The following is a 57,671-nucleotide window of genomic DNA, read 5'->3' as shown; positions in this document are numbered from 1 at the left end:
GGATTGGCGAATCGCAGACGCAGTGCGACGGTACCGGTCTGCGGATCAATGTGGTTATCGATGGCGTCAAAGACGCCGCCGTAGGGATAGCGGGTGCCGTCGCTCAGCAGCAACTGAAGCGACAGCGGGGCGAATTCCCGCGCGCCGTGGATATCGGTTTTTGCCAGGCGGCGCAGATAGTCCGGTTCGTTGACGGCAATGACCACCCGCAGCGGATCAAGCTGCGTGACTGTCGCCAGCGCGCCGCTCGCCGGCCCGACCAGGGTTCCCGCATGGTAGGGGCTATGACTGATACGCCCGCTGAAGGGGGCGGTAATGCGGGTATAGCCAAGAAAGATCCGCTGCGTGCTCAATTCGGCCTGAGCCTGCGCCAGCGCCGCCTGGGCCATCTGCCAGTCGGCTTTGGCCGCGTCCTTGTCCGCCTGACTCACCGCGCGGCTGACTGTAAGCCGGCTGAGACGCGCCAAATGCTGTCGGGCGTTATTGGCGCCGGCGTCGGCGCTGGCGACGGCGGCTTTGGCTCGCGCAACGGCGGCCTGCTGCTGCGCCGGATCAATTTCGAACAACAGTTGACCCGCCTCGACCCAGTCGCCGTCGTCGAAATGACGCCGGGCGATAATGCCCTCCACCCGCGAGGCGACGTCGGCGGAACGTATGGACTCAAGGCGGCCCAGATAAGTGCGCTCCGCTTCCTGATGCCGGGTTGTGACGTCGGCAGTGGTCACCGTCGGTCTGACGGTTGCCAGCGCGGAGCCGGACAGCAGCGCGGCGACAAGCAACAGGCCCCGCGCGGGGATTCTGTGGTTAAAAGTCTCTTTCATCATGTGCAACCTGGTCGAAATAGGAGGCCGACGGAGATCGCCGCCGGCGCTTGTCTGGGGTTCAGGCAATACAGTGCGATAGCGTGTTCGTGGTCAAACCATAGCGTTCCGCCGCGGCCTGCAATGTCCGGGTGTCGGCGGGGCCGGGGTCGGGATGCATTTCGCCATAGCGATAAGGCTTGCCCAACAGCGCATATTTATTCAGGCCGAAGCGGTGATAAGGCAGCAAATCGATGCCGGTAAAGCAGCGGCTATGGCGGCTGAGTGAATGAATGAGCGCCATCATTTGTTCCGCCTGTTGCGGCCCGTCATTGACCTGCGGGATGACCGGTATACGGATTCGTACCGGAATATCCCCGGCCAGCAGCCGTTGCAGATTACGCAAAATAGGCCGGTTGCTGACGCCGGTATAACGCAGATGCATGCCGTCATCCGCCAGCTTCAGGTCATACATGATCAGTTGACTGTATTCACAGGCTCGCGTCAGCGATGACCAGGGGGCAAAACCGGAGGTTTCCACGGCGGTGTGAACGCCTTCTTCCCGGAGCGTGGCCAGCAGCGCGCGGGCGAATGCCGGCTGAAGCGCCATTTCTCCGCCGCTGAGCGTGACCCCGCCGCCGGAGACCCGATAGTGGACTTCGTCGGCCATGACTTGTCGGCGAACCTGTTCGACGGTGTAAATCTCGCCGACCCGGCGCGGCGCCGAGTCGCCGGCGAACAGGAGCTCGCTATGGGGTGAAATCCCCTCCGGGTTGGCGCACCAGGCGCATTGCATCGGACAGCCTTGCAAAAACACCACCGTGCGGATGCCCGGCCCGTCATGCAGAGAAAAGCGCTGGATATTGAATACCCGGCCGCGGCAGCGCCGCAGATCAGAAGTGACGCAGCAGGGTGCGGCTGATAATTTCATCCTGTACCTCACGGCTGAGTTCGACAAAAAATGCGCTATAACCGGCGACCCGAATCATCAGGTTGCGGTAGGCGTCCGGGTCTTGCTGGGCTTTCAGCAGGGTAGCGTTATCCACATAGCTGAACTGCATCTGCGCATTCCCCAGCAGGCTGGCGGATCGCAGCAGGTTAATGATCCCCTGTTCGCCCTCCGGCGTATCCAGCATGCCGTACATCAGTTTGAAGTTATGCACCATCCCGATTTCCATCTCTTCGACATTGATACGGGCGATGGAATTGACGATCGCCGTCGGCCCGGCGATATCCGACTGCTGGGACGGGCTGATGCCGTCGGCTAACGGTTGTCCGGCCAGTCGACCGCTGGGCAAGGCGCCGGTAATCAGGCCGAACGGGGTATTGTTGGAAATGGAGAGCGTGCCGTGGGTGAAAGGGCCGTACAGCATGCGATACTGACGATGTTCATATTCGGTGAAGCGGATCAGATCGCGGGCGATCAGATCGACTTCTTCGATATCGTTGCCGAATTTGGCAATATTCAGGCACTGGTCGCGCAGTTCCTCATGGTCGCGGAAGTTATGCCGCAGCGCCTGCGCCATTTCCGCCGCCGTGACTTTGCCCTGACGATAGACCAGTTCACGCATCACCATCATCGAGTTGGCGAAATCCGCCATGCCGGTCCAGATCAGACCCGGCCCGTTATTGATCTCGGCGCCGCCGTGCATCACATCGCGCCCGGAGGCGACGCAGCCTTCAATCAGGCAGGAGATCAGCGGTTTCGGCGCGTGGGCGCGGTGCAGTTTCTGCACCATAAGCGAGGCGTGCGCCGCCTGGCGGATAATGTGGCGCAACTGGGTTTTGACCGCCAGTTCGAAACCCTCATAGTCCGTCAGGGTACGGATATCGCCGGTGGCGGGGCCGACCTGCGTGCCGCTGGCGCGCTTGCCGTTATTCATCGCCAGTTCAATGGCGGCGGTAAACGTCGTGTAACCGACGGAGGTCCACTGATAGATTTTGCCTGACTTTTGCGGTTCCACGCAGCCCATCAGGCAGTAATCGCGGGCATCTTCATAATCAAAACCTTTACGCAGCATCATCTTGATATGGGCGTCGTCGAAGTGACAGGCGGGGAAACCCATTCCGGCGCGGATCACCTCCACCACCTTACGCATGAAATGCTGCGGCGTGCGGTTATGGATCCGCACCGCCAGCCCCGGCTGATACAATTTCAGCTTGCGCGAACACTCCATAAACAGCAGAGAGAGCGGGTTGGTGGCATCGCCGCCTTCGCGTTTCTGGCCGCCGACCACCAGATTGATAAAAGGCTGGTAGCCGGCGAAATACATGGCGGTATCGGCGCTGCACACCCACATGCATTCCGACATTTTGATCAGCCAGCAGCAGATCAGCTCTTCGGCCTGCGCTTCCGTCAGGGTTCCATTCGCCAGGTCGGCCTCCAGATAAGGCCAGAGATATTGATCGGCTCGTCCGAGCGAGATGCCGGTCTGGTTCTCTTCCAGAATAAACAGGGATTGAACGAACCATATGGATTGCAGCGCTTCATGGAAGTTGCGCGGCGGTTGTTCCGGCACGCGTAGACAAATTGCCGCCAGCTGTTCCAGCTCCGCCTTGCGCGCCGGGTCGGTCTGCCCTTCGGCAAGCTGTTGCGCATAGGCGGCATAACGGTGCGCGTATTCAACCACGCCGTCGCAGGTGTCGATCACCGCCTGATAGAAGCACCGTTTTTCCATTTCCTCATCGGAAATGCCGCTCAGGGCGAGCAGCGACCGGCGCGCCTGTTCCCGCACGCCGCCCATGCCCTGGACGAGCAGGATATTGTCATAGCCGGGACAGGTATCGCCGCCGCCGTTCTGGGTTTTGATGGTTAAATCGCAGATATTTTCGTCATGGCTCCAGGCCCACAGCCCGGCCTGACGCAACTGCGTTTCCGCCATCTCATCCAGGGAACGACCTTGCCAGAATGGCAGGATATGCTCGCGCAGCTCGCGTTTATCGGCATCGCTGATGAAGTAGGGATCCTGGGCGCGGGCGGCCATGGTGTCCAATTCGTCCGCCACCCAACGCCAGGCGATTTCCGGTGAAATCTCACCGCCGCGCGCCCGACCGGCGGGATGGCTGATAATCAACTCGCCGTCTTCTATTACCAGCGGCGCAAGCTGACAGGCGCGGCGAAAGGCCAGCGCGCGCAGTTGAATGGCCGCCATGCCGGGATAGCGCTGATAAATTTCCGTGACGGCCCTGGCGCGTGAAATAGAGATAAAGGGTTTGGCCTGTAAATAGCGATGGCGCAGCGCATTAATTCGTACGGATAACGCTTCTTTATTATTCATTGGAATACTCCCATTGTTATGCAACCGGCGACAATAAAACCAAGGCCGATTACGCCGAATTTGTCCGGCTTCTGCTGATAAAAAATAAACCCGGCAAAGGCAATAAATATAATGCCCAGGCCGCACCACAACGCGTAAGCCAATCCGGGAGACATCAGCGACATCGCCTGGGCCAGCGCGTAGAAACACAAAAGATAAGATCCCACGGCGAATAATGACGGAATCGCTTTGCTGAAATTCCGGGTTTTTAACAGCAGACTGGTGCCGGTGACTTCCAGCAGTACCGCGATAAATAGCCAGAAGGTGGACATAAGAAAGGTCGTCATATTCTTTCCGCCTGTGTTTCTGTATTGGACAGTAAATTAATAATCAGCACGCCGATAATAATTAACCACATGCCGATAATTGATCCGCTCTGTAGCGTTTGGTTAAATAAAAACCTGCCGATAAAGTTTGTCGCCAGAATACCAATGCCGGACCAGATGGCATAAGCCAGCCCCATCGGGATTCTTTGCAGCGCCAGCGTCAGGGTATAATAAGAAACGGCATAACCGATGGTCGCAAATACCGCGGGGATCGCCTGACTAATGCCATCGGATAAAATAAGCATGGTCGTGGCGAATATCTCGGTAATGACCGCGATAAATAGCCAGAAAAAACATTTACTACGACTCATTGTGACGTCCTGATTTAAAATAAAGCGCTCGCTCGGGCGCATTGAATTATTTAAAAACTCGTTTATGACGTTATTGAGGATATTTCCACGAATAATTTGGCTGCTATCCTTGGGAATATCTCCTCGTTATCCCCGAATATCTCCCGTCATCTCCAAATATCTCCTCGTCATTCCCGAATATCTCCCGTCATCCCCGCGGCAGTAGGCGGGGATCTCCCGCTGAAACGGTAAATAATCATTGACTGATTCCCGCCTGCGCGGGAATGACTGAGGGGAAAGTCATTCCCGAATATCTCCCGTCATCCCCGCGGCAGTATGCGGGGATCTCCCACTGAAACGGTAAATAGTCATTGACTGATTCCCGCCTGCGCGGGAATGACTGAGGGGAAAGTCATTCCCGAATATCTCCCCGTCATCCCCGCGGCAATAGGCGGGGATCTCCTGCTGAAACCGTGAATAGTCATTGACTGATTCCCGCCTGCGCGGGAATGACACAGAAGAGTACCCGTCATCCCCGCGGCAGTAGGCGGGGATCTCCTGCTGAAACCGTGAATAGTCATTGACTGATTCCCGCCTGCGCGGGAATGACTGAGGGGAAAGACATTCCCGAATATCTCCCGTCATCCCCGCGGCAGTAGGCGGGGATCTCCTGCTGAAACCGTGAATAGTCATTGACTGATTCCCTCCTGCGCGGGAATGACTGAGGGGAAAGTCATTCCCGAATATCTCCTCGTCATCCCCGCGGCAGTAGGCGGGGATCGCCCGCTGAAACGGTGAATAGTCATTGACTGATTCCCACCTGCGCGGGAATGACACAGAAGAGTACCCGTCATCCCCGCGGTAGTAAGCGGGGATCTCCTGCTGAAACCGTGAATAGTCATTGACTGATTCCCGCCTGCGCGGGAATGACTGAGGGGAAAGTCATCCCCGAATATATCTCCCGTCATCCCCGCGGCAGTAGGCGGGGATCGCCTGCTGAAACGGTAAATAGTCATTGACTGATTCCCGCCTGTGCGGGAATGACACAGAAGAGTACCCGTCATCCCCGCGGCAGTAGGCGGGGATCGCCCGCTGAAACCGTAAAAAGTCATTGACTGATTCCTACCTGCGCCGAAATGACTGGGGGAGCGTTATTTCCCGGATTGCGTTAATTAGCCGCGCCTTTAGAAACTCAGCGCGCCGCCGACATATGGGCCTTCGATCAGACGCTGGTTGGGGCGCGCGTTTTTACCGTCCATACCGATATAGCGATAACCGGCTTTCAGCGTCAGCGGTTGCACCGGCGCCCAGCTCAAACCGGAATCCACGTCCAGGTAATTTTTGGCGCTGTTGCTCAATTGCCGGGGAGCGGTATAGGCGCTGGCGTAAAATCCGACCGCGTCATTAACCGGCAATTGCAGGCCGGCGCCGACCGGGAAAACTACGCCTTCGCCGCTGCCGGTAGAGCCTTTAATGTAATTGGCCTGAACACCCAGATTGACCAGTGCCGGGCCGACAGGCATGTTGATGCCGGTTTCCGCGCCGGCCACTTCATGACCCCTTTCATTATTCTTAACCCAGCCGCCGTTGATATACAGGCCGGCGGTGTGCTGTCCCAGACCGACGTTGACATCGGTAAAGTTCTTACCGACATCGATGCCGCCTTCCATTGCCTGCGCCGCCGGGATACTCATCATCGTCGCCAGAGAGAGACCGATAACCGTGGTGATATTTTTTACTGTCGTACGCATTTTCATTTACCTTTTTAATCTGAGGATTGATGAAACCACCGTGAAACCCGATGTGTTTCGTTGAGGCATATGAAACACCACTAACGTCGCCGCCCACAATTTAATTATGAAAAAACAGAATACTTAGTTTTTTATTCTGATAATGTTTTCATATTTATATTTAGATTCTGTTTTTTGTGTGAATAACCGCCCAGCGCGCGAGCGGATGAGATGAGAACATGGGCCGAAAAGGGATTGATCATCGGATCGGAAAAGATAAGGAACGGAACTGCTCACAGCCGTGGCCTTTATTCCGATAAACTTATTGCCGCATGTGCCGATGACTTAAGCTTAGGTAACCATTTTTCGTATGGTCAGAGAATTTGAATCGATGAGATCGATCGGTAGAAAAGCAAAAGTCATCATGGCGTTTAATATCGCGTGCGGCGCCCTGTGTCTGTTGCTAATCGGCCAGTTCGTGACGGCCAAAATGGATCAGAATAAATTGAAGTATTATAGCGACGCGCTCATTCGTCGCGCCAATGGCGTGGCGATGCAAACCGCGCAGGCGATCAATAACGCCGGCTATTCTTCAGTGACGCCCTGTTCCGACGACGACTTGTATCAGTTGCGTTTTCTGGCCTATAAATACCGTTACCTGCTGGATGTCGGTCGCCTGCGCGACGGCAAACTGATTTGTTCCGCCGGGCGCGGAATTCTCACCCCGCCGGTGGCTTTGCCTAAGCCGGATCTGGTGGAAAAAGACACCGGATTTTGGCGCGCGGCGAAGGGATTGCTTGATCCCAGAATGGAAATGGATATCGCCGCCCGGGGCGATGTCGCGGTATTCACCTCTCCCGATGCGTTCCACGGTTTTTCCCTGCCGGCGCCGGGTTATAGCGCGCGGATGACGACCGTGGATGAACGGCACATTTACCAGACATTCGGCGCCGGCGATGAAGAATATTCGCGTCAGCCCAGCGCATGGTACCATCAGTATCGCCTGGGATATCAGTGCAGCAAAGTTTATAATATCTGCATCTATGTCCGCATGAACTCATCGGGTATTTTTGCTCTCCCGCCTTATATCGTCGCCATTCTTGCGCTGCTGGGCGGCATATTGAGCGGATCTTTATCGCTGGCGGCTTTCTTGCTTATTGAACGCAATAGATCGTTCAGCAAACAGGTTTATAGCGCGGTATGCGCTAAGCAACTGCACGTTAATTATCAACCCCTGGTTTGCCTGCGCAATCACAAGGTGGTCGGCGCGGAAGTACTGGCGCGCTGGACGAATAATAAAGGCGAAAATATTCCGCCGGATGTGTTTATTCCGGTTGCGGAGAAATTGGGCATTATCGGGGAAATTACCCGGCAGGTCGCGCATCTGGCGCTGGACGAGCTAAAGGATATTCTGATCCAAAATAAAAATTTTTACCTCAGTATTAATCTGGATATTAAAGATATCGTGGAGCCTGAGTTTCAGTCTTATCTGGATCGGCTTGTTGATTCCTTTAGCATTGCCAGAGAACAGATTATGCTGGAAATAACCGAACGTTCGACGGCCAATCATGCGGTGATGTCCGAAAGGCTCGCGATATTACATGACGCCGGTTATAAAATTGCGCTGGATGATTTCGGCACCGGTTATTCCAATTTATCTTATCTTGCGGTGATGCCTTTTGATGCCATTAAAATAGATAAAATGTTTACCGAAGCCATTGGCACGGATTCGATTAATGCGCAGATGGTCGAGCATCTCTTTAGTATGATGGCGATGTTCAACGCCACCGTGGTGGTCGAAGGGATCGAAACCTATGAACAGGCCGTCTATATCGGCAATCGCTGTCCCCATTCGGTCGGGCAGGGCTGGTATTTTGGCAAACCGATGAGCGCGGGATATTTCAGAAAATATTTTCAGGAAAGGGCCATCAATAAAATCTGACGCCTCAAATTACCCTGGCGGATATCGATGGTTGCGGGCGGCCTGCATGAACCTTTGGATAAAGCCCCGCCGGCGGGCGGGGCGGTTACACGGCGCTTTAGAATGTTTCCCAGTTATTCTCGTCGCCGGAGGGTTTAGCCGGAGAGAGCGTGGCGTGGGTTTTATTCGCCAATAGCGCCGTCTTTGCCGTTTTATGGCCGTCGCCGTTCAGACGCGTATCGGCCTGCTGCGTCGCGGACAGACGAAAAGCGGCCACGGCCCGGTTCAGCGCGCGCACCTGTTCTTCCAGCGCGACGGCGGCGGTCGCCGATTCTTCCACCAGCGCGGCGTTCTGCTGGGTTACGCTGTCCATCTCGCTTACCGCCACGCCCACCTGCGCGATGCCTTTGCTCTGTTCGTCGGAAGCGGAGGCGATTTCGCCCATAATATCGGTTACGCGCGTCACGCCGGAAACGATCTCCTCCATGGTTTCCCCGGCGTTTTCCACCAGTAAGGAACCTTCGCTTACGCGGCTGACGGAGTCGTCGATCAATCCTTTGATCTCTTTGGCCGCCTGTGCGCTGCGTTGCGCCAGACTACGCACCTCGCCCGCCACCACCGCGAACCCGCGGCCCTGTTCGCCGGCCCGTGCGGCTTCCACCGCCGCGTTCAGCGCCAGGATGTTGGTTTGAAAGGCGATGCCGTCTATCACATTGATGATATCGGCAATTTTCTGTGAACTGCCGGCGATGTTGCGCATGGTCGACACGACGTTATTCACCACTTCGCCGCCTTTCTGCGCGCTGCCCGACGCGTTCAGCGCCAGCTGGCTGGCCTGACGCGCGTTTTCCGCGTTCTGTTTCACCGTGGCGGTCAACTGTTCCATACTGGCCGCCGTTTCTTCCAGCGACGATGCCTGTTGCTCGGTGCGGGAAGAGAGGTCGTTGTTGCCCTCGCTGATTTCCGTGGCGCCGGTCAGGATGGATTCCGCGCTGGTGCGCACTTCGCTCACCAACTTGATCAGCTCGTTTTGCATGTGGCGCAGGTTATCCGCCAGCGTACCCATTTCATTCTTGCCGCGTACGTTCAGCGTATGGCTCAGATCGCCGGTGGCGATATGGCGGATATAGTCAATCACGCTGTTCAACGGACGGATCAGCAAGTTCTTGCTGCCGAACCACGCCAGCAGCGACAGCAGCGTGATAAGCGCGATCGCTATGCCCAGCGTCCACAGCGATAGCTGATAGTTGCGGTTATTTTGCTGGTTAATCTGCTGATAGAGGTGGTCAATGTCGTTCTGATAGGTCTGGTAGGCCTTTTCAAGATTGTTCTGGAAGCCCTGGGTCGGCTGATCGAGAAACTTTTGAATTTCGTTGGCGGAGAGGAATTGAATCAATTCGGCAAGGGCGGCGTGATAGGCGAGATAATGTTTTTTTACCTCGCTGATTAACGAGGGATCCAGACTGATGTCGCCGGCCGTTTTTTCATAGCGCAGGAAGCGTTCGTTGGCCTCATTCAGCGTGGACTGCGCCGAGGCGAGCAGGCCGCTGGAGTCCGCTCTGGCTCCCAACCCGTTGATTTCCAGCACCGCTCGTGTACCTGCGCGGTTCAACGTGATACGGGTTTGCAGCAGTAACGACCAGGCTGCGTCCAATTCCGATTTTTGCTGATTAACCGTCTGTGAAGCGCTAAACGAGGCTTTACTGTTGGTTAACGCGTTAAAGAACAACCCACCTGAAACTAATTGCAGCGTGTAGAAAAGCGACAGCACGACAATCAATCCAGTCACTACTTTTATACGATTAAACATTTTGTTCCCTTAAAAAAATAACCATATGCAGTGTTGCCCCATAGTTATCGTCGGCTTTCCCTATAACTTTATGCTATGTAAATACGAACTTTTATGCGTGTTGCGTATAAAATTCATAATGGCCGCGGCTCTCGCAGCCGGCGGCGCGACACCCCGCATCGCCAAGGTTCCCGGGCATCAGGCATGCCGCTTTTTCGCGTCGCCAACTATCATGGCGCTACTTATTACGCCGAACGTTGCCATGGTTTGATATTAAATAGCTGCCCTCATCATATTTGGCAAAAAATAGATTTTTGCCAAATATGATGCCGATCAATTTAGCATGGGATTGTTTATATCAGTAAATGCGATGCGCGATATATATTCGCGCCGAGTCGTTGTTATCTAAAAAATTTTTCAGTTTTTAAAATCAAAAATAAATTTCCTCATTACGTCATGAAGGATTGTTATTTATGTTTTCAGCCGTATTTCTGCATAGTCATGACGGTTAACGGGAAAGTAAGGAATAAATACGCCGGGATTTCTGACGGCAATTTATTAAATAAAAATTTGATAAAATAACTGAGGTGTTATGTATGGCAGAGGCTATTCATTTTGATGAGCTTTCATTGGATCAGGCGGTTGAAAGCGCTGAAACGCGCGGGATCGTTATTTTGCCGGTGGCGACCACCGAAGCGCACGGCACCCATCTGCCGCTGGGAACGGATATTTTTACCGCTGAATGGATTGCGGCGGAATTAAGCCGTAAAACGGGGTTGCCCGCGCTGCTGCCGACGCCGATAAGAGCCGGGGCGTCGCCGACGTTTCATTACGATGTCAACGGCGATCCGATCCCCGGCACGCTGGCTATCGGCCATGCCACCATGCATGCGCTGATTAAGGACATCGTGCGCGGACTGTGGGCCACTGGATTTCGTAAAGTCATTATTATTCAAGGGCATGGACAAGAACCGAATTTCCAGGTTATCGCCCATGAGGTGGCGACCGAACTGCGCCGCGAGGGGAAAGCGATCTTTATCGGCGGCGCTACCTATTGGGAACTGGCGGCGCAAACGCTGCGCGACGAGCTGAATACGCCGTTCTATCACGCCGGGGAAGAGGAAACCAGCAACGTGCTGTTTGTCCGACCCGATCTGGTGAAGCTGGATACGGTGACCGGACATGAATTGAAACCGCTGCTCGATCGCAATTTGCTCAAGCGCTCCGTCACCCACGACGAAACGGAGACATTCGGCGTGATGGATATCGCCACCTGGATCCCGATCCCCGCCGCGAGCCATAAAAGTCTCGGCGGGCTGGGGCGCACCGAGGATATCCTGACCGCCAGCGCGGAAAAAGGGCGCAAAATATTAAGCAAGGCGGCGGACCGCTATCTGGCGCTGATTCGCGATTTGGAAACCCATTACGCGCCGGCGGAAGTACCTGGCGTGGATGTTAAAACCCGTCCCGCCGAGCCGCGCTTCAGCGTTGATTATTAAGCTGAAAAGCAACAATGGCGGCGGAAACGCCGCGCTAGCCGACATGACGTTATGCTGGGGAGGCCGGATTAGCTTTTTTATTGCTGATTATTCCCGCCGACCGGCAATAGCCGGCGCGGGGTAATTCATTTAAATTAACGTTTGTCGTATCCGCTACAATGGAAAATATGATGCCGATCAATTTATAAATCGCGTAATAAAATTCATTATCAAATATTGAAACGTCGCTATGGCGAATGATGTGGGATAACCTTTTATATCCTATGGTTTTTTATTTTCTGATGATCGGGTAAGCCCATATTGACGGGGTATTTGTTGCTCATGCCAAAAAGATGATGTTTTTTAACAAAAGGGTAACGGAAATATTTAATTCCGTTTTTCACATAATGATAGTTGATTATTTAATTTATTTTTAATCCCCTTTATTGGTAGCGTTTTTATTGAACGCGGATGAGATATTTCCCCCTGTTGGTCGGGGCGTTTATTTAATTTATATGGGAAGTGAAGAGATGATTTCAGGAAAGTATGCCGGATATTTATACATGATGTTTTCCTTATTAGTCGGCGCTATTTTTATGCCTTCTCATGCAGCGCAGGCGCAATCGCAGACGATAGTATTCGGCGTGGCGCCGGGGCCGTATAGCGACATGATTAAGTACGCCATCAAACCGGGGCTGGAGCAGAAAGGTTATCAGGTCAAGATTACGGAATTCAGCGATTATGTGCAGCCGAATCTGGCGCTGGCGAATGGCAGCATCGACGTCAATTTATTTCAGCATCTTCCTTATCTGCAAAAGTTTTCCGCCGACAAGGGGTTGAAACTGTCGCGGCTAATTAATGTTCCTACCGCCGGGCTGGGGATTTACTCCAGGAAAATTAAAAATCTGGATGAGCTGAAGCGCGGCGATGTGGTCACGTTGTCGAACGATCCGACCAACCTGGCGCGCGGGCTGCGTTTTCTGGCCAGTCTGGATCTCATCACCCTGAAAGGGGATATCGATGCGACGAAAGCCACGGAAAGGGATATCGGCGGCAACCCGCGGGGGCTGGCGCTAAAACCGCTGGAAGCGGCGCAATTGCCGCGCACGCTGGACAGCTCCGCCGCTTCGCTGGTGAACGGCAACTTCGCCATCGCCTCCGGTCTCAAGCTTTCGGACGCCATCGCGCTTGAAACGCTTGAGGAAGATCTCAAGAACGTGGTGGCGGTGCGCACCGAGGATTTGAACAAACCCTTTGTCGCCGATATTAAAGCGACCGTCGAGTCGCCGGAATTCGCCGCGGTGATACAGGATCCCAAATACATCTTTCGCGACTTCCAGAAACCGCAGTGGCTGCAAGAGAAATTAGCGCAGAATTAAGGGCATGTCATGACGAGCACAACAACCTATCGACGTTATTGGGATGAGGTGGAAATACTGCCCCGTCAGGAACTTGAAGCGTTGCAACTGCAACGATTAAAAACCACCTTGACCCATGCCTACCAACATTCCCCTTACTACCGGGAAGCGTTTGAACGGGCGGGCGTCCATCCTGACGATTTGCAGCAACTGGACGATCTGCGTCGCTATCCGTTTATCAATAAGCAGATTGAAAGAGAGCGGCAGGAGGCCGCGCCCTTGCTGGGGGATATTCTGGCGGTTGCCGAAGAGCAGGTGGTCTATGTCTCGGCGTCATCCGGCAGCACCGGCGTGCCGACCTTGAGTCCGTTCAGCGCTGACGATTTCGAGCGTTATCAGGATATTCAGGCGCGGCTTTTTTGGACGGTCGGCATGCGGCCCGACGATCGCTACGTGCATGCACTCAACTTCACGCTGTTTGTCGGCGGGCCGGATGTGATCGGCGCCCAGAAGCTGGGAGCGCTCTGCTTTTGGGCCGGCACCATCCCGTCCGATCGCCTGCTGTATATTATGAAAAACTTCCGTCCCACCATCACCTGGACCACGCCGTCCTATGCCTGGCATCTGGGGGAAACGGCGGTTGCCCAGGGGCTCGATCCGCGCCGGGATTTGGCGCTTAAGCGCATTATCGTTTGCGGCGAGCCGGGCGGATCCATCCCGGAGACCCGGCAGGCGATCGAAGCGCGCTGGGGCGTTGAGGTTTATGATTTTTACGGCATCTCCGATATTTACGGCGCCTGCGCCGGTTCCTGTGAACAGAAGGACGGCCTGCATCTGGCCGAGGACGATATTCTGCTGGAAGTGCTGGACCCGGCCACCGACGAACCGGTTGCGGACGGCCAGCCGGGCGAAATGGTGCTGACCACGCTGACCAAACAGGCGCGTCCGATGATCCGTTTTCGCACCGGGGATATTATCATCGCCGACCATTCGCCCTGCGCCTGCGGTCGCACGCATGTGCGCATCACGGTCACCGGGCGCAAAGACGATATGTTTATCGTCTCCGGCGTGAACGTCTTCCCCGGCGATCTGGAAGCGATCGTGCGCGCCACGCCGGAACTCAATGGCGAATACCGTATTACGCTGTATGAGGAAGATCATCTGACGCGCTTTGATCTTGAAGTCGAACGCAGCGGTGATACGGGCGAAGAGGATGAACAACTGGCGGCGCGTTTGCATCAGGAGATTAAAACCCGGCTCGGCGTCCGCCCCAAGCGCGTCCTGCTGCTGGCGCCGGAAACCCTGCCTCGTCATACCCACAAAGCGAAACGCGTTATCGATACTCGCAGTGCCTGCGCGCTCTGATTTTTACTGACGACACACCATAAGAGGCATAGGTAAACGTATGCTTGATATTCTTTGGCTGGGCCGCGGAGGCCAGGGGGCTTTTACCGCGGCGCGGTTACTGGGGCTGGGCGCGGTGCGCTTTGCCGATCTGGAGGCGATGGCCTTTCCCTCTTTCGGCCCGGAACGACGGGGCGCGCCGGTTTACGCCTACACGCGGTTATCGCGCTCGCCTATCCGCGATCGCAGCCCGGTGCGTCAGGCTCAGGTGGCGGTGGTGATGGACGACACCCTGCTGCCGCAGTTGCGCGTCGATCAACTGTCCGCCGGCTCGCTGATCCTGATTGACGGCGAGCACGAGCCGTGTTTTCAGCCGCGGCCGCACGGGCTGGAGTGGCGAGTGCCGGCGCGCGCGCTGGCCGAACATCATCTGGGCAGCCGGCATACCAATACCGTCCTTCTCGGTATCCTCAATGGGCTGCTCGACCTGTTGCCGTCTTCCGCGCTGGAGCAGGCGATTATTTCCGAGTTCGCGCCTCACCGGCAGCCCTCCGCGCCGTTGCCTGAACGGGCGCGCCGCAATCTGGCGGCGTTTGCCGCCGCCGGCCAGTTCGGTCAGGCGGAAAAAAACAGCGCCGCTCCGCTGACGGCGTGGCTGGCGGCCCACCATCGCCCGGCGGCGATTCAGGAGGCGGCGCATGGCTGATTCGAGCAAAGACGCCGACGTGAACGGCGTTGACGGCGGCGCGCCCGAGCGTCCGCGCCGCGCCCGCAAAGGCGGGACCAGCCAGGACCCGCTGCCGGTGGCCTTGTCCGGCCCCTGTCGGCTGCGCGCCCATCAAAGGCCCGACTTACGGCAATGGCCGGCTTCGCCTCAGCTTGCCTCCGGCTATCTGGCGGCGGAAAACAGCGGCTGGCGCACCTCGCGGCCGAAAATCGAAGACGGCGCCTGTATCTGCTGCAACCTGTGCGTATTGCTTTGCCCCGACGGGGCGCTGGCCAATACTCGTGACAACTATCCCCGCCTGCTGGCGGAGTGGTGCAAAGGCTGCGGCATCTGTGCGCTGGAATGTCCTAAAGACGCCATCACTATGGTGAGCGAGTCCGACTCGTTATTAACGGATAGCCGGCGCAGTGCCGTTACGGGAGAACAGCGATGAGTCAATCTGCAACCGCTAGCGATGGGTTGAATACCCGCGATAAGGGCGAACGCCTGTTCCTGTGCGGCAATGAGGCGGTGGCCCACGGCGTGCGCCTGTGCCGTCCCGCGGTGATCGCCGCTTATCCCATCACGCCGCAAACGGTGGTGGTGGAGCGGCTGGCGGAAATGGTGGAGGAGGGCGAACTTGACGCCGAATTCGTCCATGTGGAATCGGAACACTCGGCGCTGTCGCTGGTGATGGGCAGCGCGGCGATGGGCGTGCGCACCTTTACCGCCACCTCCTCGCAGGGGCTGCTGTATATGGCCGAATGTCTGCCCTACAGCGCCGGCGGGCGTTTTCCGCTGGTGATGATGAATGCCAACCGGGCGCTGGCGCTGCCGTGGAATATCTATGGCGATCAAAGCGATTCCCTTTCCCAGCTCGCCAGCGGCTGGATCCAGGTTTACGCCGAAACCGCGCAGGAAAGTCTGGACCTGATTATTCAGGCCTATGCGCTGGCCGAACACCCCGAGGTGCGTACGCCGGTACTGATCAATCTGGACGGTTTCGTGCTGACGCACACCTATGAGCCGGTGCAGTTGCCGCAACAGGCGTTGGTGGATTCATTCCTTGCGAACCGCTTTTTTGCCGAGGGGACGCCGGGAACCTTCAGTCTTGAGCATCCGCAGAGCCTGGCGATCACCGCCGGGCCGGGAGAGTACACCGAGTTCAAGTATCTTCAACATCAGGCGATGCGCGGCGCGTTAGCTGAAATCGCCGCTATCGGCCGGCGTTTCCGCGCCCATTTCGGTCGTGGGGAAGAGGGGATGACCGACGGCGTTATCGAAGGTTATCAACTGGAGGACGCCGAACGGGTGGTGATTACGCTCGGCAGCGTGGCCGGTACGGTGCGCGCCGCCGTGGATGCGCTGCGCGCGCGGGGCGAAGCGGTCGGGCTGCTGCGTTTGCGTTACCTGCGGCCTTTCCCGCAGGGCGCGGTGCTCGACGCGCTGTTTGGCGCCCATCGTACCCGCCGGGTACAGGCCGTCGCCGTGCTGGAGAAGGACATTTCTTTTGGTCAGCAGGGCGCGGTGGCGGTGGAGATCAAGTCCGCGCTGTTCGATTACGCCAGCGCGACCGGCAAGGGCGTACCGCGTTTGCTCAACCAGATCGCCGGACTGGGCGGGCAGGAAATCGGGCTGGAGGATGTGGTGCGGCTGTATGATGAATTAACCCGGCCGGCCGGGCGCTCGGCGCAGGAACCGGATTTGCGTTTTCTTGGCATTGACCCGCCGGAGCCCGATCGGCCTTCGTCAGCGGTTGCCGCTCAACGGGAGGACGCCCATGTCCATATCGATTAAAAACCTGCCGCCGGAAGAGTACTTTATCGGCCATAAAGCCTGCGCCGGCTGCGGCGGCAGTCTGGTGGTGCGTCTGGCGCTGAAGGTTTTCGGGCCGAAAACCCATGTGGTTATCCCGGCGGGCTGTATGTCGGCGGTCGGCTTTATCTATCCGCAAATGGCGGTGGGGGTGAATGCGATGATCGCGCCGTTCGCCGCCACCGGCGCGGTGCTTTCGGGGCTGGCGGCGGCGTTGCGCGCCAAAGGCATCAGCGATATTCCGGTGGTGGGGTTCGCCGGCGACGGCGCCACGGCGGATATCGGCCTGCAATCCCTGTCCGGCGCGTTCGATCGTCAGGAGCGCATCATCTATATCTGCTACGACAATGAAGCCTATATGAATACCGGCATTCAGAAGAGCGGCGCAACCCCCTGGGGAGCCAGAACCACCACCTCGCCGACCGGTTTCACGCCGCGCCGCCTTAACGTCAAGAAGGATTTGTTGCAGATAGCCGCCGCTCACCATGTGCCTTACGCCGCCACCGCCAGCGTGGGGCAGCCGTCCGATCTGCTGAAAAAGCTGGAGAAGGCGGCGTCCGTCGACGGTCCGGCGTTTCTGCACGTCTTCGCCCCTTGTCCCACCGGCTGGGGTTGCGCCAGCGACAGCACGATAGCGCTGGGGAAAAGCGTGGTGGATACCGGGCTGTGGCCGCTGCTGGAATATCAGGACGGGGCGCTGACCATCAACCGCAATCCTAAACGTTTTGCGCCGCTGGAAAGCTATTTCTCGCCTCAGGGCCGCTTTAAATCCCTGACGCCGGAGGTGCTGAGCGAACTGGCCGAGGCGCGGGACGAACGCTGGCGCGAACTGCGCGCCTGGGCGGATGCCGCCGCGCTGACCAAAGTATCCTGAGGCGGGCGGCGATCGCCTGTTTGCAGAGACGGGCGCGCCTCTGGTGGCGCTGAAAATTTACCGCGCCAGGGACTGGCGCACGGCTTCCAGACCCGGTTTGCCGTCCAGCGTGGTGACGTTGTTCAGCCACGGTTCCAGCTGTTGCAGGTTGGCGCTGATCTCGGCGCGCGCGGCGTCACGCGGCGTTTGCTTATCGTCCAGCAGGCGTTTGATCACCTTGTTTTCCAGGTCGACGCTGAATTGCAGATTGCTGAACAGCCGGGCGACGTTGGGGCAGGCCTGCGCATAGCCTTTGCGCACCACGGTATTGACCGTCGCGCTGCCGTAATTCGGGCCGAACCACTCATCGCCGCCGCCAAGGTAGACCAGGGAATGACGGGTGTTCATCGCGTGGGGCTCCCAGCCGAGGAACACAATCCACTCTTTTTTATTCACCGCCCGTTCAACCTGCGCCAGCATGCCGCTTTCGCTGGATTCCACCAGCGACCAGTCGTCAAGGCCGAGCTCCTTCTGGTCGATCATGCGTTTAATATTCTGGTTGGCCGGCGCGCCCGGCGCGATGCCGTAAATTTTATGCTGGAACCGATCGCCGTATTTCGCCAGATCGGCAAAGTTTTTTACCCCGGCCTGGGCGACGTAATCCGGCACCGCCAGGGTGAATTTGGCGCTGGCCAGGTTGGCGGTCAAGACTTCAACCGAACCGTCGCGGGTAAATTTTTCAATGACCGGCTGTTGCGCGGGCATCCAGTTGCCGAGAAAAACGTCCAACTGGGCGGATTTCAGTCCCTGAAAGCCCAGCGCGACCGACAGGTTTTGCACCTGCTGCCGATAGCCCAGTCCTTCCAGCAACACGCCGGCCAGCGCATTGGTGGCGTTGATGTCGGTCCAGCCCGGATCGGACATTCTCACTAACCGGCAGCTGGCGTCGTCGACGGCGGCCTGGGCCGAAAAAGCGCTGCCGAGCAGTAAGGGGATAAGCAGTGTGACGGCGGAATGACGAAAGCGCATGATAAATTCCCGTGTTATTGGTTAGGGGAGGAAGAGTGAGGACGTGGAAAACGCGCCACCGCCTCTTGTTCGTCCAGTGTCTGATTATTGCGAATATAGCGGCGGCTGGCGTCCTGCACCGGCTGATAGTCCCACGCCGGCGCCGCGCCGTGCGCCAGCGCCCGGTTGAGAAACAGGCGGTTTTGCTGGCTTTGCAATACGCGCTGGTGCAGCGCCGGCAGATCCCAGCGCGACGCCACCTCGTCGCGCAGCGCCGATAGCACCGGCAGGCAATCGGCGTCCGCGGCCAGATTGCTCAGCTCAAATGGATCTTCGCGCAGGTTGAATAACAGTTCGGGATCGCTGAGCGAATGCACGTATTTCCAGTCGCCGCGGCGAATCATCACGATGGGCGCCAGCGCGCCTTCCGCCAGATATTCGGCATACACGCCGTCGGGGCCGGCTTCCCGGCGCAGATGGGGCAGCAGACTGTGTCCGGCCAGCGTCGCGGGCAGCGATGACGGCTCGCCGCCCGCCAGCGCCACCAGCGTGGGCAGCAGGTCGGCCAGCGAGACGCTGGCGTCGACGCGATGCGCGGCAAAACGGTCCGGCGCATGGACGATAAACGGGATGCGCGCGGCGCCCTCAAAGAAGCCCATTTTATACCACAGCCCGCGTTCGCCGAGCATTTCGCCATGATCGGAAATCACCAGCACGATGGTGTTCTCGTCCAATCCGGTCTGTTGCAGGGTAGCGAGAACGGCGCCGAACTGATCGTCGACATAAGAGACCGCGCCATAGTAAGCGTGGCGCGCGCGGCGGATCTGTTCGTCGCTCAGCAGGTCGTCGGTCAACTGGTATATCTTGCGCAGCCGCCGGGAGTGCGGGTCCGACGGCGCCTGTGCGGCGCTCACCTTCGGTAAATCAATATCCTGCGGCGAATAACGGTCGAGATAAGGCTGCGGTATGGCGAAAGGATCGTGCGGGTGGGTCAGGGACATCAGCAGCAGGAACGGCTGTTGATTGCCCTGACGGGCGATATCAAACAGCTTCTGTCGGGTCAGGAACACCGCTTCGTCGTCGAAATCCAGCTGATTGGTGCGAATGCAGGTGCCGGCGTCGATCACCGAACTCATATTGTGATACCAGTCGAGCCGTACTTCAGGATTTCGCCAGTCTGGCGTCCAGCCGAAATCGGCGGGATAGATATCGGTGGTCAGACGTTCATTAAAACCGTGTAGCTGATCGGGGCCGCAAAAATGCATTTTGCCCGCCAGAATGGTGTGGTAACCCTGTACGCGCAAATAATGGCAGAAGGTCGGTTGTTCCGCGCTGAATTCGGCGGCGTTATCAAAAACGTTATTCTCGGAATTTAACAGCCCGGTCATTAATGTCGCGCGGGACGGCGCGCATAACGGGCTATTGCAATAGGCCGATTCAAACACTACGCCCTGTTGCGCTAATTTATCAATATTGGGCGTTCTGGTTATTTTATTCCCGTAGGCGGAAAGCGCGCCCGCGGTTAATTGATCCGCCATTAAAATAACGATATTCGGTTTTCTGCTAAGCATATATCTTAAATCACCTTAAGAATACGACTTCATTAATATAATTTTTTATCTCATAATCTCCACAGACTGTGAACGGGTTAAAAACTTATGCCTTGATAAGAGGGGATTATGTCAGCAATTAATCGATTACCGTCGCTCCCGGCATTAATATTTTTCGAGGCGGCGGCCCGTCATCTTAATTTCACCGCGGCGGCCGAAGAACTGGGAACCTCGCAGCCGGCGGTCAGCCAGCGAATTAATCAGTTGGAACGCGAACTTGGCGTGGCGTTGTTCGAACGTCGCCATCGCGGCGTATTATTAACCCCGGAAGGCGATCGGCTTTACCATATTGTTTACAGCAGCCTGACGGATATCAGCCAACAGATTGAAAAAATAAAGAAAAAGAAAACCAGAGATACCCTGCGCATCGATACCGATATGGGCTTCGCCAGCTACTGGCTGCTGCCCCGGCTGGATAAATTACAGCGCCTGATGCCGGACGTGGACGTGCAGATTTCCACCTCTCCCAATGACTTCAACCTGCGCGACAGCCACGCTAATCTCTCCATTACCTTCGGTAACGGCCACTGGCCGGGATGTCACAGCGAAAAGCTGTTTCCCGAGCTGGTCGTCCCGGTTTGCACCCCTGAATTTATCCGCCGGTATGGGCCGCTGGATACGCCGCAATCCTTGCTCAAGGTGCCGCTGCTCAATTTGCCGGAGACCAATCCGAGCCGCTGGCTGACCTGGTATGACTGGTTTGGCTCGCAGCGAATTACTCTTGATAATTCAGTCGCTTCGTTAACTTTTAACGCCTATTCCCTGCTGATCGAGGCCGCGCTGAAAGGCAAGGGCGTGGCATTGGGCTGGATGCCGCTGGTGGGGCAACTGCTGGATGACGGCGAACTGGTTATCCCGTGCGGGCCGGAGGTGAAAACCGAGCGCGGCTATTATCTGATCCAGTCGCAGCGCGACAGCGAATCCGCGCTGTATCACCGGGTCAAAGAGTGGCTGATTAACGAATCATTTTCCTTCAAAAGCCGGCATGAGAGTTATTTTCAACCGCAGGGATGAGTTAAATTATTTTGTTATAACTCAGATGATAAAGTTTTATTGGCGCGGTGTTATTTCTTATACAGTGAGCCCCGATATGCGGATGACTCACTTCCGTCAGCAGCATGCTCGACATATAGAAAATATAAATATCAGGTGATCAATGGCTGAGAAATTGATTCGAATTGAAGGGCTATATAAAGTTTTTGGCCCCGGCGCACATAAAGCGATCCCTTATTTACAAGCGGGAAAGGACGCCGCGGAATTATTATCCGCGCACGGTTGGTCGGTGGCGTTAAATAATGTTTCGTTGCATATCCGCCAGGGGGAAATATTCGTTATCGTCGGATTGTCCGGATCGGGTAAATCAACTTTATTGCGTACACTCAATCGGTTAATTGAACCGACGGCGGGCGAGATATTTTTTGAAAATAACGCGCTTTCCGCTTTATCGGCGGCGGAATTAATCGATCTTCGCCGTCGTTCCATGAGTATGGTTTTTCAGTCATTCGCCTTATTGCCGCGGCGCAACGTACTGGATAACGTGGCGTTCGGCCTGGAACTGTCGGGGGTCAAGGCCGCCGCCAGATATCAGGCGGCGCTGGCGGCGTTGGAGCAGGTGGGGCTGGCGCAGGTCGCCCGCCATATGCCGCACCAGCTCTCCGGCGGCATGCAGCAGCGCGTCGGGCTGGCGCGGGCGCTGCTGGTTAATCCGACGCTGTTGCTGATGGACGAAGCCTTTTCCGCGCTGGACCCGATTAACCGCCGGGAAATGCAGAGCCTGCTGCTGCGGCTACAGGCGGAGCAGCAGCGCACCATCGTTTTCGTCACCCACGATATCGAAGAAGCGCTGCGCATCGGCAACCGGATTGCGATTATGGAACACGGACGTCTGGTGCAGATCGGCACCGCCGAGCAGTTGGTGAACGCCCCGGCCAACGCCTATGTGCAACGCTTCTTCTCCGGGATTGATACGTCGCGCTATGTGCTGGCGGAAAGCTATGCCGATATTTACTCAACATCTGCGCCGGGAGGAACCACTCATGGCTGAACCGTTAAATTTCAGCAGCCAGATTGACGACGCGGTGCGCTATCTGCTGAGCCAGCATGGCGAGATATTCGAATTTATCGCCGCGCTGCTCGACGGCGTCTCCGGCGGACTGGAACAGGGATTGCTGCTGCTCTCCCCCTGGGGGCTGGTGCTGCTGGCGGTGGCGCTGAGCTGGTGGCGGCTGGGTTGGGGATTCGCGCTGTTCAGCGCGGCCGCGACGCTGTATATCGTCTACAGCGGCTATGCGCAGCACGCGGCGATAACCCTGGGCCTGACCCTGTCGGCGACGTTTTTCAGCCTGTTGCTTGGTATTCCGCTGGGCATTCTGATTGCCCGACATCGGCGCATCGGTATGGCGGTGCGGCCGCTGCTGGATTTTATGCAGACCATGCCGGCGTTTGTTTATCTGATCCCGGCGACCATTCTGTTCGGCCTCGGCAGGCCGCCGGGCATTTTCGCCACGGTACTGTTTTCGATGCCGCCGGTGGTGCGCTTAACCGATTTAGGGATCCGCCAGGTGGATAAAATGCTGATCGAGGCCGGGCTGGCGTTCGGCTGTACCCCGCGTCAGCTGCTGCTGAAAGTGCAGTTACCCAATGCCTTGCCGTCGATTATGGCGGGGGTGAACCAGACCATCATGATGGCGATGTCGATGGTGATTATCGCCTCGATGGTCGGCGCCGGCGGGCTGGGCAACGATATCCTGACCAGCATTCAGCAACTGGACGTCGGGCAGGGATTGCAGAGCGGTTTTGTGGTGGTGCTGATGGCGATTCTGCTGGATCGCCTGTCCGCCAGCTTGTGCCGTCAGTCGCCGACCAGGGAGTAGCGGCGCTTCCAACGCGAAAGGCGATGGGAAGCGCGCCAAACGCCGGATATTTCTTCTTATCCCCGCACGCCGCCAGCGCGAATGGCTGCGATCTTATGCCCGGGCGCGCTGACCGCGGGAATAATACAGCACCAGCAGCAGCCCGAGGCCGGCGATCAACGCGCCGGCGACCGGGATATAGGCGTAACTCAGCCCGCCCGCGATCACCGCGCCGCCCGCGGCGGCGCCTAACGCATTGCCCAGATTAAACGCGCCGATATTGACCGATGCGGATAAGCCCGGCGCTTCATGGGCGACCCGCATCACGTTCATTTGCAGCGGCGGCACCACGCCAAAGGTCGCCATGCCCCATACAATCATGCTGAACGCCGCGCCGATTTCTGTTCTCGCCAGCCAGGGAATAGCCAGCATCGACACAATCAGCAGCAGAAAAAAGCCTTTCAGCGTCCCGTTAACCGAGCGATCGGCCAGGCGGCCGCCCAGATAGTTGCCGAGTGAAAAGCCGACGCCGATCAATATCAACATGACGGTGATAAACGCCGGCGACGCATCGGCGAGGGTGGCCAGCACCGGTGAAATGTAGGTGTACAGGGTGAACATGGCGCCGGCGCCCAGTACGGTGGTCAATAGCGACATCACCACCACCGGGCGGGTCAGCACCGCCAGCTCCTGGCGAACCTGCGGGCGCTGGCCCGCCTTTCCCGCTGGGAGCGACAGCAGCAGGCTTAGCATCGCCGCCAATCCCAATACGGATATCGCGGCAAAAGACATGCGCCAGCCGATCATTTCCCCTAGCCAGGTCGCCGCCGGCACGCCGCCGATATTGGCGATGGTCAAGCCCATAAACATGGTGGCGACGGCGCTGGCCTGTTTATCCCTGCTCACCACGCTGGCGGCGACCACCGATCCGAGGCCAAAAAAAGCGCCGTGATTCAGGCTGGTGATCAGGCGGGAAAGCAGCAGCACCGTATAGTTGGGCGAGAGCGCCGATAACAGATTTCCCAGGGTGAAAATGCTCATCAGGAAAATCAACGCGCTGCGATGGGAATAACGCGACAGCAGCAGGGTCATTACCGGCGCGCCGATCATCACGCCGATGGCATAGGCGCTGACTAGCATACCTGCCGCGGGGATGGAGACATCAACTCCGCGCGCGATAACCGGCAATAATCCCATTGGGGAGAATTCGGTGGTACCAATGGCGAATGCGCCTGTGGCTAAGGCCACCAGTGGAAAATTGAGTTTCATCGACAGCTAATCCTGATAATAGAGGAACGAAAGAAACCGGCCTTGCGTTATTTCTGAAACGGCCCTTGTCGGCGAATCCGCAGACAAAAAAGACATAAACATGCAGGCGCATTGTATCCGCTTCTGATATTCCAGATACAGTCTGATCGTGGCGAAAGATAATTGCTGTTCGATCAACAATAAACCTTTATCGCTCGTGCTGCGATTGACCCCACCCCAACCCTCCCCTTCGCAGGGGAGGGAGTTGCTCCTCCCCCTGACAAGGGGGAGGCCGGTAGGGGGTAGCGGCAGACATCGCTTATGCTGCGATTGATCTCACCCCAACCCTCCCTTCGCAGGGGAGGGAGTTGCTCCTCCCCCTGGCAAGGGGGAGGCCGGGTGGGGGTAACGGCAGACATCGCCTGTGCTGCGATTGACCCCACCCCAACTCTCCCTTCGCAGGGGAGGCCGGTAGGGGGGCGTGGCCAAATTCTGATTATTCAACAAGGTCATGTTAATCTGTTAAATCTCTTCATAAAAAACGGGAATGATTAACATGATAGTGCGCACATGGCACGGCTGCGTGCCGGTGGATTATGCTGAAGCATTTGCTAAACACCTTCAGCGTACCGGCGTTCAGCATTCAGCAGGGATCGACGGTAATCTGGGCGCGTTCGTCAGGCGTGAAACCCAGGGAGAGTGGGAACATTTTTTCCTGGCGACATATTGGCGGGACATCGCGGCGGTGACGGCGTTTGCCGGCGAGCATTATGCCGTGGCGGTGACCTATCCCGATGACGAACAGTTCGAATTACTGTCCGATCCTTATGTCTTTCACCATCAGGTCAACGCGGTGACGCCGTTATAACGCCCGGCGGCATTGTTGCCTTGTCGGTAAAATTCTCGTTTAGAATCCACCCGATGGGATTTAGCGTCGTGCGAAAGGATGAGGGCGGCGCGGCGGTTGCCGTCGCATAGCCGGCCTTGCCTCCCGACGCCGCGGCGTGATAAATTTTCGCCGGGTGTCGGCTGTATAGGACAGTCAGGCAGGTTATCATTTTGCGTTGGTCGGGCCGCCGCGCGGAGTTGTCACGTTATGAGGCGCGACCTGTCACCGCGTAAAATTCCCCGCGTTCGTCTGTTCGCCGAACGCGCTTTCGCCGCACTAGAACGTTTTGCCCATATCGAATCCGTCAGCGGCATTGTGTTGCTTGCCGCAGCGGCCGTCGCCTTAATCTGGGCTAATTCCCCTTTCGCCGCCAGCTACCATCAGTTATGGCATACGCCGGTTTCCCTGGCCGTCGGATCGTTTTCATTTTCTCAGCCGCTGCATTTCTGGATTAATGACGGGCTGATGGCGATCTTCTTTTTAGTGGTCGGCATGGAAATCAGGTATGAAATTCACGCCGGCGCGCTAAGTCATATCAAACAGGCGATGCTGCCGATCGTGGCCGCTTTCGGCGGCGTCGCGCTGCCCGCGTTGATCTATGTGTTGTTTAACAGCGACCCGACGCGTCATCACGGCTGGGCGGTACCCACCGCCACCGATATCGCTTTTGCCGTGGGCGTGCTTGCGCTGCTGGGGCGGGCGATTCCCGCCAATGTCCGGGTGTTTTTGCTCACGCTGGCGATTATCGACGACCTTGTCGCCATCGTGATGATTGCCCTCTTTTATTCCTCCGGGCTCGACTATAGCGGGCTGGCGATCGCCGGGGCCGGGATTTTACTGGTCTTCGGTTTGCAATTAATCGGTGTCGGCGCGGCGCTGGTCTATCTGATACCCGGCGTCATCATCTGGAGCGGTTTTCTGATTATGGGCGTGCATCCGACGATAGCGGGCGTGGTGCTCGGGCTCATCACGCCGGTATTCCCGGCGCGGACGCAGGAGTCCGCATTAGACAAGGTACGGCGCATCGGTAATGAGCTGGCGGGACGTTCCGCCCGCAATAATGATGCGAGCGGACTGGCCCAGCCTTTCCGCCAGTTGCGCGTAGCCAGACGCGAGCTGCTTCCCCCGGTGATGAGGGTGCAAATGGCGCTTCATCCGTGGGTGGCGTTTTTCATTATGCCCCTGTTTGCGCTGGCTAATGCCGGGGTCAGCATTCAGGGCGTCGATCTCTCGGCGCAGGGGGCTCATTGGGTGATGGTCGGCGTAATGGCCGGGCTGGTGATAGGAAAGCCGTTGGGCATCATCGGCGTAAGCTGGCTGATGGTGCGGATCGGCTTATGCAACCGACCGCCCGGCGTATCCTGGGGCGGCATCGTCCTGATCGGGCTGCTGGGGGGCATTGGCTTTACCATGTCCATCTTCATCGCCATGCTGGCGTTTGCCGATGCAAATCAACTGGGCGCGGCCAAGCTCGGCGTGTTGCTCGGTTCGCTGACGGCGGCCGTGTTGGGGATGGCATGGGGTACGTTGTACGCGAGGCGGACACGCGCGGTTAATGCCGGCGAACGCGATTAGCATCGATACGCGACATCGTCGGTTTTCGGCGATGTCGCCACTCGCCCTACTTCAGGCGACGGGTGCGCTGGCCGTATTACCCGGCCCATTTGCAGGCCTCTGCCCGGCAAGTCGCGTGCGTATTTGCTCCTGGAAGATTTGCCCGTCCCCTGGATTGCGCATCGGGATTTAATGAGAGATGCCTGCCTCTCGCCGGATGTTCCCCGCGAGTTTGTCCCTTACTTTCAGCGCTGCAAAGCTAATTATTTCAAGTTTATTATTCAGGATAGTCGCCGTATTTTTAATCTCTTTTTACGGCGGGAATACCATAAGATTTTCCTGAATTCAGCGCTTTAATTCGCGGCGTTTGATGTTGCGATAGAATGCCTGAAAAGACTATTATTCCGATACTCTTTCTATGGCTAAAATAAAGCGAATACTTATATGAATAATGCAAAAAAATTTACTCTCACTACCCTGTTTTCCGCGCTTTTACTGTGCGGTCTGGCCGGATGCGATGGGCCAGGCAAGGAGCCCACTGCCGCCGCCAGCAGCCAGTCCGAGGATCAAAAAGAGACGCAGGCTGTCGGTTATTACGTTGAAATAAGCAACCAGCTCAATAACATCGGTGGATTGGAAAGTGCGGCGAGCAGTTACGTACGGCAGAATATCGATAAAGGCGATAGTTCAGGCATTTATTCGCTGAAACTCACGCCGATTAATTATAATTACATCATGGAGCAATATACCAAGGCGGAGGCGTTAAATTATCAGGGGAGTCCTGAATTAACTCAGGCCGCCGCCGATTTAAAGAAACAGCTTGAAGTCTTGCATAATGAAGAGCAGCAACTAAAACAATATTATGACACGGCCGAATATAAAACAGATGATCTGGCTAAAGGGAAAAGCGCGGACGCCCGCATTAAGAATGAACTGAATCAGGCGTTGCGGAGTTACGCCGCTTTTCAGACGAAGCTGGACGTGGTGTATCACCAGAATCAGGGTAAGCAACTGGACGCGGTGAAAAAGGGCGGCAACATGTACGCCTATCATCAGTTGAAAAGCTTGAACCTGGCGGAACAGTTGGTTTCGCTGATCGAGTCGGCGGAAGATGTGCAGGATAAGGATAAAGTCGCCAAAGCGGATGCCATCGCCAAAGAGATGCAGGACAATCTTGCCAGCCTGCAACGGCTTATTGACCAGAATTCCGATCCTAAAAAAGCCGGCGTGACGAATAATTCGGTGATCAATTATCTTTATAGCGAGATTAACTATTACCGCCAGTTTAAAGAGTCAAAAGATCCGAGCGATCTTCAGTTTATGATCGGCGGCTACAACTCTGCGGTTGACTCTTACAATCGAGGATAAGCGTATCGCACGGCGCGCGGTGAATACTGTTTTGCCGCGCGTACCCTGCGGCGGCATCGCCTTGATCGGGCTGCTGGGGACATTGGCTTCACCATCTTCATTTCTCATCCGGCGCTCGGTTTGCTTAACCGATCGACCAGCGTTTGGCTTTGCTTGATAAAACGGCGGCTTTGTTCGCTGTTTTGCTGCAAAAGGCAGACAAACAGCAGGTCGATAATGGTGTTTTGCGCCGTTCTGGCGGAGATGGAAGAGCTGCGCCAGCGGGTTTCATCCGCGACGGTATCCAGCGTGTAGTCCGCCAGTTCGCGCAGCGGATTATGTTGCAGGGCGGTAATGGCGATCAGCGTCGCGCCGCTTTTTTTAGCGGCCTCGGCGGCAATCAGCAGTTCCCGCCGTTTACCGGAAAATGAAATGATGATTTGCACATCGGCGGCGTTGAGGGACTGAGCGACGGTGATCTGCACATGGCTATCCAGTTCATGCATAACCGGATAGCCGATTTTCATCAGCTTATAGGCCAGATCCTTGGCGACCAGCGATGAACTGCCCACGCCGATAATCTGAATGCGTTTGGCGGACTGGATGTGCGAAACCGCCTGCTGTAGCTGGGCGAAATCAAGACTATCGGTGGTATCCCGCAGCGCTTTTTGTTTTTCCGCGCATAACTTCTCGGCGATCGCCGGCAGGCTGTCATCACTGCTGATGGCGTTATGAATGTGCGAACTTCGCTGTTTTTGCCGCGATGCCTGCTGTCCCCACTCTTCGATTAACGCCAGCTTAAGATTGGTAAAGCCTTTCAGGCCCAGTTTCTGGGCGAATTTGATAATGCTGGATTGGCTGATGCCCAGTACGGCCGCCAGTCCCTGCGAGGAAAGCTGTTTTAACGCCGCCGGATTTTCCAGCACGTAATCCGCGATCTTGCGCTCGCCAGGGGTAAATATCGCTTTGTTCTGAATAATTTTTTGCGTGTATCTCATGGTGGAAACTCACATAGCCGACGCCTGATCCAAGCCATCTTACGTTGCCGATGACGAAAAACAAAATGGGCGACGAAGGTCTCAGAGTAATAAAATATTATTTTATTTGCCCATTATCAGGTATAAATTATTCCTTACTGTACAAATATGACGCAACCCGCTTATGAAAATAGATTTATCCAACCTGGTGACCGAGAGCCGCAATCAGGCAAGTGAAAATATTGATACGCTGCCGACGCTGGAGATGCTTCAGGTTATTAATGCCGAAGATCAAAAGGTGGCCTTTGCCGTCGAGCGGGTATTGCCGCAGGCGGCGCAGGCCGTGGACGCGATTAGCGCCGCTTTTACCCGCGGCGGCCGCCTGATTTACTGTGGCGCGGGTACCTCAGGCCGGCTGGGCATTCTGGACGCCAGCGAATGTCCGCCGACTTACGGCACGCCGCGCGGGCAGGTCGTCGGCCTGATCGCCGGCGGACATCCGGCGATTTTGCAGGCGGTGGAGAATGCCGAAGATAACGCGGCGCAGGGCGAGCAGGATCTGCGCGATCTGAATTTCAATTCCCGCGATGTGCTGGTGGGGATCGCCGCCAGCGGCCGTACGCCTTACGTCCTGGGGGCAATGCGCTATGCCCGTACGTTGGGCGCTGCGGTGGTCGCGCTGACCTGTAACCCGAATAGCGAAATGAGCCGGCTGGCGGATATCGCCATCGAGCCTGTGGTCGGCGCCGAGGTGGTGACCGGCTCATCGCGGATGAAAGCGGCGACGGCGCAGAAGCTGGTACTGAATATGCTGACCACCGGGTCGATGATCCGCAGCGGCAAAGTGTACGGCAACCTGATGGTGGATGTCGAAGCCACCAACGCCAAACTGGTGCAGCGCCAGATCAACATCGTCATGCAGGCCACGGAATGCAGTCAGCAGCGCGCAAGCGAGGCGCTGAGCCAGTGCGGCAACCACTGCAAAACGGCGATTGTCATGGTGCTGGCCCATCTTTCCGCCGCTGACGCCAGCAGGCTTCTGAAGCGCAACAACGGCTTTATCCGCGCGGCATTACACGACACAGGACATCACCACGATGGCGAAAATAAATGAAGCCCTGATTGAACAGATCCTCGGTCATGTGGGCGGCGGCGGCAATATCGCGCTTTGCGGCAACTGCATGACGCGACTGCGTTTAACGCTGCAAGACCGGGAGTTGGTCGAACTCGATGAACTGAAACGTATCGCCGGCGTGATGGGCGTAATTGAGGGCGACGATCAGCTACAGATTGTTCTTGGCCCCGGTAAAGCGCAAACCGCCGCCGACATAATGAACGCGCGGCTAAGCCGCGACGCGCCGGAAAATTCCGCCGTGAGCCGGGATCTCAAGTCGATCGCCGCGGAAAATAAGCAGCAGATCAAAGCGAAACAAAGCAGCGCTATTCATCGCTTTTTCACCAAGTTCGCCACTATCTTTACGCCGCTGATCCCCGGTTTTATCGCTGCCGGTCTGCTGTTGGGGATCGCGACCCTGCTGGAGCAAAGTCTGGTGCTGGGCGTTGAGTCGCCCGACCAACGACTGGTCGGCGCCATCGGTTATATGAAGGTCTTCAGCAAGGGATTGTTCGCCTTTTTGAGCATTCTGATCGGCCATAACGCGCAAAAGGCGTTCGGCGGCACCGGCGTGAACGGCGCCATCATCGCTTCGCTGTTTGTGTTGGGCTATGTACCCGACGCCAAAGTAGGCTTCTATGCGGGAATCGATAACTTCTTCGGCCTGCCCATCGACCCCCGAGGCAGCATTATCGGCGTACTGATCGCCACGATTATGGGCGCCTGGGTTGAGCGTACGGTGCGGAAATTTATGCCCGACAACCTGGATATGATCCTGACTTCGCTGATTACTCTGCTGATTATGGGGGCGGTGACGTTCGTGGTGATCATGCCGGTCGGGGGCGAACTGTTTAAGGGGATGTCATGGCTGTTCTTGCATCTGAATGGCAACCCGATTGGCAGCGCGGTGCTGGCCGGGTTATTCCTGATCGCCGTCATGTTCGGCGTTCACCAGGGCTTTGTTCCGGTCTATTTCGCGCTGATGGATGCCCAGGGATTTAACTCGCTGTTTCCGATTCTGGCGATGGCCGGCGGCGGGCAGGTCGGGGCGTCGGCGGCGCTGTTCGTCAGAGCGAAAGCCGGCTCGGTGCTGCGTACTCAGATCAAAGGGGCGATCATTCCGGGCATTCTCGGTATTGGCGAACCGTTGATTTACGGGGTCACGCTGCCCAGGCTGAAACCCTTTGTCACCGCCTGTCTGGGCGGCGCGGCCGGGGGATTTTTCATCGGTCTGGTCGCCTATCTGGGCTTGCCTGTCGGCCTGAATACCGTTTTCGGTCCTTCCGGCGTGGTGTCTATTCCGCTGATGACCTCCGGGCAGGGCATTTATGCCGGTATCGGGGTATACGTCGCGGGATTGCTGGTGTCCTATGCGGCGGGGTTCGTATTGACCTGGTTTTTCGGCAGTAAAAATGTCGATTTAAGCTGAGCGAAGGCGAGCAAGGCGTAACCCGGTTGCCGGGGCGCTTTGCCGATTTATCTACAAAATGGCACAGAATTTGACATATCTGTTTAACATTTCTTGTCACCTGACAATAGGATAATTCTTCTTTATCACCTGGTTGAGGCTATTTGGCCGATAATTAATCGAATTATATGCTGCCGTTTTGGGTTTATATTGTTTTTTCCTCCTTCTTGCTCTATTTTATCTCTATTTTTAGATATATGTTCTTTTTTATTTATTTTTTTTCGTTTGGCAGAAAATGTAAGGATTTTGTCTATACTTCAACTGTTTTTCCTCTGTGTGTCGTTATTAAAAATAAATATGGAGGATGGTTTATTTCTTTTGCTTTAAATAGTTTTAAGTTAACAACATATCCCAAAGTAGAATTCAATTACGCGGGAAATAGATAGTCATATTTTTCATTTCATAATATGGCTAAATAATACAATTGAGCACGCTTATTGACTGGCTCGAAATTCATCAGGATGGTCTACTCCTGATGGATAACGTTCTGGTGTTTTATTTTTGACAAGGTTATTCGAATGGTTGATCTACAGCAATCCATACATCGTCTGACAAGAACGCTTTCTCCGCATGCTCGCTTAGCAACGCCCAGTGAAATTGTAAAGGGAAAACGACGCTATCACCTTCGCTCCGACGGCGAGCAATTTATCTATTTTCTTGATGAGGGCGAGTTTTTAATGAAGCGAACACGGGATAATAAAGTTATCTCGGTTATTTTACCGCCGGCAGTTGTGGGCTGGTCTTTAGCCGTATTCGGCGGTGATGATATCTATATCGAAAGGGTGGATTATGGAAAAATAAGATGTCTGCCGTTCGATCTTGCTTTCAGGGTGGTCACCGCCTATCAGCGGTTTGACGACGTGCTGAATATCGTCAATTTCTGGTTTCATCAACTGGTTGATTTTTGTGTCGATAACGACGGAGATTCGAACTTCGTCGTAAGGAATATGCTGATTTCATTGCATAATCTCCCGCCGGACGTCAGACAGCATTTCAGCGTGTTAAACTATATCGCCGAGCGAAGCTCGTTATCGAAAAGTACCATCTTCAGGATCTTGAAGAAATTACAGTCGGAAAACGCGATTGAATTGGAACGAGGGCGATTGAAAAGTATCTCGTTTAGCTAGTTTTTATATTGGCTTATCTTATAAATACTTGATCTGGTCGTGTGATTTAATCTTTTTCTGTAATGTAAGAGATTAGGTTACGCGACGCTATCATTTTCAATGAATTTCATTTCTTTATTTCCCTTCCTATTGTTCATCCTGTTTTTTTAGTTAATTTAATATTAATTTATTTATTTTTATTTGCTGCTTAAGCCGCTTGGTTGTTGTGGAATAACGTTTTTTATTGATGTTTTACAATTTTTTAATATTTCAATTCATATGGTTTTTTTTATTTTACTTTGCAATTTAAGGTTTTTGTGAGCTATCAGTGGTTTTGCAGTTTTTTATTTTGCTGCTGACGTTTCAATCATCACTCTTTGGTTTTTTGTTCTATTTCCGTTTTTCGCTTTGCGTTTTAGTTTTGTATTGCCGGCATTTTCTGGTCGATTGGTCTGTGGGGCGGTTTTTTGAAAATAATAAGGGGCGGCAAGGATGTTGTGTATGTCTTTTCTCTCGATGTAACTGCACTGGAGTCTATTTAAGCGCGTTCTTAGCACGTTTTTATATTGATTTCAGGATGGAAGATGAGAAATAACCTCGTGGGCAATAAACCACATTCATTTATCAGCCACTAACGTGGCCCTTTATTGGTAATAAGGAATCGTCACTTATGCGTAAATTACTACTCAGTGCCCTGATCGGCGCATCAATGCTGTCGTCTGGCCTGGCTGCCGCCGCAACAACCGTTAATGGCGGTACAGTTCATTTTAAAGGCCAAATTGTTAACGCCGCCTGCGCCGTCAGCACCAATTCTGCCGACCAGACGGTAAACCTGGGCCAGTACCGTACCGCTAACTTCACCAGCGTGGGGGCCTATTCCGCCAAAGTGCCATTCACTATCAAACTGGAAGATTGTGATACCACGGTATCGACTACCGCAGCGGTTGCCTTTAATGGTTCAGCTGATACCAGCGACAACACCGTACTGGCTACCAGCAACATCAGCAGTGGCGGCGCCGGTACCGCTGGCGGCGTAGGTATCGAAATTTCCGACAGCAAAGGTAGCGTACTGACGCCAAATGGTTCCACTTTCTCCGCCGCGCAGACTCTGGTCAACGGCGGCACCAATACGCTGAACTTTACCGCACGTTATAAATCAACTCTGGCTACGGTAACGCCTGGTCAGGCTGATGCGGATGCCACCTTTACTATGCAGTACGAATAATTCGGCAGTACGAATAATTCGCAACATGTATCAAGGACGTGAATAAAGCCAGGGATGGCTGATTCAGTTGAAAAGGGCTATTGCAAGGACATCCCTTCACCGTCACCGAGCGGTGGCGCTCCGTCGCTCCCATTTTCGCCTGTCGTCCGACCGAAACGCAGCCGCTAACGCCTTAAACAGCTGACTGTTCAGCGTCTATTTTTATGCATCAACGAGGTCTAACGTGTTCAATACCCCATTATTACATGCTATGCCGCTACGTCGATTAGCCCGCGTCGGCATGGTATTTCTTTCTCTGTTGACGGTTTCTCACGCCGTGCAGGCCGGGGGCATCGGGCTTGGCGCAACGCGTGTTATTTATCCCGCCGGCGCGCCCCAGACATCACTGGCTATTAATAATAGCGATGAGAAATCGCGTTTTCTGATTCAGTCCTGGGTAGAAGACAGCACCGGTAATAAAACCACCGAGTTCGTCGTTACGCCGCCGCTGTTCGTTGTGAATCCCAAAGGGGAAAACACGCTGCGTATTATGTATGTCGGCAAACCGCTGCCCACTGACCGAGAGTCTGTCTTCTGGATGAACGTCAAGGCGATTCCTTCGGTGGATAAAAATGAACTTCAGGACAAAAATGTACTGCAACTGGCGGTCTTGTCCCGCATCAAAATGTTCGTTCGCCCCGCCAATCTGGATGTTTCGCCCGTCGATGCGCCAAGCCAACTGCGTTTCACTCGCGTCGGCGAGACGGCCCATATCGAAAATCCCTCTCCTTATTACATTACGTTGGTAAACATCTACCGGAGCGGGAAAAAACTGCCTAACACCATGGTGCCGCCCAAAGGCAGCATTTCGATACCGCTTCCGGCCGGAACCAGCGGTGATCTGACCTATCAGACCATCAACGATTACGGCGCCAATACGCCTAAAGCGAACGGCGTGCTGAAGTGATTTTTCCGCATGGCCAATGGCGCCGAGATTAAAGCAATGACCCGATTTTCGCGCGCGGGCGTGTTTTCGTTATAAACAGCGAGGATTTTCGAATGCAGTCGCTCATCCCTGTACCTTGTCGTCTGAAGCCGCTTTATCAGGCGATGATATTGAGCATCGCGCTCCCATTCGGCGGCGCATCGGCAGAAGAGTATTTTAATCCATCGTTTCTATCGAACGATCCGTCCGCCGTTGCCGACCTGTCGCGTTTTGAACGGGGTGAAGGACAGCCGCCCGGTCTTTATCGTGTGGATATTTATATCAACGACGAATTCGTCGCTTCGCGCGACGTCGCCTTTCATGACCGACCGGCCGCCGCGAAAACCGCATCCGTTCCAGATAATACCGGGCTGGAGGCCTGCCTGACGCGCCCGATGCTGGAACAGTTCGGCGTGAATGTCGGCGGCATCAACGCTATCGCGGACGCGCCAAAAGATAAATGCCTCTCGTTGCCGACGGCAATCCCTGACGCCACGAGTACCTTCGACTTCGGGCTGCAACGCCTCTATCTCAGCGTGCCGCAAATCGCGCTGAGTCACAACGGGCGCGGCTACATTCCGCCGGAGCAGTGGGACGACGGCATCACCACCGCGCTGCTCAATTACCATTTCACCGGCAGCAACACCTCCGGCGATACGCGCAGCGACAATTACTTTCTCAATTTAGACAGCGGGATTAACTGGCAGGGCTGGCGTTTGCGTGACTTTTCCACCTGGAACTACAGCAAGCAGCGCAACGCCAGCAACAGCGATTGGCAACACGTTAGCACCTACCTGCAACATGCCGTTACCCCCTGGCGCAGCCAGGTGACGCTCGGCGATAGCACGACGCCCGGCGAAGTGTTCGACAGTCTGGGATTTCGCGGCGTGCAGTTGGCCTCCGACGACACCATGCTGCCGGACAGCCTGCGCGGTTTCGCGCCTACGATCCGCGGCATCGCCAAAAGCAACGCCCGGGTCACCGTCCGACAAAACGGCTATGTGATTTATCAGGCTTATGTCGCGCCGGGCGCGTTCGTTATCAACGACTTGTACCCCACGTCATCGAGCGGCGATTTGCAAGTGACCGTGACTGAAAGCGACAACAGCGTCAATAGCTTTAACATCCCTTATTCGGCGGTGCCGCTGCTGCAACGCGAAGGTCACATTAAATACGCCGTTACGCTGGCGGAATACCGCAGCAACCTTAGCCAGCAGAGTAAACCAAAATTCGCGCAGGGTACCCTGATCTGGGGATTGCCGTACGGCACTACGCTGTATGGCGGCAGCCAATTATCGGACGACTACAAATCTGTGGCGATCGGCGCGGGGCAGAACCTGGGGAATTGGGGGGCGTTATCTCTGGATGTCACGCAAGCCCATACCAGACTCTCGGACGACAGTGAACATGACGGACAGTCGCTGCGTTTCTTATATGCTAAATCGCTTAACGAATTCGGCACCAACTTTCAACTGCTCGGCTACCGTTACTCCACCAAGGGGTTCTTTACGCTGGATGAAGCCAGCTACAAGAATATGCGCGGTTATACCCTAGACGATACGGTGACCGATCGCGTCGTCTATCGCGACTATTACGACCTGCGCCACGCCAAGAAAAGCCAAATGCAGGCCAATATTTCTCAGCAACTGGGCGATGGGTTGGGTTCGCTGTTCTTTTCCGCCAACCGGCAGACCTATTGGCAGAGCGATCGCACCAACGACCTGTGGCAAGCGGGCTATAGCGGCAACTATAACCACATTAGTTATAACCTGACGTACAGCTACAACAAGAGCCGGGCGCTTGACGATAGCGATCGGATGGTTTCGATCAACCTCTCGTTACCGCTTGGCGAATGGCTGAGTCCCGTGCGCAACAAAGGCATCTTCAGCAGTTCCAGCAACAGCGCTTACGCGACCTATAACGCCACCGCCGACAACCATCACCGCACCGTTCATCAGGCTGGCGTCAGCGGCACCTTGCTGGAAGACAATAATCTTAATTACAGCGTTCGTCAGGGCTACGGCAATAAAAACATCGGCTATAGCGGCGGCGCCGACCTCAACTATCAGGGCGCTTACGGCAATAGCAACGTCGGTTATAGCTATTACCGAGATTACCATCAGGTTAATTACGGCTTGGATGGCGGCATCGTCGCTCACGCCAACGGCATCACCCTCAGTCAACCGCTGGGCGACACCAATGTGCTGATCAAAGCGCCTGGCGCGGAAGATGTGAGACTAAACAATACCACCGGCATTCGCACCGACCGTCGCGGTTATGCGGTGATCCCCTACGCCAGCGTGTATCGCGCCAACCGCATTGCGCTGGATGTCGATTCGCTCAAGACCAATACCGAAGTCGACAACGCGGTGGTGAACGTGGTGCCGACGCGCGGCGCATTGGTACTGGCGGACTTTCACGCCCATGTGGGCAGCCGCGTGTTGATTACGCTGCAACAGCGCAACGGCAAGATTGTGCCGTTCGGGGCGCAAGTGACGCGTACCGACAGTGACTACACCGGCATCGTCGGCGATAACGGCCAGGTGTTCCTGTCCGGCTTGCCGAAAAACGGCACGCTGAAAGTTGAATGGGGCGGCGGCGCGCAGCAGCAGTGTCTGGTCGATTACACCTTGCCCGGCGGCAGCGAAAATCAGCCGATTACTTACCTCAAATCCGGATGCCAGTAACGCGAAACGTCGCACATGCTGCGCGACGGCGATCAAGATCGACCAACAGTATTTGCATGAAAAGCGGAACACTAATGAAAAAACTTGTAAAAGAAATCGTCTGCGTCACGCGCGGCAAGGCGCTGGGGATCGCGCTGACGGCGGGGGCGCTGGGGCTGCCGCAGTTGGGATGGGCCGTTCAGTGCAATACGACCACCGGTTCCCCGACTACCTACAATTTTAATTATACGATCGCCTCAAGCCAGAACTATGCCGGTTATGAAACCGGCTGGCGGAATGAAAGCGCTTCAGGCTCCTCGTCGATCGGCGGCGGATGTAAAGGCGGTCCCGATACCTATTTCACCTCAAAGGTCGGCCCGTCGCTGACCTTCGCCGTCGCCGAAGGCGATACCAAATGGTACGACATCAGCGGCAATGATTATCTGCAAGTCGCCTCGCAGATCGCCATCAATAACGTCAATCTGGGACAACTTCAGTACCAGTATGTGCCGTTCACCGACGTCAATAATTACTGTAACGGCCGCTGCGGTACAACCCTGGCCAGCGGCAGCAAGGTACGGGTCAACTTTCGCATCAAACGTCCTTTCGTCGGTATCACGACGATATCCTCCATTCCGATTTTTTATCTGTACGCCAATCAGGGCGGCGCGGGGCAGGGAACCGGCAGCCCGCTGGCCGTAGGCTATTTGAGCGGTACGGTCACGGTGCCGCAAAGCTGTGAGCTGAATGCCGGCCAGATCATCAGTATTGATTTCGGCAGCGTGTCCGCCGGCGCGTTCAAAACCGTCGGTCAAAAAGCGGAGGGCGTCACGCCAGTCAGCCGTAACATCGGTATTCAGTGCAAGGGTATTGAAGCGCAGACCAGCCTGTCGCTGCGCGTGCAGGCCGATACGGTGAAAGACAATATGATCGTGTCCGACAACGCCGATATCGGCTTCATCATCACCGACGGCGACAACAATCCGTTGACGCCCAACACCCTGTCGAGCGTGATCCCGTTCGTCCTTGACGATGCCGCCAGCGCCAATGTCAGGATAGGCGCTTATCCGGTCAGCGTCACCGGCAAGACGCCGCAGGTCGGACTGGCGACAGGTAAAGGCTATTTGCGCGTCGACTTTTACTAGCAGGAGGAAATCAGGTGACTGCTTCTTTATCTCTCCATTCGACCGCCCGCGCAGCCGGGCGTCGCGGCTTGAAATTCGGCGTTGGCCTGCTGCTCGTCATACTGGCGCCGTCCGCGCTGGCGGATTTGGGGCTGAGCAATGTGCAGTTGACCGTCACGGTGCTTGCCAACAGTTGCGTCGTCAGCCAGGACAGCGTGAACAAAACCGTGGATCTGGGGAACTGGGCCAGCAAGCAATTTATCGGCGCGCAGCAAAGCCCGTACCCGACTCGCTTCCAGATTACCCTGGAGGACTGCGGCGCGGCGACGACCGGCGTACAAGTCACTTTTACCGGCACGCAAGACGCCAACGATAGCACGCTGCTGGCGCTCAATAGCGACAGTTCGGCCTCGAATGTCGCGGTGGCGATTTTGGATAAAGATCGCAATCGCATTGCTATCGGTCAGCCGAGCGAAGTTTACGCGCTGACCGCCGGCGGCGGTAATCAACCCTTGACGTTCTACGGGCAGTACGTGCGAACCGGCGCCGCCGTGACGCCCGGCTCGGCCAATGCCGACGCCACTTTTACACTGAGTTACCAGTAACCGCGGGACAGTAAACCAGCAGGCGCCATGCCAAGGCGGAGTAGTTATGCAAAGAGCAGTAATAACGTTAATCGGATTGAGAGTAAAAGAACAGTGGCAGCTAATGCTGGCCGTATTCTGTTTTTTGGCCGCGCAGCACGCCCTGGCGATACAGTGCAATACCGCGGCGGGTACGCCCGTGAATTATGATTTCAATTTTCAGTTCGCCTCGCAGCAAAACTATGTCGGCTATACCACCGGCTGGAACCAAAAAACAGACAGCGGTTCGTATACCATTAGCGGCGGATGTAATAATAGAGATACCGTCTATTATACCGCCCAGCCAGGATCCTCCCTGAGCTTCTCTTTTTCCGACGGCTCCGCTAACTGGTACGACATTATCGGCAATGATTATTTGCAGGTCGCCTCGCAGATCTACGTGTATAACGCATCGGGCGGCAGTAGCTATCACAATGTTCCCTTTGTCGATTTATCCAATAACTGTAACGGCCGCTGCGGCGGCATGGCGACCACCGGCAGCCGGGTACAGGTGAGTTTCCGCATTAAACGCAAATTCGTCGGCGTGACGACGCTGCCGCTAATGCCCATCTTCGCTGTGTACGGCAATCAAGGCAGCCTGGGGCAGGGAACCGGATCCCCTCTGGTGCAAGGTTTTTTGAGCGGTACGATGACGGTGCCGCAAAGCTGTACGCTGAATGCGGGGCAAGTGATCTCCATCGATTTCGGCAATATTTCCACCGGCGCATTCAGCTCGGCCGGAAGCAAGCCTGACGGCGTGAAAGCGGCCACCCGGACGATCGGCATCGCCTGTAACGGCATTGAGGCTCAGACCAACCTGTCGCTGCGCGTTCAGGCGGATACGGCGTCCGGGAATGCGATTGTCTCCGATAACAGCGATGTCGGCTTCGTCGTGACCGACAGCAGCAGTCGCCCGCTGACGCCTAACGACCTCTCCAGCGTGCTGCCCTTTACGCTGGATGACAACGCCAGCGCCAACGTGACGATCACCGCTTACCCGGTCAGCGTAACGGGCAATACGCCAGAGGCGGGCGTCGTGAGCGCGCTGGCCTATCTGCGCGTCGACTTTGACTGATGGAGGCGTCACGATGATATTGTCTGCTATTTGGCGCCGTCGGGCGTCGGCCAAGCATCTGGCATTGGCGGCCGGGTTGTGGGGCGGTTTGTTGTCCGCACACGCGGAGCTGGGATCAACGAATATGCGGCTCACCGCGACACTGGTGTCGAACAGTTGTGCGGTCAGCGTGGCTTCGCAGGAGCAAACCGTCAATATGGGAACGCTGGCCGCAAAGCAGTTCACCGCAGGTAAAGCGGGGGCGGATCCGGTCAGGTTTGCCGTCAATCTTGAACGCTGCGGTTCGGCGGTGTCTTCGGTCTCCGCCACGTTTTCCGGTACGGCGGATGCGAACGACTCGACGCTGTTGGCGTTGAATAGCGAAAGCACCGCCGCGCATGTCGGTATCGCGATTCTGGATAAAGATCGCAATCGTATTCCGCTTGGCGGTGCGAGCGAGCAATACCCGTTGACCGCCGGCGTCAGCAATGCGCAACTGGTGTTCTACGGCCAGTATGTGGCGACGCAGGATAGCGTGACCGCCGGTTCCGCCAACGGCGACGCCACCTTTACGCTGACTTACCAGTAAAATTCCGTCCGCCGGCGGCCGCTAATAACCCTGTTTTTCAGCAAAATAGCCGCCGGGCGTAATTCCGAAGCGTTGACGAAAAACCGCGATATAGGCGCTGACGTTTTCGTAGCCGCAGGCCGTAGCGACGTTGCCGACGGGATCGCCTTTCGCCAATAGTTCCATGGAGCGCAACAGACGGGCTTGCTGACGCCAGTGCGCGAAATTGAGCCCCGTTTGCGCCAGAAAAAGCCGGCTCAGCGTTCGCGCGCTCAAGCCGCCATAATCGGCCCATTGCGACTGAGGGCGGGGATCGGCCGGATTTTCGAGTATTTCGCGCGCGACTTTCAGCGCCCGGTTATCCTGCGGCATCGGCAGATGCGACGGCGCCGTCGGGGCTGATGACAGTTCGTCGATGAGAACCTGAACCAGGCGCAGATGTTGTGCCGTTAATGAAGTCGCATTCAGGTTGGCGATACGTTCCACCAGCGCCTGCAATAGGCGATTTGCGCTGAAAATTTGCGGCGCGGTAGGGAGTTCCCGACAATATTCCGCCGTCAGATAGAGGATAAATCCCGTCATATGACCAAAAGCGCATGCCTGATGGGCGACATGCGGCGGAAACCAGCCAATACAACCCGGCGTCAACGCCCCTTGTTGAACCGGCGTCTCAAGCGTAATCATGCCCCGATTTAACCAGTAAAGCTGGCCTGCGTCATGCTGGTGCCAGGGCGTTAGGTGCTTTTTCGTATGTTCCAGTTTTTCGCTGCGGATAATCATTATGGCTTAAAATCATTATTTAATGTCAGAATATGGTTATTATGACAGACTTTGGTTGGTTTAAGCTCTCTGTATTCACGCAACCAGGGAGACGAAAATGGAATATTCCGCAAAACGACATGTGTTGGCGGCATTACGCCAGATAATCACTTCGCCGGTTCATAACCCGGCATTAATGACCGAGCTTTTCGATGCGGACTATGAGCAATGGGTAAATGGTAATTACTTATGTTATGAAGATTTTTTACATCACATGGCATTGCTCAAGCAGGTTACGCGATCTATGACGCTGACAATTGTGGCTGTGGCGTCGCAAGGGGACGAAGTGCTGACGCACCATTTGGTGGACGTTGAAAAGCAAGATGGCGCTCGCAGTACAATACAGGTGCTGGCGCATTTTACGTTGAGAAACCAGCGCATCTATCGGTGCAGCGAGCTTACCCATCTGGTGAGCGGCGATCGTCAGGATGCGGATTTAGGGTCGCGAGTATCCGTATAGCGTCAGGGGCGCGACCCGCGTAGGCGCGTTGCTCCCCCTGACAACATCTATTGATTATCACTCACGACGACGGATTATTTTCCTGCCCGCCGGATACTCAAATTAGGGGTTATTCGCCGTCAATCCTGACCAGCGTGCGCCCCTGGATTTTATTCTGCAAAAGATTTGCGGCGGCGCGGGGCGCTTCTTGCAGGCTGATTTCGCTGGCGGCCTGCTGGTAAAAGCTCTCCGGCAGAATTTTCGCTAATCGACGCCAGACCTCGGCCCGACGATCAGCGGGGAGGAAGACGGAATCCACGCCCTGCAAACGGATGTTGCGCAGGATGAAAGGCATAACCGTGGTCGGCAGGTTGAATCCGCCCGCCAGGCCGCAGGCGGCGACGCAGCCGCCATAATTGGTCTGCGCCAGCACTTTCGCCAGCACGGCGTCGCCCACGGTATCCACCGCGCCCGCCCAAAGCTGTTTTTCCAGCGGTCGGGATTGCGCAAAATCGGCGCGCGGCAGAATTTCGCCGGCGCCGAGTCGGCGCAAATAGTCATGCGTCGCCTCACGGCCGGTTATCGCCGCCACGGAATAACCCAGCGCATGCAGCAAGGCGACGGCGGTGCTGCCCACGCCGCCGCTGGCGCCGGTCACCACGACCTTGCCGCTGTCCGGTTTTATGCCCGCGTCTTCCAGCGCCATGACGCAAAGCATGGCGGTAAAACCTGCGGTGCCGATTATCATGGCCTGTCGCTCATCCAGCCCTTCGGGCAACGGCGTCAGCCACTCGCCTTTGACGCAGGCTTGTCGCGCCAGACCGCCCCAGTGGGTTTCGCCCACGCCCCAGCCGGTTAAAATCACCGACTGGCCGGGGACAAAGCGAGGATCGTTGCTTTGGTTTACCCGACCGGAAAAATCAATGCCGGGGATCATCGGGAATTGGCGGATAATTTTTCCTTTACCGGTGATCGCCAGCGCGTCCTTGTAATTCAGGCCGGACCAGGCGACATCCACTAACACGTCGCCGTCCGCCATCGGGGGAAGCGTAATGTCTTTTACTTCAGCCAGGGTTTTATCGTCTTGTTGTTCGAGTACGAGAGCTTTCATTATTGCGCCTTTATGGTTAAGCGTTCCTTCCGGCCTGAAATGCCGCTTTCCGGCAGGGGCGGATAACGCGGTAATGAGTCACACACCACGTCCCGGTGGTGAAGAAGAGTTAAGGTTCGGAAAACGGTTTTTTTCATTTTCCCGATCGCAGGTGTTCTTTTTATCAATGCTTTGCAGAAAGAAAGACCAGAACTGCTCCAGCGGTTCCGCCGAGCGGAATAATTTCGCCCGCATAACGGCGCCTTCCCAGCCGGACCAAAAAATCCGCGCGAGCAAGGCCGGGGAGGTGGTCACGGCGAGCTGCCCGGCCCGTTGCGCTTCTTCCAGACATTGCGCAACGCGGTTTTCCCAGTCTTGCAGAATGGCTTTGAGCATGTCGGGGTAATCGTCAGGAAGCAGTGGAGATTCTTGCAGCAGATTGCCGACCAGACATCCGCGCTTAAAGTCATATTTCGCCATGGACAGCCCCGCATGGGCGACAAAGTCTTGCAGTCGTTGCAAAGGCGGCGACGGAGTATGCAGTAAAAACTTATCCAGCCGGTGAGCGAAAAATGAAGCGTAAGCCGTTAGCACCGCGCGACCGAACTCTTTTTTACTTTTGAAGTAATGATAAAAAGAGCCCTTCGGCACCGAAATATTTTTAATTATCGTCTCAATGCCGGCGGACAGATAGCCGGTCTCGGTAATCACTTCCAGACCGGAGCGAATCAATTCCTCACGCGTATCGGCGAAGCCGCGCGCCGTTTTCGGCGGTCGTCCCCGGCGCGGTTTCAGTTCGGAATGAGATTCGGCGTCCATGATTTAGACCGGTTGGTTTTTAATCATCAAAATCCTACGCTCAATCGCTGGCGCAGGCAAGCGGCCGAGATATCGTTTTCTGAAGGGAAGGTGCAACGCTATTCCGCGCCTTGTCGGGCGCGTGCTTCGACGTGGCATAAAATTATCTTTCTTTTCGCGCACGAAATAACACTGAACCTATATACCGTTATCCGTAAATTTGTGACTAACAGCCCCTTGTGAAGGGAAAAGGGCCGTCAGACGGCCCTGATTGATTAAGTCATGCGACAGCAAAATCCATTAAGGGTGGCTGTGCGTGGCGGGCGTCGGTTCCGCTTCGGTTACCGGCGCCGGCTGAGCATCCGGGGTTGTTGTCTGCTGAGCGTTATCTTTGCTGATGCTGTCTTTGATCGCCTGGGTCTGTTTTTGCGCTTCGGTGGAAAGATTTTGCGCGCCGCTGATGGCGTTATCCTTGATATCTTTTGCCTGCTCGACGATTTGGTCGCTCTGCTGTTTGGCCTGTTCTTTGATGTCGCCGGCCTTCGCTTTCGCCTCTTCGGTAATGGCCTTGGCGCGTTGATCGGCTTCATTTTTAATCGCCGCGGATTCCGACTTGAGCTGGTCGATATGCGTGGACGCATCTTTCTTCAATTCATCGGCTTTCTGCTTCGCCGCGTCCGTGAGCTGATCGGCCTTGCTATCGGCGGCTTCTTTGATTTGCTGCGCGTTATCTTTCGCTTTATCCAGTTGCGCATCCACTTTGGAAGAGTCGTCACAGCCGGCGATAGCTAATCCGATCAGCGAAGCCAGCAGAACTTTATTCCATACTTTCATGATTCGTTTTCCTGAAAATTGATGAGATGTTAAAAATATGCAATGTAATCATTGCATTATACAGAAAAATGATAGTACAAATTTCAATGTTTGCCACCTTCTTACCCACGCCCGTTATTGTCCGGCGACAGGGCTGCGCGACAGCTTCGTAACGGGTGGGCGGCACGCCGAACGGGTCGTCAATATCACGCGAAAACGAACTGGTGATGAAACACGGCATACCTGACGACCGGCAGATAGCTGAAATATCAACTCACACATTTTGGTTATCAATATCCTTAGCGATTTATAAAGTCGGGTTGCTTATTTAGCCTGACGCGGTATTTAAGTTCAGCCATGAACTGGATAATCTGGCGCAGGAATGGAAAAAATACGCGATAAAAATATGGGATGAAGAGGGCTCTGGAAAGGAATATAAAGCCGAAATGAATCAGTACAGTAATGAGTTTTATCATCATAGCTGAAATTCATCGGTCCATTTGATGGCGTCGCTCATGGTTTTAATCACCATCTTTTCAGAGATATTGAGCTGGGCGATCGCGGTGTTGGCCTCTTCCCAGCGTTGCTGCTCATATAATTGCGCAAGATTTAACAACGGGTATAGCATCCCTTCATGGCGAAGCAATGTATCCGTCACGATGTCGGATATCGTGACCTGCTTAAACAGTTCATCCAGCGGGATGTCGAGAATAATATCCAGCAAAGAGAAAAGGCCGCAAAGAAAAGCGTCTTGCGAGAGGTCGTACAGCTTGAAGTGCTCGGCAATCAGTTCACAGAATCGCCCTCTGACCAAACTGGTATGATAGAGCTCCGGCGTTTTTATATTATCCTTGTCTGCCAGGCAGGCAACGGAGACAAAGCGCCTCAGCTCATTTTTACCCAGATACATGGCAATGGCTTTGAAAGACAGCCGATTAACGTTATGACTACCGCCTGTTTTATATAAGGCGTTTTTAGCATAACGCATGATTTTATAAGAGAGCGACAAGTCACGCTTAATGATCATCTCTATTTTATTAAAGTCGGGCTTGTCTGAATTCACCTCAAGCATCAGTTGAAATGCGGAAATTTCATTGGGTGAGAGGCGCCGGTTTTTTATTAGCTCGGGTTTGCTGTAAAAATACCCTTGAAAAAGACCGAATCCCTGTCTTTTATATTTTTCAAATTCAACGTAGGTTTCAATTTTTTCGGCGAGAAAGGTAACATGCTGGAGTTTTTGTTTATGAGATTTTATATAGTTATCTATCTCGCTGAAAGTATTCATTCTGATATCGAACTTTATCAGGGTAATATAGGGAATGAATCTATCCCATTCGGCGCTTAAAGAAAAATCATCGAGCGCAATACGAAATCCGTTATGATGTAACCGTTTTATCGCTTTAAGCAAATGATCATCCGGTTCGGCATTTTCAAGTATTTCAATGACCACCTCCTCTCGCGGCAGCGCATCAGCCAGGCCCTGAATGATCATCTGGTAAGGAAAATTAATAAAAGAAGAATAGTTACCAACAAGCCGGGAGTGCGGCGTACAGAGAAATTGGTCGGATATCATCTGGGTTGTGGCGTATTCGTCTGAAACGGAAGGAAAAGTATTGTTAAGTCCGTTTCTGAAGAGCAGTTCATAAGCCACGGTATTCAGATTTCGGTCAAAAATAGGCTGTCGTGCAACAAAAGAATACATCATAAAAATCCTTGAATTAGTCTAAAGTCCATATAAGGGAAAAATCATTATCTAGATGCTTTTATTCTTTTAATAAATATTGCCGTCACTATAGTAGAACGAATTATATCGCCACATGTTGATGTTAATTACCTGCTGACTTCCGTTATATACCCTTAATCTTGCCAATTGCAAGTGCGCTGGCTTTATCCTCGTGCGTTCCCGTGTCTCGTTTATTTGACGCCGTTGCGCCGTGACAAACAGATAGGCCGGATGACATGCGTATTTGCCAGGTGTTACGCTGTCATCTTGCTTTGATTAGCGCGTAGCGCCAGCCGATGCGGGACAACGTTAATCCCAATGGAAAGAGGTCTTGGATAGAGGATATGCTTTTATTACTTGTTATCGTCGTACTGGTTATTTATGTCTGGCTGCGGCAACCGCAGTATGTTTCGCCGGAGGTGAAGCCGGATCAGGGAACGCCGAACTTTCGTGATGGCCGTTTTCATAACCAGATTGAACAACCGATCATAAGCCATAGCCAGAGTTATTTTATGCTGTGGTACCGCTTGCTGTTCGGTAAAGATCCCGGCGCGGTTCCCGCCTCTGTGATGCCGTCGCAAAAGACCGACCTGCATGCCCTGAGCATAACCGATAATGTGATTATCTGGATGGGACATTCCAGCTATTTTATTCAGATGGAAGGGCTGCGTTTTTTAGTCGATCCGGTATTCAGCCGCAGCGCATCGCCGGTACCCGGAACCAATGTCGCTTTCAGGGGCAGCAACATTTACGCGCCGGAGGATATCCCGGAGATTGATTATCTGCTGATTACGCACGATCACTGGGATCATCTGGATTATCCTACAATTAAGGCGTTGCGCGGGAAAATCCGCCATATCGTCGCCCCGACGGGCGTGGGGTCGTATTTTGCCAGATGGGGATTCGCACGGGAAAAAATTACGCAGGGGGATTGGTTCAGCGTGGTGAAAAGGAATGACCTGACCATCCATATTCTGCCGACGCAGCATTTTTCCGGCCGCTTATTTAAACGTAATCGGACATTATGGGGATCTTTTGCGCTGATCACCGCGCGGCACCGTATTTATCTGGGGGGCGATAGCGGTTATGGCCCGCATTACAAAGAGATTGCCCGGCGTTTGGGCGGGTTTGATATCGCCATCGTCGAATGTGGTCAGTATGATCACGGCTGGCCGCATGTGCATATGACGCCGGAAGAAACCGCTCTGGCAGCCAGTGATTTGCGCGCGCAGGCGGTGTTGCCCGTTCACAACAGTAAATTCAAACTGGCGCATCATCGCTGGAACGACCCTTTGGAACGACTCTTTCAGGCCAGTCAACATCAGGCATGGCGATTAATGACCCCGCGTATCGGCGAATATGTCGCCATCGACGATGCGAGACAGACTTTTTCTCAGTGGTGGCGCCAGCCGTGATAGGCTCTTATCAGGGATATAAAGTACTGGGGTTATTAAATGAGACTATTAATCGTTGTTGATATGCAAAATGGCGTATTTGCCGCGCCGCGCTATGACAGGGAAGGTTGCGTCGGGCGGATCAATAAATTGATATCGCAGGCGGATAGGACGATATTCATTCAGCATATCGAAGGCGAAATGACGGAAGGCGGCGAGTTATGGCGGATTTTACCGGAGCTTGCGCAACCGGATGAAGCTATTTATGTGAATAAAACCGCGAGTGATGCTTTCTGGCATACCGAGCTGGAAAATGTTCTTCATCGGCTAAACGCCGATAACTTCGTCATCTGCGGTTGTGCGACGGATTATTGCCTGGACACGACAATCAAAGTCGGCGCCAGCAAAGGCTATGCCATTACCGTTGCTTCCGACGCTCATACCACCTCGAACCGAACCCATGCGACGGCTCAACAACTGATTGGTCAACATAATGAAGTCTGGGCAGAGCTGAGTCTGCCGGGAAATGCCATCCGGGTGAAGCCGACGGACGGGATTGTCGCTGAGTGGAAAAGCTGAATCGCCTGGCGTGCGAAAGCTGATTTCCCCCCGCGGCGGTGGACGCCATTTCAGCAGGTTTTTTCCTTCTATATCGCGCGGCTGCGACTCTGCCGGCGGCGCTATTTCGGCCAACCTTATTTAGCGTAATGATTCGACGGCGCCGGTTTTTCCGCCATGGGTAAATCGGCGCCGAAACTGTTTACCAAATGCGCATGAAATAGAATATAACGATCAATACACTCCATTTGATTAGATAAAGCTATCAAACTTTCGCATTTTATCGTTATTACCAATAATAGGCATAAACTTCTCTTCCTTTTCGCCGATAAGGGGGCGGGTAATAAACATTTGAAATGATTTCAGTTAGCACGAATGTACCTTCATTCGCCCTGAAGGTTAGCTGAAAAATAGTGTTGTTACCCATTTGCCCGGCGTTATTCCATCAGATGGATATCCCATCTTCACACACCCTATATTTCCCGTTTAACGCCGGGATAGCGCTATTCGCATTGTAGGTAAAAGTAAGACACACGAAGGAAGTGAAGGAATGAAAAATTACAGAATCGGGATTCGGTTGGCGATGGGATTTGGCATGCTTATCATCTTTTCACTGGTGATGCTGGCGTGCGGCGTCTATCAGCTTAACCAGATCGATCAGCAAACCCAGCGAATGATGCAGGAGCCGCTGCGTAAGGAACGGCTGGTGACGGACTGGTATAACATTATCAATGCCAGCGTGCAGCGCACTATCGCCATTGCACGCAGTAACGATGACGCGTTATCCACGCTGTTCGCGGCGGACTATGTGGCCACCAGCAAGGGCGCCGGCGAGCGGCAGAGCGCGTTCGCCAATCTGATCTCCAGCGAGCGGGAACAGGCGTTATTCGACCAGTTGAACGAGATGCGCAAGAACTACCTCAAGGCGCGCGATTTGGTTATTACAACGAAATCGAGCGGCCAGTTGGAAAAGGCCGTAACGCTGTTTGAAAAGGATTTTCAACCGGCGACGCAGCGTTATCTGGCGTCATTGCAGGCGCTGCGCGACTTTCAGCGCGCCGCCATCGACCAACTGGGCGTGGATATTTCTCGCGCAGCCAGCAACGGCTTTCTGTTTCTGGGGGGGATCGGCCTGCTGATTTCGGTGGTCGGTTCGCTGCTGGCCTGGTTTCTTACCCGCAGCATCGTGCGGCCTTTGGAACATGCGGTGCATATCACTAACTCGGTGGCCGACGGCGATCTTACTCAGGATGTGCGTCCGGAAGGGCGGGATGAAACCGCGCTGTTGCTGCACGCCTTACGCAATATGACGCTGCGACTGCGCAATGTCGTGGGCGAGGTGCGTCAGGGGGCGGTCTCTATCGCCGGGGCGTCTTCGCAAATTTCCGCCGGCAACCTCGATCTCTCCAGCCGTACCGAAGAACAGTCCAGCGCATTGCAGCAGACGGCGGCCGCTATCGAGCAGTTGGCCTCCACCGTTCGCCAGAATGCGGACAACGCCAAACAGGCCAATCAGATGGCGCAGTCCACCGCCGGACAGGCTCAGTCGGGCGGACAGTTGGTGAACGAAGTGGTGCAGACCATGGGCGCCATCGACTCCTCATCGAAGAAGATTGTCGACATTATCGGCGTCATCGACAGCATCGCTTTCCAGACTAATATTCTGGCGCTTAACGCAGCGGTGGAAGCCGCGCGGGCGGGCGAGCAGGGCCGGGGATTCGCGGTGGTGGCCGGCGAAGTGCGTAGTCTGGCCCAGCGCAGCGCGTCGGCGGCCAAAGAGATTAAAGATCTGATCGCCCATTCGGTACAGACCGTTGAAACGGGCAATCGGCTGGTGGAACAGGCCGGCGCGTCCATTCTGGATATTGTCGGCGGCGTGCGCAAAGTCAGCGATTTGGTGAGTGAAATCAGCGCCGCCAGCCTGGAGCAATCATTGGGGATCGATCAGGTGAACGTGGCGGTGACCCAGATGGAACAGACGACCCTGCAAAACGCCGCGCTGGTCAACGAAGCGGCCTCGGCCACGCAGTCGCTGCAACAGCAGGCTGAACAGCTGGAGCAGGTGGTCAACGTATTTCGTCTGACGCAAGCGCAGTCATCGAACGCGTCGTCAGCGGCAGGCAAGCCGGCGTTATCCACGACAGCGCTGGAGCATAAATCCGCGCGGGACGGTGGTAAAACCGCGGCGTCCAATAAAGGGGACTGGACTTCGTTTTAATTTTCACGCTATACAGGCCGGCGGCGCGACCGCCGGCCATCTCTTTCGCCCGATAACCGTATCCCGCGCTCGATTAAAGAATATCCATTCCACCTACCGGCGTCTCAATCTTCCGGCAACAACCCCCAGATTATTATCATCGCAGCGGCCAGTTTTAGTCCCTATTTCACCGCCTGAGCGAAATTTCCGCTAACTTTCAGCGCCATTGAGCCGATAAACACTACACTTTTTGACGCTGGCTTTCGACGAGGTCAATCGCTGTTCCACCGCTTATTTCGCTGTGAAGGGCGGCTTCCCGCCGATTGGCGCCGTTAAAGATATTTGCGGCCGTCAAGGGTGGTTTGATCGGCGCGCCAGGTTTCATTTATTTGATCTTCAGGTAGGTAACTATGAATCCCCCGGCTCTTCACGCAGTACCCGCCCCCTGCGGGCGATGTAAAAATAGCGCTAACTTAGGTTTCGATTTCACCATGGCGTTTCAGCCGATAGTGGACTGCGCCGCCCGGCGTATTTTCGGCTACGAGGCGCTAGTACGCGGAACAAGTAATGAGTCGGCGTACAGCATTATTTCGCAGGTCAGCCAGGATAAGCTTTACGGATTCGACCAGCAGTGCCGTATCAAGGCGATTGCGTTGGCGGCCAAACTCCGCTTGTCCGGTATGCTCAGCATTAATTTTTTGCCTAATGCCATTTACCAGCCGGAGCGCTGTATTCGTTCCACGCTGGAAACGGCGCAAAGCAGTGGTTTTCCCGTCGAAAATATCATGTTTGAGTTTACAGAGACGGAGCAGGCCATCGACAACAAACATATTCAGCACATCGTCGCCTACTATAAAAGTCTCGGTTTTCACACCGCTATTGATGATTTTGGCGCCGGCTATTCCGGACTGAATCTGCTGGCGGACTTTCAGACCAATATCGTAAAGCTGGATATGGCGCTGATTCGCAATATCGATACAGATCCAACGCGGCAAATTATCGTGTCCAATACTATCCGCATGTTGAGAGAGCTGAATGTCGGCGTACTGGCGGAAGGGATTGAAACCCGGCAGGAGTATGCTTTTCTTGCCGGGCTGGGCATTGACTACGCGCAGGGATACTATTTCGCGCGGCCGGGGTTTGAATCGCTGCCGGAAGTCGATCTGGCGCTGATTTAGCGTAAACGGCCAGCGGATGGCTTTAACGCTTCCGGGTCTACGTCACGCGCGCTGCGCGTCTTAACGGTCTTCCGCGGCATAAACTACCTGTTAAAAAAATGGCGCGCGCCTGAGCGCAAGAAGTGAGTCAATAAGAGTGAAAATAGAGCGATAGCGGCAAAAAAGAACATGCCGTCCAGTCAAAATGAAAAAATGGTCAGCGCCTTAACGTCTGCATTAGGGTTTGCTTCCTTTACTGCGGACAGGAATCCAGCGAAATTACGATTAAAAAGTGTGAAGTTATGAACGAATGTCACCTCTTTTTCTGCGTCATGAGCAATATACCGCACTGACCATTTGCGTCTCCCGTTTATTTTGATGATATCAGGACTGACTCTTATTATTTTTGATAACGGAATTTTGTTAGTATATTGTTCTCTAACCTGATAAAAATAAAAACGGTCATAATAATAATCTTCTCTGTTGATGCCAAGTTTTTTCAGGATAAATGAGCTTTGAGATATTTTCTTCATTGTTTCATCATTGGCGGTAGATTCCTTTTTGTCACGAATCCGATAAAACAGACGAACCAAAAAAAAGAAAAACAGAAAAAGAACTATTATGTGCAATGATAAGGAAAAAGCATGCTGCATCAGATCTTGCCTCTTAAATTTGAACCGTTCCGCCAATGCGACTATTGAGAATAGGGTTGGCTATTTGCTGAGCTCTATCGGATTTCCCTGCCGCGATTCCGATACCATGGCCCAGTCGAAAAACATATTCAAGCATTTTGATGTCATCGTTTTTTCTGAACTGAGCGTGTATTAAGCCGGATAATTTTTATTGGGGGAATTTAACCATCGGCGCGACGGTGAGAGCTTCTGAATCTTTGGGCGACGTGCCACCGATATCGGCTACGATAAAATTTCTCGATCCTTACAAATACTTTGGCGGTGAACACCTCCGGGAAGCGATGCGACAGGGCCGCTCCTCGGCTGCGATTTTTGGAGACAATTTATGAATTAGCTCTCTTAGTTGGGGTAGGCTGCTTACTGTACTTCCAGCTTCTCGAGCAGGACGGTGGTTATCGTATGTTCGAGGGTTTTTGATCAATGACTGGCAGCCGCGCGAGATTGCAGGTACGCAGTCGTCGATGCCCCCAAATCACCACCAGCAACACGACAGCTCCCGCGCAAAATGCCACAGTAAATCCGGCTCCTGCGCCGCCGATATCCACCACTTGACCGGATGTGGCTGCGCCAAAGGCCACGCCAACATTCAACCCGGCCAGCAGCCAAGTCATACCTTCAGTCAGTTGGTTTTCCGGCACTATGCGCTCAACGATAGACATGGCGACAATCATCGTGGGTGCGAAAAACAGGCCTGCAACGAACACGGCCGCGGCCAACAAGGGGATACTGCCGACCAGTAGTAAGGGCAATGTCGTTGCTGCGGTTGCCAATCCCCCCAATAGCAGCAAACGATGCAGTGGGGTTTTTAGTTTTATCGTGCCGAACAGAAGTCCGGCCAAGCAGGAACCTACCGCATAAGCAGAGAGAACTAAGCTGGCCGCAGCGGGCTGCCCGAGTTGCTCGGCAAACGCCACGCTGGTGATATCGACGGTGCCGACGATGACGCCCATCGCAACCAGCAACAATGTCAGCAAGCGCAGATCTGCCTGTTGAATAACGGATCCCGTGTGGACAGAGGTGGAGTCATGCGTTTCGATCTGCGGTTCGGCGGAACCTTGTACTACAAAGGAAAACACACCGGCGAGTAACAGTATTGCTGCAACCAAAGGCCCGGCCTGGGGAAATAACATCACGCTCAGACCAATCGAAAGTGGAGGGCCGGCAATAAAAGTGACCTCATCGAGGACGGTTTCCAAAGAGTAGGCGGTCTGTAGCCGTGGTTGACCCCGATGGATAGCAGTCCAACGAGCTCGTACCATCGCGGACATGCTGGGCATAAAGCCAGCGAGAAAGGCACCGATAAATAATGTCCAGTCTGGAGTTTGCCACCAGGAACTGATGAGCAAAGCGAATATGCCAAGGGCGCTAGTTGCTGCTGTTACAGGCAGTATTCGTCTTTGCCCGTATCTATCGACAAGACGTGATATCTGCGGAGACAATAACGCGTAGGTCAACACAAAGGTAGCAGAGACGGTTCCCGCCAGCGTGTAACTACCACGTAATTGAGACAACATTGTGATGATGCCGATCCCTGTCATTGGCAATGAAATGCGAGCGACAAGACTCGCCACGGAGAAGGCGATAGTGCCAGGAGTGCTAAATAGCTCGCGGTATGGGTTATCCATATTAAGTACTCCATCAGGAATTCTTTCTGTTCAATAAGAGGCTGATAGATATTTTAAATATCCAATCAGAATATCGATGAGAATGAAAAGCTATTATTTTCACGTTTATGTCGTATGGCTCTTGACGTTTTTTAACATTGTCACGGCAAGAACAGCCAAAATAGAAACGCCGATGGAACTCACAATGGCCACCATTTTGAATCCAATAGTAAAGGCGCCTTTCACATCCATAATTATTTCGGGAGTCAAGTTTGCAGCGACTGATAAGGCAGCCCATAAACTATCTGTTACCGCAGTGTATTGCTCATCTGACAGGGAACTTGGCGTTAATTCGAGCATTTCTCGGCGATAAATGCTTGTTGCCATACTGCCGAGTATGGCAATTCCGAGTGATATTCCCAGATCTTGTACTGTCTCGGATATAGCTGATGCAGAGCCTGCTCTTTCTGCCGGTGCTGATCCAACGACAAGATCGGTACCCAGGGCCGCGATGGTACCAAGGCCTAAATAGGCTAAAGAGAAACCGGAAACTACAATTCCAACGCCAGTATGACTTGCATTGACTTGGCTTAGCATCAAGTAGCCAATAACTGATAAACTTAACGAACCCGCTACGACAAAGCCTGGACGAATACGTCTTGAGAGGATAGGGGATCCGATTCCAGCTATTACCATCGCCAATGCAGGCGGCCCCATCCAAAGTCCTGCTATGAATGGTGAGTATCCCACAACCATTTGCAAATATTGAGTAACAAGAAGCATGGTTCCACCGACGGCTATAAGGCCGAACAGCAACACTATCAAGGCAACAGAAAAAGCACGATTTTTAAATAAAGCCATATCGAGCAATGGGTCATGCAGTCTTCGCTGTCGATAAATAAAGATGAATCCGAAACTCAGTCCTATAGTGATGATAATAATGTCATTTGACGTTACCCCATATTGGGCGAGATTCTTCAAGCCATGGATAATCATTAGAATGGATATGAGAGAGAGAACTGCACTATAAAGATCAATTTTTCCTGCGTGAGGATCACGGTATTCTGGCAATAAAAATGGCGCGAGAATAAGTAACAAAGCAACAATAGGAACCGCGACTAAGAAGGCCGCGCCCCACCAGAAATATTTCAGTAATAAGCCTCCCACCACAGGCCCAATAGCCATACCTAACGCAAACATTGTCGCCCATACGCCGATTGCAAACGCCCGTTGGCGTGGATGACTAAACATATTACTTATAAGCGCCAGGGTCGATGGCATGAGCGTTGCGCCCGCTATCCCTAGTGCCGCTCGCGCCAAAATCAGCATCGTCGCACTGGTCGAAAAAGCCGCGACTATCGAGGCCGCCACGAAGGCTCCGGCACCGATCATCAGGAGCTTACGACGGCCGATGCGATCGCCTAGCGTGCCCATCGTTATCAGGAAACCAGCAATCATGAATCCATAGGCGTCCATAATCCATAACGCCTGTGTACTGGTTGGTTGTAAATCTGCGGCCAGAGCAGGAAGGGCCAGGTGTATAAGCGTAAGGTCAAGCCCAAGCAATATGGTAGGTAAGGCTAATAGCGCCAAACCTGCCCATTCGCGAATACTTGCAGCAGATGAATTTTCAGCTTTAGTCAGTTTAGCGTTCGAGGTTTTTAGATCTCGTTGAGAAATCATTATTTATCCCCCGATAAGAAAAAGTCTTTTAGAAGAGAGATAAACTCATCGGGACGTTCTATATGCGCAAGGTGACCAGTATCTAATTCCACATAACGAGAACCTGAAATAGCGGCTACCACAGTTTTTGCATAAGATGAAGGCGCCAGGTGATCATGTGTAGCCCCAATAATAAGCGCAGGCTTAGACAGTCTGATTGCTGCGTCTTGGACATCAATAGAGATATCAGGCGCTATCTGGCGGGTCATCCCTTCGTCATTGTGGAACGCCTTGTGTGCCGCCGGCTCGGATGCCAGAACTCGCTCGGCGGCTTGCTTGAGGCGTTCTGGATCGATGGCGCTTGGAAGCCGTTTATGTAGAGCTACGGTAAATTGATGGCTGTTTTCATTACGACCAGTTTCAACCCAGATATCCATTGCATATGGGCTTAGCTCGCCTTCATAAGATGAGACAGTGATGATTTCTGTAGCGCTGTTCATAGTCCATGTTCCTTGTAAATTGAGGAATAGAGCTTATGAGGACGGCAGAAAGGCCCGATCTAAACCGTCACCGGACATTTTTCACACGAGATGCTGGGTACGATTAAGTGTCATTTAATGACAAAAGTTTTTACAAGTCAAATAACATTAAATGCTATTTATATGAGTTGTACAAATGTCTTGATGAGACTAGAGTTATTGGGTTTGATTTTTATTGCCGGGTAAGAGTAGAGGGGCGAGCGCGTGACAGACAAAAAAGAAGTGAGTCGCCGTGAACGTAAGAAAATTCAGCTCCGTGATGCCTTGATAACGGCATCTTATGAGCTGTTTGCCGAAAAAGGTTTTGATGAGACTCGAATTGAGGATATCACTGAAAAGGTTGACGTTTCGACCCGAACGTTCTTTCGCTATTTTGCGGCAAAAGAAGATGTTGTTCTTGACTATCAAGAAGCTGAACACAAGGATTTTATTGCAGCGCTCATTAGTCGCCCTGCGCATGAGCCAATCTTGACCGCGCTTAGGCATTCTGCCGTTCAGGTCGTAAAAGGGTGTGAAGCGGGTTCCTATGGATTTGATGCAGATCGATTCATCACTTTGCAGGAACTGTTAAGGAGCCATCCTTTGGTTCGCGCCAAAAACCTTCAAAATGGTGAAAGCAGAAGAAATTCAATCATTTCGTTGATCGCTCAACGTATCGGCGTTGATGCTGACGTTGATATTCGACCAAACGTTATTGTTGGCGTTTTGGATTATGCCCATTGGGCTGCTCATGATATCTGGAAGAAGCGTAATTCCCCTTCAGCACTTTATTCTGATGTTTTAAATGAAGTTTTCTTGATTATTGAGAATGGGCTCAATATCTCTGCGAAACAGCCTTCCCAAGAACAGACAATGTAGAGAAAGCCGATCCTGAACTGTCTGGATCTGCTTTTTTTTCTACTCGTTAATTATGGATGGTTCCGATTCGGTGGCTGGGTAATCCCCCCGAAAAAGCGGAGTGTTCATAAGTAGAATTTTCTCGTAATCTGAACGCAGGAGATTCGCTATGAAAAAATCACGCTTTACCGACAGTCAGATCATCGCCATCCTCAAACAGGCCGA

The 57,671-nt window shown here is 54.3% G+C and carries 50 protein-coding genes (1 of these 50 running past the window's edge); 30 read left to right on the top strand and 20 right to left on the bottom strand.

The features are described 5' to 3' along the window. From ABRZ28_RS00250 to ABRZ28_RS00225, 6 genes are all read right to left on the bottom strand, one after another. Positions 1-824: the 5' portion of an efflux RND transporter periplasmic adaptor subunit gene (locus ABRZ28_RS00250; RefSeq protein ID WP_330519204.1), read on the bottom strand. 289 nt of this gene lie to the left of the window's left edge; 824 of the gene's 1,113 nt are visible here — the first part of the coding sequence; the start codon lies at positions 822-824; its stop codon lies off the left edge, out of view. Positions 825-882: 58 nt separating this feature from the next. After that, on the bottom strand, positions 883-1,731 hold the full coding sequence (locus ABRZ28_RS00245; RefSeq protein ID WP_319603836.1) for a glycyl-radical enzyme activating protein: 849 nt from the start codon (positions 1,729-1,731) through the stop codon (positions 883-885). After that, positions 1,694-4,078, bottom strand: a complete 2,385-nt coding sequence (gene cutC, locus ABRZ28_RS00240) for a choline trimethylamine-lyase (RefSeq protein ID WP_330519203.1) — start codon at positions 4,076-4,078, stop codon at positions 1,694-1,696. Before cutC ends, ABRZ28_RS00245 begins: the two co-directional genes overlap by 38 nt. Next, on the bottom strand, positions 4,075-4,404 hold the full coding sequence (locus tag ABRZ28_RS00235) for a DMT family transporter (protein WP_319603838.1): 330 nt from the start codon (positions 4,402-4,404) through the stop codon (positions 4,075-4,077). The genes cutC and ABRZ28_RS00235 overlap by 4 nt, the downstream gene beginning before the upstream one ends. Beyond that, on the bottom strand, positions 4,401-4,754 hold the full coding sequence (locus ABRZ28_RS00230) for a DMT family transporter (protein ID WP_319603839.1): 354 nt from the start codon (positions 4,752-4,754) through the stop codon (positions 4,401-4,403). The genes ABRZ28_RS00235 and ABRZ28_RS00230 overlap by 4 nt, the downstream gene beginning before the upstream one ends. A 1,163-nt stretch (positions 4,755-5,917) precedes the next feature. Then, positions 5,918-6,484 (bottom strand): YfaZ family outer membrane protein, encoded by a 567-nt coding sequence (locus ABRZ28_RS00225; protein WP_330519202.1) that lies wholly within the window; start codon positions 6,482-6,484, stop codon positions 5,918-5,920. A gap of 370 nt (positions 6,485-6,854) precedes the next feature. Between ABRZ28_RS00225 and ABRZ28_RS00220 the strand changes: the two genes are divergently transcribed. After that, positions 6,855-8,405 (top strand): EAL domain-containing protein, encoded by a 1,551-nt coding sequence (locus ABRZ28_RS00220; protein WP_330519201.1) that lies wholly within the window; start codon positions 6,855-6,857, stop codon positions 8,403-8,405. 97 nt (positions 8,406-8,502) lie between these two features. Here the strand turns inward: ABRZ28_RS00220 and ABRZ28_RS00215 are convergent, their stop codons facing one another. After that, a complete protein-coding gene (locus ABRZ28_RS00215) occupies positions 8,503-10,194 on the bottom strand; it encodes a methyl-accepting chemotaxis protein (protein ID WP_319603842.1) in 1,692 nt (563 codons plus the stop codon). Positions 10,195-10,769: 575 nt separating this feature from the next. On the opposite strand from ABRZ28_RS00215, the gene ABRZ28_RS00210 reads away from it, so the two are divergent. The 7 genes from ABRZ28_RS00210 (at position 10,770) to ABRZ28_RS00180 (ending at position 17,748) form a co-directional block, all read left to right on the top strand. Beyond that, positions 10,770-11,672 carry a creatininase family protein gene (locus ABRZ28_RS00210; protein WP_330519200.1) on the top strand — a complete coding sequence of 301 codons (903 nt, stop codon included), beginning with the start codon at positions 10,770-10,772 and terminating at the stop codon, positions 11,670-11,672. A 545-nt stretch (positions 11,673-12,217) separates the two neighbouring features. Continuing rightward, on the top strand, positions 12,218-13,030 hold the full coding sequence (locus ABRZ28_RS00205; protein WP_413556143.1) for a MetQ/NlpA family ABC transporter substrate-binding protein: 813 nt from the start codon (positions 12,218-12,220) through the stop codon (positions 13,028-13,030). A gap of 9 nt (positions 13,031-13,039) precedes the next feature. Then, positions 13,040-14,374, top strand: coding sequence for a phenylacetate--CoA ligase family protein (locus tag ABRZ28_RS00200; protein WP_330519199.1), 1,335 nt, complete (start codon positions 13,040-13,042; stop codon positions 14,372-14,374). Positions 14,375-14,414: 40 nt separating this feature from the next. Next, positions 14,415-15,059 (top strand): 2-oxoacid:acceptor oxidoreductase family protein, encoded by a 645-nt coding sequence (locus tag ABRZ28_RS00195; RefSeq protein WP_330519198.1) that lies wholly within the window; start codon positions 14,415-14,417, stop codon positions 15,057-15,059. Continuing rightward, entirely contained in the window at positions 15,052-15,513 is a 462-nt protein-coding gene (locus tag ABRZ28_RS00190) for a 4Fe-4S dicluster-binding protein (RefSeq protein WP_330519197.1), read from the top strand. Before ABRZ28_RS00195 ends, ABRZ28_RS00190 begins: the two co-directional genes overlap by 8 nt. Further along, on the top strand, positions 15,510-16,856 hold the full coding sequence (gene porA / locus ABRZ28_RS00185) for a pyruvate ferredoxin oxidoreductase (RefSeq protein ID WP_330519196.1): 1,347 nt from the start codon (positions 15,510-15,512) through the stop codon (positions 16,854-16,856). The genes ABRZ28_RS00190 and porA overlap by 4 nt, the downstream gene beginning before the upstream one ends. After that, positions 16,840-17,748 (top strand): thiamine pyrophosphate-dependent enzyme, encoded by a 909-nt coding sequence (locus tag ABRZ28_RS00180; RefSeq protein ID WP_330519195.1) that lies wholly within the window; start codon positions 16,840-16,842, stop codon positions 17,746-17,748. The genes porA and ABRZ28_RS00180 overlap by 17 nt, the downstream gene beginning before the upstream one ends. 57 nt (positions 17,749-17,805) lie before the next feature. Here the strand turns inward: ABRZ28_RS00180 and choX are convergent, their stop codons facing one another. Next, entirely contained in the window at positions 17,806-18,756 is a 951-nt protein-coding gene (gene choX / locus ABRZ28_RS00175) for a choline ABC transporter substrate-binding protein (RefSeq protein WP_319603849.1), read from the bottom strand. Between the two features lie 14 nt (positions 18,757-18,770). After that, a complete protein-coding gene (betC, locus tag ABRZ28_RS00170) occupies positions 18,771-20,306 on the bottom strand; it encodes a choline-sulfatase (RefSeq protein WP_330519194.1) in 1,536 nt (511 codons plus the stop codon). A gap of 108 nt (positions 20,307-20,414) precedes the next feature. Between betC and ABRZ28_RS00165 the strand changes: the two genes are divergently transcribed. The 3 genes from ABRZ28_RS00165 to ABRZ28_RS00155 all read left to right on the top strand — a co-directional run bounded on the left by ABRZ28_RS00165 (position 20,415) and on the right by ABRZ28_RS00155 (position 23,218). After that, entirely contained in the window at positions 20,415-21,359 is a 945-nt protein-coding gene (locus ABRZ28_RS00165) for a choline sulfate utilization transcriptional regulator (RefSeq protein ID WP_319603851.1), read from the top strand. A gap of 142 nt (positions 21,360-21,501) precedes the next feature. Further along, positions 21,502-22,389, top strand: coding sequence for an ATP-binding cassette domain-containing protein (locus ABRZ28_RS00160; protein ID WP_330519193.1), 888 nt, complete (start codon positions 21,502-21,504; stop codon positions 22,387-22,389). Continuing rightward, the gene (locus ABRZ28_RS00155) at positions 22,382-23,218 is read left to right on the top strand and encodes an ABC transporter permease (protein WP_330519192.1); all 837 of its coding nucleotides are present in this window, start codon (positions 22,382-22,384) and stop codon (positions 23,216-23,218) included. The genes ABRZ28_RS00160 and ABRZ28_RS00155 overlap by 8 nt, the downstream gene beginning before the upstream one ends. A 93-nt stretch (positions 23,219-23,311) precedes the next feature. Here the strand turns inward: ABRZ28_RS00155 and ABRZ28_RS00150 are convergent, their stop codons facing one another. Next, a complete protein-coding gene (locus tag ABRZ28_RS00150; RefSeq protein WP_319603854.1) occupies positions 23,312-24,466 on the bottom strand; it encodes an MFS transporter in 1,155 nt (384 codons plus the stop codon). A gap of 535 nt (positions 24,467-25,001) precedes the next feature. Here ABRZ28_RS00150 and ABRZ28_RS00145 point away from each other — a divergent pair. From ABRZ28_RS00145 to ABRZ28_RS00135, 3 genes are all read left to right on the top strand, one after another. Beyond that, entirely contained in the window at positions 25,002-25,313 is a 312-nt protein-coding gene (locus ABRZ28_RS00145; RefSeq protein ID WP_319603861.1) for a hypothetical protein, read from the top strand. A gap of 228 nt (positions 25,314-25,541) precedes the next feature. Continuing rightward, positions 25,542-26,909 carry a Na+/H+ antiporter NhaA gene (gene nhaA, locus ABRZ28_RS00140; protein WP_319603862.1) on the top strand — a complete coding sequence of 456 codons (1,368 nt, stop codon included), beginning with the start codon at positions 25,542-25,544 and terminating at the stop codon, positions 26,907-26,909. A 423-nt stretch (positions 26,910-27,332) separates the two neighbouring features. Continuing rightward, a complete protein-coding gene (locus ABRZ28_RS00135) occupies positions 27,333-28,256 on the top strand; it encodes a DUF3829 domain-containing protein (RefSeq protein WP_319603863.1) in 924 nt (307 codons plus the stop codon). A gap of 104 nt (positions 28,257-28,360) precedes the next feature. Here ABRZ28_RS00135 and ABRZ28_RS00130 read toward each other — a convergent pair whose 3' ends face one another. Then, positions 28,361-29,233, bottom strand: coding sequence for an SIS domain-containing protein (locus ABRZ28_RS00130; RefSeq protein ID WP_330519191.1), 873 nt, complete (start codon positions 29,231-29,233; stop codon positions 28,361-28,363). Positions 29,234-29,396: 163 nt separating this feature from the next. Here ABRZ28_RS00130 and murQ point away from each other — a divergent pair, with 163 nt between their 5' ends. The 10 genes from murQ to ABRZ28_RS00080 all read left to right on the top strand — a co-directional run bounded on the left by murQ (position 29,397) and on the right by ABRZ28_RS00080 (position 41,145). Beyond that, complete coding sequence (gene murQ / locus ABRZ28_RS00125) at positions 29,397-30,326, top strand: N-acetylmuramic acid 6-phosphate etherase (protein WP_319603865.1); 930 nt, start codon at positions 29,397-29,399, stop codon at positions 30,324-30,326. Beyond that, positions 30,310-31,755 carry a PTS N-acetylmuramic acid transporter subunit IIBC gene (gene murP, locus ABRZ28_RS00120; protein ID WP_319603866.1) on the top strand — a complete coding sequence of 482 codons (1,446 nt, stop codon included), beginning with the start codon at positions 30,310-30,312 and terminating at the stop codon, positions 31,753-31,755. Before murQ ends, murP begins: the two co-directional genes overlap by 17 nt. A gap of 716 nt (positions 31,756-32,471) precedes the next feature. Beyond that, the gene (locus ABRZ28_RS00115) at positions 32,472-32,921 is read left to right on the top strand and encodes a helix-turn-helix domain-containing protein (RefSeq protein ID WP_330519190.1); all 450 of its coding nucleotides are present in this window, start codon (positions 32,472-32,474) and stop codon (positions 32,919-32,921) included. A gap of 649 nt (positions 32,922-33,570) precedes the next feature. Then, entirely contained in the window at positions 33,571-34,125 is a 555-nt protein-coding gene (gene fimA, locus ABRZ28_RS00110; RefSeq protein ID WP_319603868.1) for a type 1 fimbrial major subunit FimA, read from the top strand. Positions 34,126-34,405: 280 nt separating this feature from the next. Then, positions 34,406-35,071, top strand: a complete 666-nt coding sequence (locus ABRZ28_RS00105; RefSeq protein ID WP_413556140.1) for a fimbria/pilus periplasmic chaperone — start codon at positions 34,406-34,408, stop codon at positions 35,069-35,071. Positions 35,072-35,163: 92 nt separating this feature from the next. Then, positions 35,164-37,776, top strand: a complete 2,613-nt coding sequence (locus ABRZ28_RS00100; protein ID WP_330519189.1) for a fimbrial biogenesis usher protein — start codon at positions 35,164-35,166, stop codon at positions 37,774-37,776. A gap of 74 nt (positions 37,777-37,850) precedes the next feature. Then, on the top strand, positions 37,851-38,900 hold the full coding sequence (locus tag ABRZ28_RS00095) for a fimbrial protein (protein WP_330519188.1): 1,050 nt from the start codon (positions 37,851-37,853) through the stop codon (positions 38,898-38,900). 14 nt (positions 38,901-38,914) lie between these two features. Next, entirely contained in the window at positions 38,915-39,484 is a 570-nt protein-coding gene (locus tag ABRZ28_RS00090; RefSeq protein ID WP_330519187.1) for a fimbrial protein, read from the top strand. Between the two features lie 46 nt (positions 39,485-39,530). Next, positions 39,531-40,577 (top strand): fimbrial protein, encoded by a 1,047-nt coding sequence (locus ABRZ28_RS00085; protein ID WP_330519186.1) that lies wholly within the window; start codon positions 39,531-39,533, stop codon positions 40,575-40,577. A gap of 13 nt (positions 40,578-40,590) precedes the next feature. Then, positions 40,591-41,145 (top strand): fimbrial protein, encoded by a 555-nt coding sequence (locus ABRZ28_RS00080; RefSeq protein ID WP_330519185.1) that lies wholly within the window; start codon positions 40,591-40,593, stop codon positions 41,143-41,145. Positions 41,146-41,166: 21 nt separating this feature from the next. Here ABRZ28_RS00080 and ABRZ28_RS00075 read toward each other — a convergent pair whose 3' ends face one another. After that, positions 41,167-41,907: a helix-turn-helix domain-containing protein gene (locus tag ABRZ28_RS00075; protein WP_319603995.1), complete on the bottom strand. Its 741-nt coding sequence runs from the start codon at positions 41,905-41,907 to the stop codon at positions 41,167-41,169. A gap of 94 nt (positions 41,908-42,001) precedes the next feature. On the opposite strand from ABRZ28_RS00075, the gene ABRZ28_RS00070 reads away from it, so the two are divergent. Then, positions 42,002-42,403, top strand: coding sequence for a nuclear transport factor 2 family protein (locus tag ABRZ28_RS00070; RefSeq protein ID WP_330519184.1), 402 nt, complete (start codon positions 42,002-42,004; stop codon positions 42,401-42,403). 109 nt (positions 42,404-42,512) lie between these two features. Here the strand turns inward: ABRZ28_RS00070 and acuI are convergent, their stop codons facing one another. The 4 genes from acuI to ABRZ28_RS00050 all read right to left on the bottom strand — a co-directional run bounded on the left by acuI (position 42,513) and on the right by ABRZ28_RS00050 (position 46,788). Beyond that, positions 42,513-43,493 (bottom strand): acrylyl-CoA reductase (NADPH), encoded by a 981-nt coding sequence (gene acuI / locus ABRZ28_RS00065; protein ID WP_319603875.1) that lies wholly within the window; start codon positions 43,491-43,493, stop codon positions 42,513-42,515. 78 nt (positions 43,494-43,571) lie between these two features. After that, entirely contained in the window at positions 43,572-44,291 is a 720-nt protein-coding gene (gene acuR, locus ABRZ28_RS00060; RefSeq protein ID WP_330519183.1) for an acrylate utilization transcriptional regulator AcuR, read from the bottom strand. Positions 44,292-44,570: 279 nt separating this feature from the next. Beyond that, positions 44,571-45,104: an E3 ubiquitin--protein ligase gene (locus tag ABRZ28_RS00055; RefSeq protein WP_319603877.1), complete on the bottom strand. Its 534-nt coding sequence runs from the start codon at positions 45,102-45,104 to the stop codon at positions 44,571-44,573. A 454-nt stretch (positions 45,105-45,558) separates the two neighbouring features. Then, positions 45,559-46,788 (bottom strand): EAL and HDOD domain-containing protein, encoded by a 1,230-nt coding sequence (locus ABRZ28_RS00050; RefSeq protein WP_319603878.1) that lies wholly within the window; start codon positions 46,786-46,788, stop codon positions 45,559-45,561. Positions 46,789-47,150: 362 nt separating this feature from the next. On the opposite strand from ABRZ28_RS00050, the gene ABRZ28_RS00045 reads away from it, so the two are divergent. The 4 genes from ABRZ28_RS00045 to ABRZ28_RS00030 all read left to right on the top strand — a co-directional run bounded on the left by ABRZ28_RS00045 (position 47,151) and on the right by ABRZ28_RS00030 (position 52,133). Next, positions 47,151-48,221 carry an MBL fold metallo-hydrolase gene (locus ABRZ28_RS00045; protein ID WP_330519182.1) on the top strand — a complete coding sequence of 357 codons (1,071 nt, stop codon included), beginning with the start codon at positions 47,151-47,153 and terminating at the stop codon, positions 48,219-48,221. Positions 48,222-48,260: 39 nt separating this feature from the next. Beyond that, on the top strand, positions 48,261-48,779 hold the full coding sequence (locus ABRZ28_RS00040) for an isochorismatase family protein (RefSeq protein WP_319603880.1): 519 nt from the start codon (positions 48,261-48,263) through the stop codon (positions 48,777-48,779). A 529-nt stretch (positions 48,780-49,308) separates the two neighbouring features. Beyond that, complete coding sequence (locus tag ABRZ28_RS00035) at positions 49,309-50,976, top strand: methyl-accepting chemotaxis protein (RefSeq protein WP_319603881.1); 1,668 nt, start codon at positions 49,309-49,311, stop codon at positions 50,974-50,976. A 389-nt stretch (positions 50,977-51,365) separates the two neighbouring features. Further along, entirely contained in the window at positions 51,366-52,133 is a 768-nt protein-coding gene (locus ABRZ28_RS00030; protein ID WP_330519181.1) for an EAL domain-containing protein, read from the top strand. A 179-nt stretch (positions 52,134-52,312) separates the two neighbouring features. Here ABRZ28_RS00030 and ABRZ28_RS00025 read toward each other — a convergent pair whose 3' ends face one another. From ABRZ28_RS00025 to ABRZ28_RS00010, 4 genes are all read right to left on the bottom strand, one after another. Beyond that, complete coding sequence (locus ABRZ28_RS00025) at positions 52,313-52,765, bottom strand: hypothetical protein (RefSeq protein WP_319603883.1); 453 nt, start codon at positions 52,763-52,765, stop codon at positions 52,313-52,315. Positions 52,766-53,196: 431 nt separating this feature from the next. Continuing rightward, positions 53,197-54,429, bottom strand: a complete 1,233-nt coding sequence (locus tag ABRZ28_RS00020) for an MFS transporter (RefSeq protein WP_330519180.1) — start codon at positions 54,427-54,429, stop codon at positions 53,197-53,199. Positions 54,430-54,534: 105 nt separating this feature from the next. Beyond that, positions 54,535-56,091, bottom strand: a complete 1,557-nt coding sequence (locus tag ABRZ28_RS00015) for an MFS transporter (protein WP_330519179.1) — start codon at positions 56,089-56,091, stop codon at positions 54,535-54,537. After that, positions 56,091-56,570: an alpha/beta fold hydrolase gene (locus ABRZ28_RS00010; protein ID WP_330519178.1), complete on the bottom strand. Its 480-nt coding sequence runs from the start codon at positions 56,568-56,570 to the stop codon at positions 56,091-56,093. The genes ABRZ28_RS00015 and ABRZ28_RS00010 overlap by 1 nt, the downstream gene beginning before the upstream one ends. A 243-nt stretch (positions 56,571-56,813) precedes the next feature. On the opposite strand from ABRZ28_RS00010, the gene ABRZ28_RS00005 reads away from it, so the two are divergent. Next, complete coding sequence (locus ABRZ28_RS00005) at positions 56,814-57,467, top strand: TetR family transcriptional regulator (RefSeq protein ID WP_330519177.1); 654 nt, start codon at positions 56,814-56,816, stop codon at positions 57,465-57,467. Positions 57,468-57,671 lie beyond the last annotated feature (204 nt).

Source organism: Brenneria sp. g21c3 (genome assembly GCF_040240345.1).
In the GTDB taxonomy this organism is placed as follows: Bacteria; Pseudomonadota; Gammaproteobacteria; order Enterobacterales; family Enterobacteriaceae; genus Brenneria.
The sequence above is the reverse complement of the archived record's forward strand: the minus strand, read 5'-3'. Positions and strand labels throughout refer to the sequence as shown.

What these genes read in the sequence shown, in the direction of transcription:
- murQ (WP_319603865.1), top strand. Translation starts at nt 29,397, where the DNA reads ATGAAAATAGATTTATCCAACCTGGTGACCGAGAGCCGCAATCAGGCA.
- ABRZ28_RS00020 (WP_330519180.1), bottom strand. Translation starts at nt 54,429, where the DNA reads ATGGATAACCCATACCGCGAGCTATTTAGCACTCCTGGCACTATCGCC.
- ABRZ28_RS00050 (WP_319603878.1), bottom strand. Translation starts at nt 46,788, where the DNA reads ATGATGTATTCTTTTGTTGCACGACAGCCTATTTTTGACCGAAATCTG.
- murP (WP_319603866.1), top strand. Translation starts at nt 30,310, where the DNA reads ATGGCGAAAATAAATGAAGCCCTGATTGAACAGATCCTCGGTCATGTG.
- ABRZ28_RS00210 (WP_330519200.1), top strand. Translation starts at nt 10,770, where the DNA reads ATGGCAGAGGCTATTCATTTTGATGAGCTTTCATTGGATCAGGCGGTT.
- fimA (WP_319603868.1), top strand. Translation starts at nt 33,571, where the DNA reads ATGCGTAAATTACTACTCAGTGCCCTGATCGGCGCATCAATGCTGTCG.
- ABRZ28_RS00165 (WP_319603851.1), top strand. Translation starts at nt 20,415, where the DNA reads ATGTCAGCAATTAATCGATTACCGTCGCTCCCGGCATTAATATTTTTC.
- porA (WP_330519196.1), top strand. Translation starts at nt 15,510, where the DNA reads ATGAGTCAATCTGCAACCGCTAGCGATGGGTTGAATACCCGCGATAAG.
- ABRZ28_RS00010 (WP_330519178.1), bottom strand. Translation starts at nt 56,570, where the DNA reads ATGAACAGCGCTACAGAAATCATCACTGTCTCATCTTATGAAGGCGAG.
- ABRZ28_RS00015 (WP_330519179.1), bottom strand. Translation starts at nt 56,091, where the DNA reads ATGATTTCTCAACGAGATCTAAAAACCTCGAACGCTAAACTGACTAAA.
- ABRZ28_RS00070 (WP_330519184.1), top strand. Translation starts at nt 42,002, where the DNA reads ATGGAATATTCCGCAAAACGACATGTGTTGGCGGCATTACGCCAGATA.
- cutC (WP_330519203.1), bottom strand. Translation starts at nt 4,078, where the DNA reads ATGAATAATAAAGAAGCGTTATCCGTACGAATTAATGCGCTGCGCCAT.
- choX (WP_319603849.1), bottom strand. Translation starts at nt 18,756, where the DNA reads ATGCGCTTTCGTCATTCCGCCGTCACACTGCTTATCCCCTTACTGCTC.
- ABRZ28_RS00235 (WP_319603838.1), bottom strand. Translation starts at nt 4,404, where the DNA reads ATGACGACCTTTCTTATGTCCACCTTCTGGCTATTTATCGCGGTACTG.
- ABRZ28_RS00080 (WP_330519185.1), top strand. Translation starts at nt 40,591, where the DNA reads ATGATATTGTCTGCTATTTGGCGCCGTCGGGCGTCGGCCAAGCATCTG.
- ABRZ28_RS00055 (WP_319603877.1), bottom strand. Translation starts at nt 45,104, where the DNA reads ATGAAAGTATGGAATAAAGTTCTGCTGGCTTCGCTGATCGGATTAGCT.
- ABRZ28_RS00100 (WP_330519189.1), top strand. Translation starts at nt 35,164, where the DNA reads ATGCAGTCGCTCATCCCTGTACCTTGTCGTCTGAAGCCGCTTTATCAG.
- ABRZ28_RS00145 (WP_319603861.1), top strand. Translation starts at nt 25,002, where the DNA reads ATGATAGTGCGCACATGGCACGGCTGCGTGCCGGTGGATTATGCTGAA.
- ABRZ28_RS00040 (WP_319603880.1), top strand. Translation starts at nt 48,261, where the DNA reads ATGAGACTATTAATCGTTGTTGATATGCAAAATGGCGTATTTGCCGCG.
- ABRZ28_RS00030 (WP_330519181.1), top strand. Translation starts at nt 51,366, where the DNA reads ATGAATCCCCCGGCTCTTCACGCAGTACCCGCCCCCTGCGGGCGATGT.
- ABRZ28_RS00045 (WP_330519182.1), top strand. Translation starts at nt 47,151, where the DNA reads ATGCTTTTATTACTTGTTATCGTCGTACTGGTTATTTATGTCTGGCTG.
- ABRZ28_RS00095 (WP_330519188.1), top strand. Translation starts at nt 37,851, where the DNA reads ATGAAAAAACTTGTAAAAGAAATCGTCTGCGTCACGCGCGGCAAGGCG.
- ABRZ28_RS00220 (WP_330519201.1), top strand. Translation starts at nt 6,855, where the DNA reads ATGAGATCGATCGGTAGAAAAGCAAAAGTCATCATGGCGTTTAATATC.
- acuI (WP_319603875.1), bottom strand. Translation starts at nt 43,493, where the DNA reads ATGAAAGCTCTCGTACTCGAACAACAAGACGATAAAACCCTGGCTGAA.
- ABRZ28_RS00200 (WP_330519199.1), top strand. Translation starts at nt 13,040, where the DNA reads ATGACGAGCACAACAACCTATCGACGTTATTGGGATGAGGTGGAAATA.
- ABRZ28_RS00150 (WP_319603854.1), bottom strand. Translation starts at nt 24,466, where the DNA reads ATGAAACTCAATTTTCCACTGGTGGCCTTAGCCACAGGCGCATTCGCC.
- ABRZ28_RS00085 (WP_330519186.1), top strand. Translation starts at nt 39,531, where the DNA reads ATGCAAAGAGCAGTAATAACGTTAATCGGATTGAGAGTAAAAGAACAG.
- ABRZ28_RS00160 (WP_330519193.1), top strand. Translation starts at nt 21,502, where the DNA reads ATGGCTGAGAAATTGATTCGAATTGAAGGGCTATATAAAGTTTTTGGC.
- ABRZ28_RS00180 (WP_330519195.1), top strand. Translation starts at nt 16,840, where the DNA reads ATGTCCATATCGATTAAAAACCTGCCGCCGGAAGAGTACTTTATCGGC.
- ABRZ28_RS00190 (WP_330519197.1), top strand. Translation starts at nt 15,052, where the DNA reads ATGGCTGATTCGAGCAAAGACGCCGACGTGAACGGCGTTGACGGCGGC.
- ABRZ28_RS00195 (WP_330519198.1), top strand. Translation starts at nt 14,415, where the DNA reads ATGCTTGATATTCTTTGGCTGGGCCGCGGAGGCCAGGGGGCTTTTACC.
- nhaA (WP_319603862.1), top strand. Translation starts at nt 25,542, where the DNA reads ATGAGGCGCGACCTGTCACCGCGTAAAATTCCCCGCGTTCGTCTGTTC.
- ABRZ28_RS00155 (WP_330519192.1), top strand. Translation starts at nt 22,382, where the DNA reads ATGGCTGAACCGTTAAATTTCAGCAGCCAGATTGACGACGCGGTGCGC.
- ABRZ28_RS00105 (WP_413556140.1), top strand. Translation starts at nt 34,406, where the DNA reads ATGGTATTTCTTTCTCTGTTGACGGTTTCTCACGCCGTGCAGGCCGGG.
- acuR (WP_330519183.1), bottom strand. Translation starts at nt 44,291, where the DNA reads ATGGACGCCGAATCTCATTCCGAACTGAAACCGCGCCGGGGACGACCG.
- ABRZ28_RS00215 (WP_319603842.1), bottom strand. Translation starts at nt 10,194, where the DNA reads ATGTTTAATCGTATAAAAGTAGTGACTGGATTGATTGTCGTGCTGTCG.
- ABRZ28_RS00130 (WP_330519191.1), bottom strand. Translation starts at nt 29,233, where the DNA reads ATGAGATACACGCAAAAAATTATTCAGAACAAAGCGATATTTACCCCT.
- ABRZ28_RS00115 (WP_330519190.1), top strand. Translation starts at nt 32,472, where the DNA reads ATGAAGCGAACACGGGATAATAAAGTTATCTCGGTTATTTTACCGCCG.
- ABRZ28_RS00230 (WP_319603839.1), bottom strand. Translation starts at nt 4,754, where the DNA reads ATGAGTCGTAGTAAATGTTTTTTCTGGCTATTTATCGCGGTCATTACC.
- ABRZ28_RS00025 (WP_319603883.1), bottom strand. Translation starts at nt 52,765, where the DNA reads ATGCAGCATGCTTTTTCCTTATCATTGCACATAATAGTTCTTTTTCTG.
- ABRZ28_RS00205 (WP_413556143.1), top strand. Translation starts at nt 12,218, where the DNA reads ATGTTTTCCTTATTAGTCGGCGCTATTTTTATGCCTTCTCATGCAGCG.
- ABRZ28_RS00245 (WP_319603836.1), bottom strand. Translation starts at nt 1,731, where the DNA reads ATGAAATTATCAGCCGCACCCTGCTGCGTCACTTCTGATCTGCGGCGC.
- betC (WP_330519194.1), bottom strand. Translation starts at nt 20,306, where the DNA reads ATGCTTAGCAGAAAACCGAATATCGTTATTTTAATGGCGGATCAATTA.
- ABRZ28_RS00035 (WP_319603881.1), top strand. Translation starts at nt 49,309, where the DNA reads ATGAAAAATTACAGAATCGGGATTCGGTTGGCGATGGGATTTGGCATG.
- ABRZ28_RS00135 (WP_319603863.1), top strand. Translation starts at nt 27,333, where the DNA reads ATGAATAATGCAAAAAAATTTACTCTCACTACCCTGTTTTCCGCGCTT.
- ABRZ28_RS00225 (WP_330519202.1), bottom strand. Translation starts at nt 6,484, where the DNA reads ATGCGTACGACAGTAAAAAATATCACCACGGTTATCGGTCTCTCTCTG.